This window comes from Rhodococcus sp. DMU2021, from assembly GCF_019641445.1.
Classification (GTDB): Bacteria; Actinomycetota; Actinomycetes; order Mycobacteriales; family Mycobacteriaceae; genus Rhodococcus; species Rhodococcus pyridinivorans.
The window spans coordinates 1-57,671 of sequence record NZ_JAIFKB010000014.1; the positions used below are offsets into that span (position 1 = coordinate 1).

Consider the following 57,671-nt stretch of genomic DNA (forward strand, 5'->3'; position numbering starts at 1 on the left):
GTCAGAAGAGCCGTGAGCCAGACCCGCCCACCAGACCCATCCTGCGCCCACCGAGCCGAGACCGTCACGCCCATCAAGGAGTCAGACCAACCGGTCCACGAGATCCATAGTGAAGAGCCGGTTACATGTGAGTGAGGCCCCAGCCCAGCCCCTCATATCGTCTAACGAAATGAGCCAACTCGGGTCGGACAGAGCAGACTGGGACAGGGCCATCGGTGGACCCCTTTCCTCGATGTGTGCTTGGCCGTACACACCGAAGATCCCGCCGATGGCCCTCTCTACGTCGGAGCCGCGCCGTTCGGTCCCAAATCCCACCACTTCACGGGACGCCTACGCTTCTGCCTGTCGTACCACCGACCTCTGTACGCCAGCAATAAGTACGAAAGCTGCCAGACTAATCCATGCATAAGGGGCCAATGTTGCTGGCTTCATAGTGAAGAGCGCGACTGAAATGGTCCCTATACAAAAGAAATATACCCAAGACGTACTGTGCAATCTCCGCAGCCCCACAATCCTTGGGCGCCACGCACTGATATAGAGACGTGTAAGACTCAACATTGCAAGTATTATAGATACGGCGACGGGGAACTCATAGTCTCCTCCTTTCCCGATAATTGGTAAGAAAAGGTAGACGATTGCTCCGCCACCTGCTGTTACCGCGAGAAGTACTGGAGTGGTGAATAACAATGCTCGAGCAGGGGTTATCTGGTTGGACATTAACCTGTTTGAGAAAAATCCGAGAGCCGCGCTGGCTACGAGAAATCCCATATCGGCTACGGTGGAAGCGACTGCAAACGCGGCAATTGCTGAGGTGTCGATATTTAATCCAATTATGTAACGAACCAAAAATAGAATCAGCCATGGTCCCACTTGGACCGGTAACGTGTATATTCCCTCTCGATATGAGAGATGCGGATCAAGATCATCTACCGGTATCATTTCTTTGGAGGGAAGAATGGCCCGCGATAGTACGCACGCGATTGCTGCGCCAGCTGCCCACCATGCGAGCACTGAAGTCACTGATGCCGTTTCAGAGATCCAGATCGGCACTAAAGGTACGGCTCCGCATGCGTTTACAAGAAATAGCATGCCTGATGCAGTAGTTCGGTAACCGAGACCGAGAGCGGTCTGAGAGTATAAAGTTGCGATGCTTGTTGCCGCTGAGATTACGACTGCCAGAATAGCGGGGAGAACATAACCTTCGGGACCGCTCAAGGGATGCGCTATTAGAAGTACGATTACGAATGTGGGAAGAGTCGTGAGCGCGTTCACTACGAGCGCTGTCCGTGTCAATGTGCGGAGCGACTTGGAGCCTGCTGCGCGTGCAACTCGTTGGTATTGAACTGACATGCCGAGGGACATTAGGAGGGGGACAACGCTTGTGAGCGTGGCAAAGATGTTTATACGCCCATAATCATCCGGGGTTAGGAATTGAACGAGAACAACAAATCGGAGGGCGGTTATGACTGCAAGGGCGGCCGACATTACCATCGACAGCACCATCGGTAGTCTACCGCGCTCAAGAGCACCCGGCAGTGTCGCCGTCACGAGGCGCTCCTAGCTATCTTTAACGCCAACGCGGGATCGGCTTCTATTTTCCTGATTCTGGAGGGAGATCGCTCATTTTCTGTGCCCAGTGAATTAATGCTAATTGGCTTAATCAATAATATGCGAGATAAATCCCCCGCACTGCTGTGTAGCTGAATCTTAAGATTTTCATTCAACATTATTAAATCTTCTTGTTAGCCGAAATTAGCGACGCCTCATAGCCCTTGCAGACGAGGTCCCACGTGTATTCTTCGGCTTGGCGGTCCAGTGCGTTTGTTCGTAGATTCTCCTGTAGGTTGCGGTCGTCAAGTACCCGTCGCAAAGAATAGATAATCTGCTCCGGCGAGGGGGCGACATACTCTCCTGCTATGCCCAGAACTTCCCGGTTGAACGGAGTGTCTCGAGCGACAATCGGTGCCCCACATGCCATGGCTTGTACAAGTGCGGGGTTTGTTCCGCCGACGCTGTGGCCATGAAAATAAACGCCGGCATGCTGCCACAGCGAGAACAATTTTGTATCGTCGCTCACGTGGCCTAACCAATGGATTCGCGATGATTCTTGAGCCAGTCGTTTGGCTTTCTCGTCCAGCGCGCCGCCATATCCGGATGAGCCAACAATTACAACGTCTCGGTCTTTCGCAAGGTGTTTGGCTGCGTCGAAGAATTCTTCGACCGAATTTTCAGGTACAAATCTTGCAACTATGAGTGCGTACGTACCAGGAATGAGTCCCTCTACCGGCTTAAGTGCGCCGGGGCGCGAGCCTCCATAGGGAATAAAGTCACCGTGACGGTTGAATTCGTCTTCCCAACGTTGTCCGATGGCTCGAGAATCTACTACGATCCTGTCTGCGAACTTTGCGGTTAGACGAGCGCCCACTTTGAACGCGGCCTTCGCTTTCTTTCCCCACTTCGCGCGCTCCCACTCAATCCCGTCGACGTTAACCACGGTAGGGATTCCGCGAGCCTTGAGTATAGGGAGCCAATAGCCGTTCGCCACGTTCATAATCAGCGCGACGTCCGGCTTCTTGGAGGACGCATGAAGGCTGGACGATAGGCCATAGGAGAGGGTGCTGAGCGACTTCGACTCGATACCTTTCGTGACGACAGTTCTTACGGTCGGATCAAGCTCTGGATCGTCGGTCTTGGTGGCTCCGTCCCGACCATAGACGGTAACGTCCCATCCTTGGCTCGACAAATAAGGAGCCAGATGCCTGATGAGGGTTTCAAAGCCGCCATAGTAGCTGGGATATCCTCGAGTTCCGATAATGGCTACCGACTTTTTCATTTTTTTCCTTAATATTCGCCCGACTAAATCTTGTTGGCTTGTCTGCGTAACTAGTGGACGGTCATTCGCATGTTGGCGTATCGTTGTTCACAGTGGGAGCATCAATGAGCGGCTGTATAGGTATGCGTGGTTCACCGACGATAGTGGGTTCGGTGAGCTCGTAGACAATTTCGACCGCTTCCCCTTGGGGGATTGCGGTTTGCACATTGAACATCGGGTGCCCGCGCTCGACGGAAGTGTACGCGAATGCTGAGGCTCCGTTAACCGTAGCTTTTTCCAGCTGTGCAGCCTGTGTTGCGAGCAAGCCCACGTCGGTAAGATTCGTGCCGGCAGGGGCGCCGACGGGATTGTCGAACATGCCGGCTACATAGTTGGTGTAATCGCCCTCTGGTAGTGAGTTTGTCAAACGCACAGTCACCTTTGCTGCGCGTGTGTCTCCGTCACATGGCCCCGCCATATACTCGATCTCGCGCTCCAAGTAGTAGTCGAGCTTGTTCCCGCCGAGGTTGTTGATCACCACGTGCGCATATGGAGCGGAGTCATCGGGAACCACGTGGCCGAGCGGTGTCGTGGCCAGAACGTCCTGCTCTTCAGGGACGGAGCTCCATACGGCAAGTCGGCCCTCACTCGCGGCGCGCCCCAGCGCCTCGAGCAATGCCTGAGGCTTGGAAATGCTGCCGGTCAGCTTCTTCACCACGGTTTGCGCAACTGTTTCCAGATATGCCTTACGTGCCCTCTGATCGTCTCCGAAGCGGGCGTACGCCGTGGATTCGGTCAGTTCCACCACGTTTTCCGCGGTGATCTTCTCTCCGCCAGGGAGCGTGACGTCACCGACCGCCTCGAGGACGTAGCTCAACGCCACCGGATCGGTCGCGATCGCACCGTCCACGCGCTGTCCTGTCTCCTGCTGCCACATCGACTGCCAAATCTGGCCCGCGTACGGGAAGTGCGGACTCACATTGCTGTTGCGGAAGTCCTGGGTGGGGCGGCTATGACCGTATGCGCGCTGAAAATCGGGGCCGAGGTCGATCGGGTCGTAGTCGAATCGGAATTCCCGATTGCTCGTGACGTCATCGACGGAGACTGCTCCGTCATTTGCTCGAATCACAGTGAAGCCGCCGAGCAGTCCACCCGTACCGCGTGCCTCTGCGTTCGTCTGGAAACCGACGAAATAGCTGCGCGGACCGTCTGCTCCGAGCATCGCCGGCGCGATCTGTGCCGCGAGCGAGGTGTTGTTCAGCAGGCCGGATAACTCGGCCACCTGCTCCTGCAGGTCGACTCGCGCGTCGTCGATCAGACCGAGCCACGTGCTGTCAACGTTCTGGGCCTGCTCGTCGAGGTCGCTGATCGCCGCGGAGGTCGTCTCGAGGACTGGCGCGGCATCGCGGAGAGCGGCGAGATTGATGCGTGCGCCGTCCAAAATCAACTGATCGGGAGACACGGCGCTACCTGCGTCGACCGCGGGGAGGAGAACCTGCTCTGTGAGACCACTCACAATGGTGGTCATCTGGCGGGTGGAATCGAACGGGCTTCCCAAGAATGGAACGGCACCGGCAACACGCCACGGCACCGAGTCGATCGAACCCTGGGCATCCTGCGCATAACGATCAGCGTCGCCCGCGACGATGCGTGCCCTGTCGGTATCGCCTGCGAGCAGTGCGTCTTTCGCCTGCATCGCGAAGTCCTGCGCCTTCTCGAGGTCCGATTTCGCCTGCAGGCCTTCGTAACCGAGCCAGCCGATGAATCCGACGACGACGAGTGCGGCTACGCCGCAGCCGATCTGCACGCGCCGGCGCTTGCTACGCTGAGCTGCGACCTCCTCGTCGGACAAGCGCCTGCGCACCCTGCGTCGACGCGGTTCGGGCGAGTCTGACTCACCGGTAACATCGTTCACGCCGCTTGTGCCCCCTTCGTGGTTTCCGTCGAGACGATAACCCGATTTCGATCTGGCCGACCGTTCAAGTGGTGGGTAACCGTGACTGTAAGTAAACTTCTGCACGGATCGTGACCGCGGAGTTGGGAGGCTCTGTCCACGATCGCATGACGGGGAGGATTCTGCACTCCTGCGTCCTGTATTTGTCGGGTGAGGCGAGGGGAGCGTGGTGCATCTATTTCCGCTGTCCCCGAGTCAGCGGGGCCTGTGGTTCGCGCAGCAACTGAATCCCGACATACCGTTCACCACGGCTCAGTACGTCGAGTTCCATGGCGATCTCGACGTGGACCTGGCCCGAAATGCCTGCGAGCAAGCTGCGCGCGACGTCGAATCGGGCACACTGGTGCTGGTCGAGCAGGACGGCGAGCCGTTCCAGCAGGTGGTCCTCGATATCGAGGACTCTCCCGGTTATCTCGATCTACGGTCCGAGAAGGATCCAGAAGCTGCAGCTCATCGCTGGATGGCGGAGCAGTACACGAAGCCTCTCGACCTGTTGAACGACCGGCTCATCGCCACCACCGTGCTGCGCATCGCGGACGACCGCTATTTCTTGTCGAGCTACGTCCACCACATCGCCCTCGACGGGCAGGGCGCGGTCAACATGCTCAACCGCGCCGCCGAGCTGTATTCGGCGTGGGTCTCCGGCTCCGAGGCGCCGCCGCTCGAGGCGATGCCGATTGCGGACATTCTCGATGTCGAGGCCGCCTATGTGGGTTCGAAGCGTCAGGACACCGACCGCCAGCACTGGCTCGAGCGCCTCGCCGACCTGCCCGAATCCGTGTCGTTCGCCGATCACGAAGCACCTCTCGGGGTGCCGGCACGTCGAGCGAACTCCGAACTCGACGCCGACACTGCGGCCGCGGTCTCGGCGCTCGCCCACGACGCGAACTCCACCGACGTGCCGATCGTCCTCGCAGCGTTCGGCGCGTTCCTCGCCCGGACGACGGGTGTGGTCGACCTCGTGCTCAGCCTGCCCGTCTCGGCGCGCACCACTGCCGCGCTTCGTCGGTCCGCAGGTGTTCTCGCCAACGTCGTGCCGTTGCGCCTGTGCGTGGATCCGGCAACCACACCCGTCGAGCTCATCCGCGACGTGCAGGTGGAACTGAGCAGCACCCTTCGCCACCAGCGGTATCGGTACGAAGACATGCTCGCGGATCTGCGCAGCCTCGGCCGCTCCCGCGACGAGGCGGCGAGCCCGTTCGGTCCCACCGTCAACTTGATGATGTTCCATCCCGAGATCGCGTTCGGCGACGTGACGGGGGAGTACCACCACCAGTCCAGCGGCCCGATCGACGATCTCGCCGTCAACGTCTACCCGGGCGTCGCCGGCCGCACGATGCGCGTCGATTTCGAGGCCAACCCCAATCTCTACAGCGACGAGCACCTCTCGTTGCTGCACAGCCGTTTCCGCGGATTCCTGAAGGAATTCGTGCAGAACGCGGGCGTCGCAGTGGGCGATCTCGCCCTCGCCGACCCGGCCGAACTCGACGGTCTGGCTCCCGCCCGCGGACGCACCGCGCCCGAGCCCGAACTGTTGCCCGACGTTCTTACCCGCCACGCCGCGAGCGACGCCGTCGCCGTGGTGGACGGAAACGGCAGCATCACCTACCGCGAGCTCGACGCTCGCTCCGATGCGCTCGCTCACGCGCTGGCTGTGGCCGGTGCCGGACCCGAAGAGCGCGTCGCGGTGCTGCTGCCTCGCTCGATCGATTCGGTGGTCGCATTGTGGGCCGTCGCCAAGACCGGTTCCGCCTACACCCCGCTCGACCCCGAACTTCCCGCCCGCCGCCTCGAGCAGGTGCTGCGCGACGTGCGGATCGCCGTCGCCCACGACCATCCGGCGCTGCCCGAGCACGTCACCCGCCTCGCGCCGCGAGCCGACGGATCCGGCGAGACCTTCGCTGCCGAGCATCGCCTGCGGCCGCTGCACGTCGACAACACGGCGTGGGTCATTCACACGTCCGGTTCCACCGGCACCCCGAAAGCCGTCGCGGTCGGTCACCGTGGTGTGTCGGCGCTCGTGTCGACGCTGCGCGAGCGCTACCGCGCCGACGAGACGTCGCGCGTGCTGCACCTCGCGTCGCCGTCCTTCGACGCGTCGCTGCAGGAACTGCTCCTGGCCTTCGACTCCGGCGCCACCCTTGTGATCTGTCCGCCCGACGCCGTCGGCGGACCGGCGCTGGCAACCCTGCTGCGCAGCGAAGCCGTCACCCATGCCATCACCGCACCGGCGATCCTCGCCGTCACCCCCGACGACGGCCTGCCCGACCTGCAGGTCCTCGACGCCGGTGGCGAAGCGCTTCCGCAGGCCGTGGCCGACCGCTGGTCCACCGGCCGCACGATGCTCAACGCCTACGGTCCCACCGAGACCACGATCCTCGCGACCCTCAGCGAGCCGCTGCAGCCCGGCGCGGGCGTGCCGATCGGCCGGCCGATCGACGGCATGACTGCCGTCGTCCTCGACGCCCGCCTGCATCCCGTGCCCGCGGGCGTGATCGGCGAGCTGTATCTCGGGGGACCGGGCGTCGCGCGCGGTTACCTCGGCGCACCGGCCCTCACCGCCGAACGCTTCGTCGCCTCACCGTTCGGTGGGCGCATGTATCGCACGGGCGACCGCGCCCGCTGGACCACCGACGGCCACCTCGAATTCCTCGGCCGCGCCGACCAGCAGGTGAAGATCCGCGGTTACCGCATCGAACTCGGCGAGATCGAAGCGGCGCTCGTCTCCTTCGACGAGGTGCAGGCCGCGACCGTCACCGTCCACGGCGAGCACATCGCCGCCTACGTCGTGGGCGACGTGGACCCCGCCGACCTCACCGTCCGTCTCGCCGACGAACTGCCCACCTATCTGCGTCCGTCGTCGATCACCGTGCTCGAGACGCTGCCCCTCACGCCCGGTGGCAAGGTCGATCGACGTGCGCTGCCCGCACCCGAGCGTGCCGTGGCCGTCGGATCGCGGCCGCCCAACGGCCCGACCGAGAAGATCGTCGCGGAGCTGTTCGCCGAACTCACCGGCATCGACGACATCGGTGCTGACGACGACTTCTTCGCGCTCGGCGGTCATTCGCTCGGCGCCGCGCAGCTCGCTGCCCGTCTCGGTGCCGCACTGGGCCGCGACGTGCAGTTGCGCGACGTGTTCGCCCACCCGACCGTCGCCCGACTGGCGGTCGCCGCGGCGAAGCGACCGGAATCGGAATCGCGCCCCGTCGCCACCCCCGACACCGGACCGTCGCCGCTCGCTCCCGCGCAGCGCCGACTGTTCCTGCTCGCCCGCGCGCACGGCGACCCGGCCGCCTACCACCTGCCGTTCGCGCTGCACCTCGACGGCGCCCTCGACCTGCCGGCGCTGCGGGCCGCGGTGATGGACGTCCTCGACCGGCACGAAACCCTCCGCACGCTGTTCCGCCTCGAGCTCGACGGCCCGGTGCAGGACGTGCTGCCGCTCGAGCGTGCCGTCGCCGGCCTCGCTCTCGAACCCGAAGCGGCCGACGGCGACGTCGAAGCGCTCATCACCGAGTGGGCGGCCGAACCGTTCGACCTCACCGCGCAGATCCCGTTCCGCATCCGCCTGCTGCGACTCGCCGACGACAAGCACGTGCTCGCCGTCGTCGCCCACCACATCGCGCTCGACGGTGCGTCGTTCGTGCCGCTCACCGCCGACGTCGCCACCGCCTACCTCGCCCGCACGACCGGGGAGGCGCCCGCGTGGACGCCGCTGCCGCTGCACTACCGGCACTACGCGCAGTGGCACCTCGACCGCCTCGGTGATCCGGCGGCACCCGACACCCGCGCCGGTCGCGAGATCGACTACTGGACACGCACACTCGACGGCCTCGCCGACGCGGCGCCGCTGTCCACCGACCGTCCCCGCAACGGCGGCTTCGGTCCCGCTGCGGCCGTGGACTTCGCGGTGCCGGCCGAGCAGGTCGCGGCCCTGCGGTCCGTTGCCGCCGCGCACGACGCCACCACCTTCATGGCCGTGCACGCCGCCGTCGCGGTGTGGCTGGCGGCCTGGACCTCCGGGCACGACATCGCCATCGGCACCGGAACGGCAGGTCGCGACCACCCCGACCTCGACGCGCTCGTCGGCATGTTCGTCGGCACCGTCACCCTGCGGACGAATGTCGACCCGGCCGAGCCGTTCACGGCGCTGCTCGCGCAGGCCCGCGACACCGACCTCGACGCCTTCGCGCACGCCACCGTGCCGTTCGACTACGTCGTCGACGCCCTCGGTTTCTCGCCCTTCCACGTGATGCTCGCCTACGACAACGTGGACGTGCCCGACCTCGAACTACCCGGCCTCACCGTGCGGCCTCAGGAGATCGCCTCGGCGCAGGCACGATTCGACGTCGAGATCTCGCTGCGCGAACTGCGCGACGGATCGCTCACCGGCCGCCTCGTCTACGACACGAAACTGTTCGACGACGACACCATTGCCCGCTGGGTGACCCGCCTGAGCGGAGTGCTCGAGCAGGTCGCGCAGCATCCGTCGCTGCCCGTCGGCGATCTCGACCTCGGCACCCTCTCCGTCGAACCGGCCGAACCCGGGCCGGAAGCGACCTTCGCCGAGATCATCGACCGGTCGCCGGCCTGCGTCGCCGAACCCGGGGGACAGGCCGTCGAGATCCGCACGGCGGCACGCCCGCTCGCGTGGACGCTGATCGAGCGGGGCATCGGGACGGAAGACCGGGTGGCCGTCGTGCTCTCGCGGTCGACGCGGTCGGTGCTCGCCGCCGCGGCCGTGGCGCTGAGCGGCGCGGCCTTCGTGCCCGTCGACCCCAACCAGCCCGCCGCACGCATCGCTCAGCTGCTCGGCGCATCCGGCGCGCGGTACGCGATTGTCGACGGCGACGTCGCGCTGCCAGACGGGGTCGAGCCGATCGCCTTCGCCGTCGAGGGCGACACCCGCCCGATCACCAACGCCGATCGCGTGCGGCCGCTGCACGTCGACAACACGGCCTACGTCGTCTACACCTCGGGATCCACCGGCCGGCCCAAGGGTGTGGTGGTCGCGCATCGCGGACTCGGCCCGCTCGCGCAGTCGTTCGTCGAGCGCTTCGACCTGCCCACCGCCGTTGCCACCACCACGGACACCGCAACCGACGCACGGGTGCTGCACTTCGCCACCCCTGCCTTCGACGGCGCGGTGCTCGAATACGTCCTGGCGCTCACCTCCGGCGGCACGCTGGTGGTCGCGCCCGCCGACGTGTTCGGTGGCGACGAACTGGTGGAACTGCTTCGCGCCGAAGGCATCACCCACTGGTTCTCGACGCCCTCGGTGCCCACCCAGCTCGACCCCACCGGACTCGACGCCCTGCGCACCATCGCGATCGGCGGCGAAGCGTGGCCGGTCGAGACCGCCGAACGCTGGGCACGCGGCCGCACCCTGCTCAACGTCTACGGCCCCACCGAGACGACGGTGCTAGCCACGTCGAGCGAACCCTTCGCACCCGGCGACCGGCTCACCATCGGCACCGGCCTCGTCGGCGTCACCGCGGTGGTGCTCAGCGAACGCCTGCGGCCCGTGCCCGAAGGTGTGACCGGCGAGCTGTATCTCGGGGGACAGGGCGTCGCCCGCGGCTATCTCGACGCTCCCGCGCTCACCGCCGACCGGTTCGTCGCGAACCCGTTCAGCACCGGGCGCCTCTACCGCACAGGCGATCTCGTGCGCTGGACGGGACACGACGACGACCGCGCGCTCGAATTCGTCGGCCGCAGCGACCATCAGGTCAAGATCCGCGGCTTCCGCATCGAACTCGGCGAGATCGACGCGACCCTGCAGACCCACCCGGGCATCGGCACCGCCGTGACCGTGGTGCGCGGCGACACCCTCGCCACCTACGTGCACAGCCGCAACGGCCGCCTCGACCCGCACGAGATCCGCGAGTGGGCCGCCCAGCGGCTGCCCCGGCACATGGTGCCCGCGATCGTCACCGTGCTCGACGCGTTCCCGCTCACCAGCACCGGCAAGATCGACCGCGCCGCGCTGCCCGAGCCTGAGGTCACCGCGACTCGCACCGACGGATACCGCAGCGCCACCGAAGAACTCGTCGCCGGTGTCGTCGCCGACCTGCTCGACCTGCCGAGCGTCGCCGGATCCGACGACTTCTTCGCCGTCGGCGGCAATTCACTGCTCGCAACCCAGCTCGCCGCGCGCCTGCGGGGAGTCGCCGGTCGCCGGGTGGGTGTGCGCGACATCTTCGAGCACCCCACCGTCGCCGAACTCGCGAACCTGCTCGCCGAGGAACCCATCGGCGAGCACCTGCCGCTCGTGCACATCGACGACGACAGCGACGCGCCGCTCGCCCCCGCGCAGCAACGCATGTGGCTGCTCAACCGGTTCGACGTGGCCGACGGCATCGACGGCGGCGACCACATCGCCTTCGCGCTCGATCTCGACGCCGACACCGACCTCGACGCCGTACGTGCGGCCGCCGCCACCGTGCTGTCTCGCCACGACTCGCTGCGCACGGTCTTTCCCGACAGCCCGTCCGGCCCACGCCAGCACGTGCTGTCGTCGGTGACGCTCGACCTCGAGCCCGTCGACGCCGGCACCGATCTCGATGCGGAGCTGACCGAATTCGCTCGCGCGCGTTTCGATCTCACCGTCGACCCGCCGATCCGCACCCGGCTGTATCGGACAAACTCCGGCTACGTGCTCGCCGTGGTGATCGACCACATCGCCGCCGACGGCTTGTCGCTGCTGCCGCTCGGCCGCGACGCCGTCGCCGCTTACCGTGCCCACCGCGACGGGGAGACTCCGGAGCTGCCGGCACCGTCGGTCACCTACCGCGACTACGCGCGCTGGCACCGGGCCGTGCTCGGCGACGAGAACGACCCCGACAGCCTCGCGGCACGGCAGCTCGCCTTCTGGAAGCAGACCCTCGACGACGCGTCGCCGCTGCTCGCGCTGCCCACCGACCGTCCCCGCAGCGCGGCGACCACCGGTACCGCGGGTCGCGCGAGTTTCACGATCCCCGCCGAACTGCACGCCGCGATCGACAAGCTCGCCCGCGCCCACGACGTCACGCCGTTCATGGTGATGCACGCGGCCTTCGCGACACTGCTGTCGGCGCTCGCCGCCACCGACGACGTCACCATCGGCACGCCCGTCTCCGGACGCAGCGACGCCGCGGTCGACGACGTGGTGGGCATGTTCGTCGGCACCGTGCCGCTGCGGTTGCGGGTGCATCCGCGCCGCACCTTCGCGGACCTGCTCGCCGACACCCGTCGCGCCGACCTCGACGCCTTCGCCCACGCCGACGTGCCGTTCGATCGCATCGTCGACGCGGTGGGGGCCGGCACCGACGCGCACCACCCGTTGTTCCAGGTCATCCTGGCGTACGAGTCGTTCTCGCTCGACGAGTTCACGCTGCCCGGCAGCTCCACGACGATCCGCGAGATCCCGGTGGGCACGGCCCGCGTCGACCTCGAACTGACCGTCCGCGAACGCCGTTCCGAGACCGGTGTACCCGCCGGTTTGGAAACGGTCCTCACGTACGCGGACGAACTTTTGGATTCGCACACGATTGTGCAGTGGCAGTCGTGGTTCGTGCGTATCCTCGATGCCGTTACCGCCGACCCGGCAGTGCCGGTCGGCGGTATCGAGTTGGGCGACGCCGACCTCACCCCCGTCGGCGTCGCGCAACAACTTTCGGCAGAGTCGCTGCCCGAGCTGGTCGCGCAGCGCGTGGCCGACGATCCGGCGGCCGTCGCCGTGGTGGGGGACGGGTACTCCCTCAGCTACGGCGCGCTGTGGTCGCGTTCGGGCGCGCTTGCCAAACTCCTCCGCGAACGCGGCGTCACCGCCGAGGACGTCGTCGCCGTCGCACTGCCGCGCACCCCCGACCTCGTCGTCGCGATCCTCGCCGTCTCCCGCGCCGGTGGCATCTACCTGCCCGTCGACGTCACGCATCCCGCGACGCGCCTGCAGGCCCTGTTCGACGACGCGCAGCCCTCGCTGGTCGTCACCGACAGCGACTTCACCGACGTCCGTGTGTCGACGCTGCGACTCGACGACCCGGAGGTCGCCGGCCGCCTCGACGACGGGGCCCTGTTCGACTTCCCGCTCGTCGCGGATCTCGGCGCCTACATCGTCTACACCTCCGGTTCCACCGGAACCCCCAAGGGCGTGCAGGTGACGCACCGCAACGTGCTGTCGCTGCTCGCCGCGACCGTCGACGAATTCGGGCTGCGCGCCGACGACGTGTGGACGATGTTCCACTCGCCGGCCTTCGACTTCTCCGTGTGGGAGATGTGGGCACCGCTCGCCACCGGCGCTTCCGTGGTGGTGATCGACCACCTCACCGTGCGCGACCCGGCCGCCTTCGTGGACGTGCTCACCAGCAACCGGGTGACGGTGCTCAACCAGACCCCCACGGCCTTCTACCAGCTCGCCGCCACCGATCACGCGCCGCTCGAAGACCTGCGGCTGGTGATCTTCGGCGGCGAAGCCCTCGACCCGGAGCGCGTGCGCCCGTGGGCTGCAAGCCATCCGCATGTGCGGACGACCAACATGTTCGGCATCACCGAGACCACCGTGCACGTGACCTTCGGAGACGCCACCGCGACCGGCATCGGAGCGCCGCTGCCCGGTCTCGCCGTGGATGTGCTCGACTCGTCGCTGCGACCCGCACTGCCCGGTGCGATCGGCGAACTGTACGTGCGCGGAGACCAACTCGCGCGCGGCTACCGCGGACGCCCCGGCCAGACCGCGACCCGCTTCGTCGCCGCTCCCGGTGGCACCCGCCGCTACCGCACCGGCGACCTCGGCCGCCGCGACACCAGCGGTGCCCTGCACTATCTCGGTCGCGCCGACCAGCAGATCGAACTGCGCGGCTACCGCATCGAACCCGGCGAGATCGAAGCCGCCCTGCTGCGCAGCAAGGGCGTGCGTCAGGCCGTCGTGCTGCTGCGCGACGACCGCCTCGTCGCCTATCTCGTCGGCGGCGACGCCACCGCGGCCCTGTGCGACCTGCGACGTAGCCTGCCCGACTACCTCGTCCCGTCGGCCGCCGTGGCTCTCGACGCGCTGCCGCTCACCGCCAACGGCAAGCTCGACCGCGCCGCGCTGCCCACCCCCGACGTCACGGCCGATGGGGGAGCGGCACCGCACGGACCGGTCGAGGAACTCGTCGCGGACGTGTGCGCCGAACTGCTCGGCATCACCTCCGGCACCCTCGGCGCCGACGACGACTTCTTCCACCTCGGCGGCAACTCACTGCTCGCCACGCGCCTCGCCGGTCGCCTGTCGGACGTGCTCGACGCCGACGTCACCGTGAGAGACATCTTCGAGAACCGGACCATTACAGCCCTAACTTCACACATAACCAGTGGAAGCGATAAGCCCTCTCGCCGTGCGCGTCTCGTCGCCGACCCCGACGCACCCGCCCCGTTGTCGGCGGCGCAGCAGCGCCTGTGGTTCATCAACCGCTTCGACCCGGCCTCCCCGAGCTACAACCTGCCCTTCGTGGTGCGGCTCGACGGGAACCTCGACGTCGATGCCCTCACCGCCGCCGTGGCCGACGTGCTCGAACGGCACCGCACGCTGCGCACCGTCTACCCGGCCGCCGGCGAGTACACCGTGCTGCCCCCGGCACGCCCCGATCTCGACCCGGTGGCCGTGCCGGAGGACGCCCTCGACGAATTCGTCCGCGACTACGCCACCACCGGATTCGACCTCACCGTCGAACCCCCGGCCCGCATGCGCCTGTACCGGACGGCACCGGATCGGCACGTGCTGCTCGTCGTCCTGCACCACATCGCAGCCGACGGCTGGTCGCTCACGCCGCTGCTGCGCGACATCGCCGTCGCCTACGACGCCCGCCTCACCGGCGCGACCCCCGAACTGCCGGAACTGCCCGTCCAGTACACCGACTACGCGCGGTGGCAGCGCAGCGTCGCCGACGAACAGATCCCGTACTGGCTGGGCGAACTCGCCGACCTGCCCGACGAGGTGACCCTGCCCGGCGACCGGCCACGCCCCGCACAGCCCACCGGACACGGTGCCGCCCAAACCATCTCGCTCGACGCCGACCTCGTCCGAGGTTTGCACACGCTGGCACGTGAGGGTCGCGCGACGGTGTTCATGGTGCTGCACGCCGCGCTCGCGGCGCTGCTCGCGCGGCACGGTGCCGGTCGCGACATCCCCATCGGCACCGCCGTCTCCGGTCGCGGCGACCCGCAGCTCGACGACGTCGTCGGCATGTTCGCCGGCACCCTCGTGCTGCGCACCGACGTCGACCCCGACGCCACCTTCACCGAGCTGCTCGCGCAGGTGCACCGCCGCGACCTCGCCGCCTACGGCAACCCGGACGCACCGTTCGAGACGCTCGTCGAGAAGCTGCAGCCCGCCCGCAGCGAAGCACGGCACCCGCTGTTCCAGGTGGCGCTGTCGCAGGCACGACCCGTCGCGTCGACCTTCGCGCTGCCCGGCCTGAACGTCACCGCCGCGCCTGTCGACACCGAAACGGTCAACGTCGACGTGCAGGTCACCGTCACCGAGCAGCAGGACGGCATCGACCTCGAATTCTTCTACAGCACAGACCTGTACGACGCCGACACCGTCGCCGGCTACGCCGACCGCCTGCGAACGATCCTGAGCGCGGCCGTCGCCGATCCGGACGTGCGGGTCGGGGAGATCGACCTGCACGGCGACGCCGGCCTGCCTATTGTCGGCGCTGTGCCGGGCGCACCCCGGTCGCTGCGCCAGTGGCTCGCGCAGGGCGCGGCTGCCGGCGGCGAGGAACTCGCGATCGTCGACGACGACCGCGAACTGTCGTATCCCGAACTGCTCTACTATTCCGACGCTCTCGCCGCGCGTCTCCAGCTCGCCGGGGTGCGCCCGGGCGACCCGGTCGCATGCGCCTACCCGCGCTCGCTCGAATCGGTGCTCGCCGTGTGGGGCATCATCGGCGCCGGCGCCGCACCGATGCTCGTCGACCCCACCGCCCCCACCACGCGTCTGGGCGAGATGCTCGCCGACGTGCACGTGGGAGTCGGTGAAGCGCCGACACTTCCGGCGACCGTGCGGTGGCTCGAGGTGACCTCCGACGACGAGGAGCCGCTCGCCGACGTCGTCGATCCCGCACCCGACGCCCCCGCCTACTTCGTCTTCACCTCCGGCACCACCGGACACCCCAAGGCCGTCACCGTCACCCAGCGCGCCGCGAGCGCGTTCGCCGAGGACATCGGCGAATACCTCGCAGCCTTCCCGGGCGATCGCGTCCTGCACGTCGCGGCACCGTCGTTCGATGCCGCGATGCTCGAGATGCTCACCGCCGGCATCTCCGGCGCGACGCTCGTGGTGGCCGACGCCGACAGCTACGGTGGCGCTGCCCTCGGCGACCTGCTCGACAGTGCCGCGATCACCCACGCGGTGATGACGCCGTCGACGCTCGCGACCGTGCCGGTGCGCGACCTGCCGGCCCTGCGCACCCTCGTGCTCGGCGGCGACCGGCTCACCCGCGAGATCGTCGACCGCTGGGGAGACGGGCGCACCCTCGTCAACAGCTACGGCCCGGCCGAGGCCACGATGTTCGTCACCAACTCGCAGCCGCTGCGACCCGGCGACGACATCGTCATCGGCACCCCGGTCCGCGGCGTCACCGTCGAGGTCCTCGACGAGCGACTGCGTCCCGTGCCCGCCGGCGTGGTCGGCGAACTGTACGTCTCGGGACCGCGACTCGCGTCGGGCTACCGGGATGCCGCCGCGCGCACCGCGGCGCGGTTCGTCGCCGGACCCGACGGCCGCCGCTACCGCACCGGCGACCTCGTGCGCTGGACCCGCACCGGCGCCCTCGAATTCGTCGGCCGCAGTGACAACCAGATCAAGCTGCGCGGCGTGCGCATCGAACCCGGCGAGATCGACACCGCTCTCACCGCTCTCGACGGCGTGGACCGGGCCGTGACCCTCGTGCGCAGCGGCCGCCTCATCTCCTACGTCACCGGTGAGAACCTCGACGACTCCGACCTGCGAGCCCAGCTGCGCACCGTCCTGCCCGCGCACCTCGTGCCCACCGCGATCGTGCCGCTCGCCGCGATCCCGCTCACCTCCCACGGCAAGGTCGACGCCGCCGCCCTGCCCGAACCCGCAGCCGGGGAAGGCAGCGAACCGCGCACCGAGACCGAAGCACTCGTCGCCCGCATCATCGGCGACGTCCTCGGCGACGGCACCGCGGTGGGACGCACCGACGACTTCTTCGCCGTCGGCGGCAACTCGCTGCTCGCCACCGTCCTCGTCGGACGCCTGCGCGACGAGACCGGCACCGACGTGCCGCTGCGCACGGTATTCGCGAACCCCACCGTCGACGCGCTCGCCACCGCCCTCGACGCCGGTGGTTTCGACACCGATGCCGGACCCGTCGCCGTGTCGCCGCGCCCGGAGCGAATTCCGCTCAGCCGCGCCCAGCGTCGCCTGTGGGGGCTGAGTTCGCTTGCCCCCGATGCCTACCGGCTGCGCAGCGAGGTCAACCTGAGCGGACCGCTCGACCTCGGTGCCCTGCAGGCCGCGCTCGGCGACGTCGCGCTGCGCCACGAGATCCTGCGCACCGACTACATCGTCGACGGCGACGGCGTGTACCAGCAGGTCCACGAAGCGCCGCGCAGCGACCGGTGGCGTGTGCGACTCGAACGCACCGGCCCCGACCAGCACGTGCTGCACCTCGACGTCGACCATTCGATCGCCGACGGCACGTCGCTGCGGCCGCTGCTGCGCGACCTCACCATCGCCTACCTCGCCCGCGTGAACGGTGCGGCCCCGCAGTGGGAACCGCTGCCGCTGCAGTACGCCGACTACGCCCTGTGGGAAGCCGAACGCGGGATCCCCGAACGCGACCTCGAGCACTGGCGACGCGCCCTCGACGGACTCACCGTCACCGAACTGCCCGCCGACGCCACCGGAACCGACACCGGTGCGCGCAGCGTCGACTTCACCGTGCCCGCCGATGTACGCGACGCGCTCGCCGACCTCGCCCGCGCACACGGCGCCACCGAGTTCATGGTGCTGCACGCCGCGCTGTCGGTGCTGCTCGCGCGACTCGGCGGCAGCGACGACATCGCCGTCGCCGCCGTGGTGGGCGGACGCCGCTGGGCGCAGCTCGAAGACCTCGTCGGCCCGTTCCTCGACACCCTCGTGCTGCGCGCCCGCGTGGCCCCCGACATGTCGTTCGCCGGACTGCTCGGCCAGGTCCGCGACTTCGACGTCGCCGCCTTCGACCACGTCGCCGTGCCCTACGAGCAACTGCTGTCGGAGCGGCAGAGCGGCGCACCGCAGGTCGCGTTGGCGTTGCAGGACTTCGGCTTCGACCCGATCACCCTCGGGGAGCTCACCGTCGAGGCCCGCGAAGTCCTCGACGACACAACGAAGTTCGATCTGCAGTTCACGCTGGCCCCACGTCCCGACGGTTACACCGGCACGCTCGTGTTCGACGCCTCCCGCTTCGCCGGCCGCACCGCCGAACTGCTCGTCAGCCGTTTCGTCGCGCTGCTCGGCAGCCTGGCGAGCGCGCCCGACAGTGTTGTCGGCGAACTGGCGGTCGACACCCCGGCTCCCGCCCTCGACGGTGGCGAACCGGCCCCGGCACACACACTCGCCGAGATGTTGCGCGCCACCGCCGCCGCGCATCCCGACCGGGAAGCCCTGCGCGGCGACGGCGAATCGCTCACCTACCGCGAACTCGACGCACAGTCCGACGCCCTCGCCGAGGAGTTGCGGGCCGACGGCGCGCGGGACGGGAAGATCGTGCGCATCGACGCACCGCGCAGCGTCGACTACATCCGCACCCTGTGGGCCATCACCAAGACCGGTGCGGCCTTCACACATTCGCGACAGGCAGGGGAGACGTGCCTGCCCGGCACCGCCTACGTCGTGTCCACCTCCGGCTCCACCGGCACCCCGAAGCGGGTCGCGGTGACGCACCGCGGACTCGCCCCGCTCGCCGCCGAAGCGGCCGAGCGTTACCGGGTCGAGCCCGGAGACCGCGTGCTGCACGGCTATTCACCCGAGTTCGACGCGGCACTGCTCGAACTGCTGCTCGCCCACACCACCGGTGCGACGCTCGTCGTCGCACCCCCGGACGTCTACGCCGGTCAGGACCTGCACCGCTACCTCGCCGAACAGCGCATCACCCATTACCTGTCGACCCCCACGGTGCTCGGCACCCTCGATCCCGAGGGACTGCCCGACCTGAAGGTCGTCGCCTCCGGAGGAGAATCCCTGTCGTCGTCGCTCGCCGCGCGCTGGGCCGACGGCCGCGTGATGCTCGACGCGTACGGACCGACCGAGGCCACGATCGTCGCGACCCTCGTCGACATCGAACCCGGCACCCGCCCGAGCATCGGCAAGCCCGTGCCCGGCACCGTCGCCCACGTGCTCGACGCGCGCTTGCGTCCCGTGCCCGCCGGAGGCGTCGGCGAGTTGTATCTCGCGGGTGAAGGCCTCGCCGCCGGATATCTCGACGACCCCGCGCGCACCGCCGAACGCTTCGTCGCCGCTCCCGGCGGTGCCCGCAGGTACCGCACGGGCGACCGCGTCCACCGCCGCGTCGACGACTCCCTCGGCTATCTCGGCCGCACCGATCGCCAGCTCAAGGTGCGCGGCGTGCGCATCGAACCCGGCGAACTCGAAGCCACGCTGCTCGCCCAGCCCGGTATCCGGCAGGCAGCGGTGGTCGCGGTGAGTGGCACGCTCGTCGCGTTCGCGGCCGGACCGGATCTGTCGGCCGACGACATCACCGCGCGACTCGCGCTCGTCGTGCCGCCGCACCGCATGCCGACCCGCGTGCACGCGCTCGACCAGCTGCCCCTCACGTCCAACGGCAAGCTCGACGTCGCAGCGCTCGAACTGCACGACGCCGCCGCACTCGACGACGACGCGGCCCTCGACCGGCCGCTCACCGATGCCGAGGATCTCGTCGTCACCGTCGCCGAGGACGTGCTCGGTGCCCGCCCGGCCGCGCACCGCGGGTTCTTCACCGCCGGCGGCGATTCGCTGTCGGCCGTCGTCTTCGCCGCGCGGCTGAGCGAGGCGTTCGGCACCGACGTGCCGGTGCGCGAGGTGCTCGCCGCCCCCACCCTGGCCGCGCTTGCCGCCCGCATCGAATCCGGCGACGACCAGCGCGTCGCGCTGCGGCACTACGACGACGACACCCCGGCACCGATCGCCCCCGCGCAACGTCGCCTCGGCATCGTCGCGCGGGCCGAGACCGGCACCGCCGGCTATCTCGTGCCGGTCGTGCTGACGCTGAGCGGCGACCTCGACGTCGACGCCCTCACCGCCGCGGTGAGCGATGTCGTCGACCGCCATCGCGTGCTGCGCACCGCCTTCACCGACGACGTGCAGGTACCCGTCGACCCGCCGGTGCTCGAACACTCCGCGCCGGAGGACGTCGCCGCGGCCGTGACCGCCACGATCACCACGCCCTTCGACATCACGATGCAGGCCCCGATGCGGATCCGGTTGTTCGACGTCGAACCCGGCCGCTGGGTGCTCGCCGCCGCCGTGCACCACATCGCGTTCGACGGCGCGTCCGTCGGACCGCTGCTCACCGATCTCGCCGTCGCCTACGCCGCGCGTCGCGGGGCAGAAGCGCCGGTCTTCGAGTCGCTGCCCGTCACCTACGGCGACTACGCGCGCTGGCAGCACGAACTGCTCGGCGACCCCACCGATCCGGGCTCGCTCGCCGCCCGCCAACTCGACTACTGGACAACCACACTCGCCGGCCTGCCCGACAGCCCGCTGCCGCTGCCCGCCGACCGGCCGCGCCCCGCGCAGCCGACCCACCGTGGCGCGCAGATCGTCTCGACCCTCGACACCGAGACCCACCGACGCCTCCGGGACGTCGCGCGCAGCCACGACGTCACCGTGTTCATGCTCGTCCACGCGGTGCTCGCCGCGATGCTCGCGCGTCGCAGCGGACGCACCGACATCGCCGTGGGCGCGGCGATGGCGGGTCGCACGGATGCCCGCCTCGACCGGCTCGTGGGCATGTTCGTCGGCACCGTCGTGCTGCGCACCGCCGTCGACCCGTCGCGTCCGTTCACCGACCTGCTGCGCGACGTGCGGGCCACCGATCTCGGTGCGCTCGCGCACGCCGACGTGCCGTTCGACGAGGTCGTCGCCCGCCTCGCGCCGCGGCGCGACCCGTCGTACAGCCCGCTCTTCCAGGTGTTGCTCACGCACCGCGTCGAGGCCGGCGAGGTGCTGCCGCAACTGCCGGACGTGCAGATCGCCGAGACCGACGCCGGGGAACCCGCCGCGCAGTTCGACGTGGTCGTCGAACTCGTCGAGCGCGAGGCCGGACTCGACCTGCGCCTGGTCTATGCGACGGATCTGTTCGACGACACTACCGGCGACGCGATGCTCACCGACCTCGTGGCGATGCTCGCCGCCGCCCTCGCCGAACCCGACCGCGCCGTCGGCGATCTCGCCGTGCCGGTGCCCGCACCGCTGTCGGCTCCCGCCGTCGCACCGCGCACCCTGCCCGAGATCTTCGCGACCGCCGTCGAGCAGCATCGCGGACGCATCGCGGTGCGCTCCGGCACCGTCGCCTGGACGTACGGCGGACTCGACGCCCGCGCCGACGAGATCGCCTCCGTGCTCGCCTCCCACGGCGTGCGACGCGGAGACCTCGTCGCGATCGCCGTGCCGCGCAGCGAGTACTGGCCGCTCGCCGTCTGGGCGATCACGAAACTCGGTGCGGCATGGGTGTCCGTCGACCTCACCCAGCCCGACGCGCGCAGTGTCGCGATCCTCGCCGACTCCGGTGCTCGCATCGGCCTGACCGTCGGCTACCGCGAACTCGGCCACGTGACGTGGCTCGACCTCACCGCCGATCGCAGCATCGACTTCGACGCCGTCGAACCCCCGCGTCCCGCAGTGACATCCGGCGACCTCGCCTACACGATCTACACGTCCGGCACCACAGGCACACCGAAGGGCGTCGACGTTACCCACCGTGGGCTCGCGGCGCTGCTCGACGTGCAGACCGCCCTGCTCGACCTCGGGCCGGAATCGCGCGTGCTGCAGGTCGCCTCGCACACCTTCGACGCCGCGGTCTTCGAACTGCTCTCCGCCCACGCGCACGGCGGTGCCCTTGTGATCGCCCCCGACCACACCTTCGCCGGGGAACCCCTGCAGGAGCTGATCGTCGACGAGCGCGTCACGCACCTCAACCTCACGCCCACCGTGCTCGGCACCCTCGACCCCGAGGCATTCGAGCCGACGACGATCGTCGCCGCGGGTGAGACCCTGCCCGGTGCACTGGTGGGCCGCTGGTCGCGGCACCGGATCGTCAACGGCTACGGACCCACCGAATTCACCGTCGCCGTCTCGTATTCCGCGCCGCTCACCGATGACGAGAAGCCGAGCATCGGCACGCCTGTCGCGGGAGCCACCGCCTACGTGCTCGACTCGCGTCTGCACCCCGTGCCGCGCGGCACCGTCGGCGAGCTCTACGTGACCGGTGACAGCACCGCCCGCGGCTACCGCTACGAATCCGGCCTCACCGCAACGCGATTCGTCGCGAACCCGTTCGGCGACGACGGGTCGCGGCTGTACCGCACGGGCGACCTGGTTCGGATCCTGCCGAACGGGGTACTGGATCACGTGGCCCGCATCGACGACCAGGTGAAGATCCACGGCATCCGCGTCGAACCCGCCGAGGTCGACGCCGCGCTGCTGAACCGTCCGGGAGTCGCGGCGGCCGTGACCGTTCCGCATCCCGGACGTGACGGCGACACCGTGCTCGTCTCCTATATCCAGCCCGAGACCGGCACCGCACCCGACACGGCAGCATTGCGTCGCGCGCTCGTCGCCGACCTGCCGCGTCACCTGCGGCCGGTGAGCATCACCGTCGTCGACGCACTGCCGCTGATGGCATCCGGCAAGGTCGACCGTGCGGCGCTGCCCGCCCCCGACACCGCCGTCGACGAACCATATGTGGCGCCGCAGGGACGCATCGCGCAGACCGTCGCCGCGGTGTTCGCCCGCCACCTCGACCGGCCGATCGACGAGATCTCTGCTGACCGAAGCTTCTTCGACCTCGGTGGTAGTTCCATCGCGGCCGTCACCGTCGCCGGTGAACTGCGCGACGAGCTCGGCGCCGACGTTCCCGTCGAGTGGCTGTTCACCAGCCCGGATCTCGCGTCGCTCGCCGACCGCATCGACCACGGCCGCAGTAATGACGAACGCGACCCGCTCGGCAGCCTCGTCGAGATCGCCGGTCGCGGTGACGAGAAGCCGCCGTTGTTCTGCGTGCACCCCATCAGCGGACTCGCATGGATGTACGCCGGTTTCGCGCAGCATCTCGACGGCCGTACCCTCTACGGTCTCCAGGCAACGGGCTTCGACGACATTCCGGACAGCATCGGCGAACTCGCCGCGCGGTATGTGGCCGAAATCCGTAAGGTGAGGGCCGATGGTCCCTACCACCTGCTGGGCTGGTCGGTGGGCGGCACCATCGCACACGAGATGGCCGTGCAGCTCCGCGAGCACGGAGAGCAGGTCGGTGCGGTAGTGCTGCTCGACACGCTCACGCCCGAGACTGTGCCTGCCGAGCCCCACCCGACGGCAGAGAACGTACCCGACATCGCCGGGCTGCCCGAAGAACTCGTCGCCGAGGTCCGGCGCCGCACCGACGCCGCCGCGCAGGCCGTCGAAGACGCGGTGCGCCGACACACCCTCAGCGAATACGACGGCGACATCGACCTGGTGGTCGCCGAACCCGATCTCGACCGGCACCCAGATCTCGCCGCCACCTGGCAGCGATATGTGCGCGGTCTCGTCGTCGAACATCCGGTGCCGTTCACGCACTCGGAACTGGCCGATCCGGACGCGGTGCGTGCGATCGGCCCGGTGCTCGACAGCGTGCTCGAGCGCCACGACGACCCCCACACCGCGCCCGCCGGGTGCGCACGCAGTGTTACCGCAACGAGGGAGACGCCCTGATGGAAGTACATGATTACCTGCGAATTCTGCAGGCGAGGTGGAAGATCGTCGCCGTCACGACGGTGGTGGCGGTTCTTGCAGCCCTCGGCGCCTCCCTGCTGACCACGCCCCAGTACGAAGCCAAGACACGCCTGTTCGTGTCGACCTCGTCGGGCGCGTCGGTGCAGGAGATCTACCAGGGCAACCTGTTCTCGCAGCAGCGAGTCACCTCCTACACCGAACTGCTCGAGGGCACCACCCTCGCGCAGCGCACCCTCGACAAGCTCGGTCTCGGCGAGATGTCGGCCGTCGATCTCGCCGGCAAGGTGACCGCCTCGTCGACCCCCGACACGGTGCTCATCGACACCGCCGTCACCGACGAGTCGCCCGAGCGTGCCCGCGACCTCGCCAACGCACTGTCGGACGAGTTCGTCGTCATGGCACGCGAACTGGAGACCCCAGAGGACGGCGGCCCGCCGACCGCCCGCGTGGTGGTCGAGCAGTACGCGGCTACGCCGTCGGCGCCGGTGACGCCGAAGACCACACGGAACGTCGCGCTGGGTCTGGCCGTCGGTGTGCTGCTCGGCATCGCCCTCGCGGTGCTGCGCGATCGCCTCGACAACACCATCAAGGACCGCAACGCCGTCGAGGAGCTCGCCGGCACCGGTGTGGTGGGTGTGATCCCGCTCGAGAAGGCCCGGCAGGAGGAGCCGGCGATCGTGTTCGCGGACGCCAACAGCGGCGACGCCGAGGCCTACCGGGAGATGCGGACCAACCTGCAGTTCCTCGAGGTCGACAACCCGCCGCGCGCGATCGTTATCACCAGTTCCCTGCCCGGCGAGGGCAAGACCACCACGGCGGTCAACCTGGCCCTGGTGCTCGCCGAGGCCGGTCACTCCGTCGTGCTCGTCGAAGCCGACCTGCGCCGCCCGCGTGTGACCAAGTACCTCGGCACGCTCGGCGACGCCGGCCTGTCGAACGTGCTCGCACACACGGCTGCACTCGAGGACGTGCTCCAGCCGACGCGCTTCGACGGCATGTGGGTGCTCGCGGCCGGCGGTCTGCCGCCCAACCCGTCCGAGCTGCTCGGTTCCGCGCATGCGCGGGAGGTCATCGAGGACCTGCGGTCGCGCTTCGACTACGTCATCATCGACGCGCCGCCGCTGCTGCCCGTCACCGACGCGGCGATCCTCACGAACATCGCCGACGGTGCGCTGCTCATCGCGCGTTACGGCAAGACCACCCGCGAGCAGTTCGCGCGGGCCGTCGGCAACCTGCGGGCGGTCAACGCGCCCGTGCTGGGCACGATCCTGGCGCTGACCCCGACCAAGGGACGCGGCACGGCCTACGAATACCGCTACTACTACAGCTCCGACAAGGACGGTGCTGCTCCGGCAGCCGCCCAGACGAGCACGCCGGCGACGCAGCGTGTCGGAGCGCCGGCACCGACCGCACCGGCCGCCCAGCCGGCTGCGCAGGCTCAGACGACCGCGTCGGCACCCGTCGAGGGACCGGCCCGGCCGCAGAACGGTCAGCATCATGTCGAGCCGCCGGCCACGCAGGCCCACCCGGCGCCGAGCAACGACGCCTACCACTACCGCGCTGCGGAGCAGTTCCCGCCGGCGCCGCAGCCGGCATCGGAGCGATACGGCAGCGAGCCCTACCAGGCGCCGCAGGCGTACTCCGCCGCCGAGCTGCTGTCGCGACCCGTGGTGCACGCACCGCGACGCCCGGTGAACGACTCAGGCTCGGAGAGCGGCGAGGAGAGGTAGCAACAGATCGGCGATCTCGGATCCGACCGTGACGAACGTCTCCTCGTCTCGGCCGATCGGGTCGACGATGTCCTCCGGCCCGGGTGCAGACATCTGCGCCCGGGCCGTCGTCAGTTCTGCGATGGTCCGCGCACCGGTGGCGTTCTGCAGCCGGGCGGCCTCGCGCAGCGTGAACGTCACCCGCATCCTGCGCGGTGCGAGCTGGATGACCTTGGCGCGGTGCCGCTCGCTCATCGTGATGATCATGTCGGAGTCCTCCGCGATCGGCGGGGTGATCCGACGCGCAGCGAATCCGTCCGGATCGCCTCCGAGCTGCTGCAACACGAGTGCCGCGGTGGGTTCCATGCCGTAACCGACCATCGCCCGGGTGCCGGCGCTGTGCGCCGAAAGGTCCTCGCGACCGGCCTCGGCCGCGTATGCGGTGGTCAACCTCTCTGCGGTGGGTGATCGGCAGATGTTTCCGGTACACACATAGAGAATCCGCATTCGGCGATCCTATGGGAGACGCTATCCAGGCGCTCAGGAGCCATCTCCGGGGTGCTCGGTCCCGGCGTACGTCATACGAACGGCCCTCGTGACCCGCCGGTAACGTTCTGTACCATCGTCGGTGATTTCGGGCGCCGGGGGAAGCTGACGCGGCTGGCGCATCCAACGTCGAAGGCGGCTGATGAGTTCTATTCTCGGTGTGACCGTGGGGGAGAGCGCCGTTCGGGTGGTGCGGCCGGTGGATCGAACGACCCCGACGGCGGGGTTCCAGTTCCAGGTGGTCGAAACCGGTAAGGACGATCCGGCGCGGCTGGCGGCAGGCACCCTCGGGGTGCTCTTCCAGACCGGTGTGGCGGGCGATCCGATCGAGCGGGTGGGACTGGTCTATCGCGACCACGCCCAGGGCGAGCGCCTGCGCGCGGCAATGGCCGTCGAGCACATCGACCGTTACCTGCTCGTCTCCGAACCCGAAGCCGCCGTCACCTATCTGCAGGCCACCGGCGAGCTCGGCAGCAACACCGCCGTCTTCTACGACCTCGGCGACGCCGGGCTCACCGTCACCGTCGTCGACCTCGTCTCCCGCGAGGTGCTCGCCGAACGCACCGACAGCATCGGCGGCCGCGTCTTCGACAACGTGATCCGCGACCACCAGCTCGACACCAACGGTGTGTGGCGCCCCGACGACCCCGCCACCGACGACGAATTGTCGGCCCAGTGCCGCGAGGCCAAGGAGAAGCTCTCGCAGAGCGAGACCGTGGCCGTGCCGGGCGCGGCAGGGGTCGTGCTCATGTCGCGCGAGACCTTCGATCCGCTCATCGCGCAGTGCGTCGAGTCGTCGGCGCAATTCGTGCACCAGGTGATCTCCCGTGCCGGTCGCAACCCCGAGGCCGTGGTCCTGCTCGGCGGCGGCGCGCACATCCCGCTCGTGCAGGAGGTGCTGCGCTCCTGGCTCGGCCTGCCCCTGGTGGTGCCGCACGAGCCCGAACTCGTCCTCGCCAAGGGCGGGGCCCTGGCCGCCGCGCAACCGGCCACCTCGCAACCGGTGAGCACCCTCACGCGCATCGTGCCGGGTCAGCCCCCGTCGACGAGCGCCGACACCGAGCAGATCCCGGTCGTCGCCGCCGCGGCCGCTGCGCCCACGGCTGCCGCCACCGGTGCGGAGTCCGCCGACGCGAAGAAGCCGTGGTGGTCGTCGCTGGCCGGTCGCGGTCCGTCGGTCAGCGGCAGGCAGATCTCCGGCGCCGGGATCGCGGGCACGGCTCTCGCGGTCGTCGCGGTCATCGGCGTGGCGCTGAGCACCGGCTTCACGAGTTCGTCGACCGACGAGACGAGCCCCACCCAGTCGTACATCCCGACGACCACCAACGCGCCGCGGCAGAATCCCGCGCCGGCGGTAGCGCCCACGCAGGTCACCACGACCACCACGGTCGAGCAGGAGCCGGCTCCGACCACCCATTCACCGCGCCCGGTTCCGCCGGCCCCCGAACCTCCGCCCGCTCCGGCTCCGACCATCCCGGGGCTGGGAGTGCCGGTCCCGACGCTGCCGCCGCTGCCGACGATCGAGCTGCCGCCGCTGCCGCAGATCCGGCTTCCCTGAGTCACCCGCTCACGCGCGTCGCGCGTGCCGGCCACCCGTCTGCTGTCCGGGGGCGTCGGTACGCGCGAGCACGGCGGCGATCGCCGTGGTGAGCGGCACCGACAACGTGAGCGCGATGCCGCCGACGCATGCGCGGACCAGCTCGATCGCCACGGCGTCGCTCGTGATCACATCGGTGATCGACCGCCCGGCCACCGAGAACAGCAGCAGGAGAGGCAGCGCGCCGCCCGCGTAGGCGAGGACGAGCGTGTAGACGGTGCTGGCGATGTGGTCGCGGCCCACGCGCATCGCCGCCGAGAAGATCTCACGACGCGACGACTCGGGATCGAGCCCGGCGAGTTCGAAGGCCGACGACGCCTGCGTGATGGTGACGTCGTTGAGCACACCGAGCGAGCCGATGATGAATCCCGCCAGCAGTAGGCCCGAGATCGACACGTGCCCGATGTACAGCTGCACGTCGGTGTTCTGTTCCTCCGACAGACCGGTCAGATGTGTCATGCGGATCGCGACGTAGGACAGCAGGGCCGCGACGACCATCGAGGCGAGCGTGCCGAGCAGCGCCGAACTGGTCCTCAGATTCACACCGTGCGCCAGGTACAGCACCGCGTAGAGGATCAGTGCACCGCCGACCAGTGCGACCGGCACGGCGGGTTTGCCGTCCAGGAGCGCCGGGAGCATGAACACCACCAGCACACCGAAAGCGACCACCAGGCCGATCAGGGCCCGCAGACCGCGCCAGCGGGCGATGGCGACCACCACGACAGCGAACGCTGCGACCACCAGGGCGAGCGGGAAGCCGCGGGCGTAGTCGTAGAAGGAGTACTGGGTGGCGCCCGCCGGATCGGTCTGGCGGACGAGACGGATCTCGTCGCCGGCCTGTAGATCGGGCTGACCCGGGCCGGGGATCACCTCGAGGAGCGTCCGGGCACCGTCGTCGGGACCGGATTCGATGGCGACGATGCTGCGTTCGCAGTCGAAGGCGTTGCTCGAGGGAGGGGACGGCTCACCGGTGAAGACGCGCCCGAAGGACGCGCTGCCGCACGGGCCGGTGTTCTGCTCGACGACCGTTCCGGCCTCGGTGACGACCGCGCCGCCGCTACTCGTCTGAAAGGGAGCGGGGATGTCCACGGCACGGCTGCTCGGCCATAACAGGGCGGTGCCGAAGAGCACCAGGAGACCGATCGCAGCCAGCAGGCCGACCACGATCTTCGCGGCGATGGGTCCGAGTGGGATGGGACTTTCGTCCTGCCCGTGGCCGTGTCCGTGGCCGAAATGGCCGTGTCCGTGATTCACCCGGACAGGCTAGCCAAGAGGCGAGATGGTTGGGGCTGGTGGTGGCGGGGAGCAGGGGGGGTGTCCCCGCCACCGTCACCTGATCTCGCACAGGGGGGATGGCGATCGATCAGGGAGCCCGGCACAGTGCGTAGTGCTTAGTGCCATAAGACAAATTACTGGTTCCGACCCCGGATTGGGGAGGGGTTGGCATGTGTCGATGGTCACGAAGCCGACAAACTGTCCGTTCGGGTAGGTCGACCGTGCCTCTAAACAGGGACTTTGGTCCCGAAAGGGGCAATGTAACTGTTCGGCAACGATTGCCCGCCTGGGGTCGGAAGCCCTGTTCCTACTGTTTGTAGGAGGACAGGAAGTTACCGATCCGCTCGATCGCCACCGCCAGGTCGCGTGCCCACGGCAGCGTGACGATGCGCAGATGGTCGTGGTTCGGCCAGTTGAAGCCCGTGCCCTGCGTGACGAGGATGCGCTCCTGCAGCAGCAGATCCTGCACGAGCTTCTCGTCGTCGTGGATGTCGTAGACCTCCGGATCCAGACGCGGGAAGGCGTAGAGCGCACCGCGCGGCTTCACGCAGCTCACGCCCGGGATGGCGTTGAGGCGCTCCCACGCGACGTCGCGCTGCTCGAGCAGGCGCCCACCGGGCCGTACCAGGTCCTCGATGCTCTGATAGCCGCCGAGCGCCACCTGGATGGCGTGCTGGGCCGGCACATTGGGGCACAAGCGGGTCGAGGCGAGCAGGTCGACGCCCTCGAGGAAGCCCTCTGCGTGATCCTTCGGGCCGGTGATGACCATCCAGCCCGACCGGTAGCCGGCGACCCGGTACGCCTTCGACAGGCCGTTGTAGGTCAGGCAGAGCAGGTCGGGGGCCAGCGAGGCGAGGGAGATGTGCTTCGAATCGTCGTACAGGATCTTGTCGTAGATCTCGTCGGCGAGCAGCAGCAACTGGTGCTTGCGGGCGAGGCGCACGATCCCCTCGAGCACCTCGTGCGAGTACACGGCGCCCGTCGGGTTGTTCGGGTTGATCACCACGATCGCCTTGGTGCGGTCGGTGATCCGGGACTCGATGTCGTCGAGGTCCGGGTTCCAGTCGTTGGTCTCGTCGCACAGATAGTGCACGGGGGTGCCACCGGCGAGCGAGGTCATCGCCGTCCACAACGGGTAGTCGGGTGCCGGGATGAGCACCTCGTCGCCGTCGTCGAGCAGGGCCTGCATGGTGATGGTGATGAGCTCGGAGACTCCGTTGCCCAGGTAGACATCGTTGATGTCGAACTTCGGGAAGCGCGGCACGAGCTCGTAGCGCGTGACGATCGCGCGACGGGCGGAGGCGATGCCCTTGGACTCCGAGTAGCCCTGCGCGTGGGGCAGCGCCGCGATCATGTCCTGCACGATCGTGTCGGGCGCCTCGAACCCGAACGGTGCGGGGTTGCCGATGTTGAGCTTGAGGATGCGATGCCCCTCGGCCTCGAGCCGCGCGGCGTGGGCGTGCACCGGCCCGCGGATCTCGTAGAGCACGTTCTGGAGCTTCGACGACTGCTCGAGCCGACGGCTGATGTGATGGTGAAGTTGGCCTTGCTCCTCGATAGTCACGGCTTACATCGTGCCACCGTGCCGCAACAGGATTTCATCCGCGTTTTGCCGGTTGCGGTAACGAGTTGGGAAACAAGGCGCGACGAATGTCCGGATCAATGCGATGATCGAGGTCCATCTAGGCCTCACGTCGGGGTGACGTGGGGGAATGCAAGGAGCAAGTGGTATGGCGCAGGGCACTGTCAAGTGGTTCAACGCGGAAAAGGGCTTCGGCTTCATCGAGCAGGATGGTGGGGGAGCAGACGTTTTCGTCCATTACTCCGAGATCCAGGGTTCGGGCTTCAAGACCCTGGACGAGGGGGCACGAGTCGAGTTCGAGATCGGCCAGGGGCAGAAAGGCCCGCAGGCTCAGGGTGTGCGCGCCATCTAGGTCGCACTCTTTCGAGAATTCCGCGTTCGACGGCGTCGCACTTCCGGTGCGGCGCCGTCGTCGTGTGCTCTCTGTCACAGCCGGGAGGCGTAGGCCTACCCGTCGGTAAGTACTGCTTGTAAGGTATATCCGGTTCGTGGGGTAACAGTTTGTTTTCTCCGGTTCGTGGGGATTCGTACCGGACGGTTTTTCCTTCCTGGGGGATTGGTGTTTGTGGATTCGGCTACTCCTCGCAGTGCGACACACGATCGATGGACCGACCCCAAGAAACGCCTCTGGCTGTACGGACTCGTCGTCCCCCTGAGCCCCTTCATCGCCTACTTCCTCGTCGAATACCTCCACCTCGGCGTCTTCTGGGCCACCGGTGCACTGGTCATCGCCGTCGTCTGCCCGTTGGTCGACGCGTTCGCGAGGCTGGACACGAGCAATCCGCCCGAGAGCGTGATGCGGACGCTCGAGAACGACCGGTACTACCGCTACTGCACCTATCTCTATCTCCCACTGCAATACGCGGGCCTGACATTCGGGTGCTGGATGTGGGTGTCGCAGCCCATGGGCGGCGCCGAACGATTCGCGATGGCCGCCACACTCGGCATCGTCGGCGGTGTCGGCATCAACGCGGCGCACGAACTCGGACACAAGCGCACCACCATCGAGCGGCGCCTCGCGAAGATCGCGCTCGCCCAGTCGTTCTACGGCCACTTCTACGTCGAACACAATCGGGGGCACCACGCCCGTGTGGCGACCCCGGAGGACCCGGCCACCGCCCGCATGGGAGAGAGCTACTGGCGCTTCCTGCCCCGTTCGGTGTTCGGCAGCCTCCGTTCCGCGATCCGTTACGAGAAGGGCCGGCTCGAACGTCGCGGCACGTCGTTCTGGAATCTGCGGCACAACGACATCCTCAACGCATGGGCGCTGAGCGTCGTCCTCTACGCGGTGCTCATCGCCGTGTTCGGCTGGTCGATCGCCCCGTGGCTCGTCGTCCAGGCCGTCATGGCGATCATGTTCCTCGAAGGCGCCAACTATCTCGAGCACTACGGGCTGCTGCGCGAGAAGCGACCGGACGGCAGTTACGAACGCGTGCAGCCCCAGCACAGCTGGAACAGCAACCACGTGTGCTCCAACCTGTTCCTCTACAACCTGCAACGGCACAGCGACCATCACGCCAATCCGCTGCGCCGCTACCAGACCCTGCGGTCGATGCCGCAGGTGCCGCAGCTACCCGCCGGTTACGCGGTATTGATCATCCTGGCTCTGTTCCCGCCGCTGTGGCGGCGCATCATGGACCCGCGACTGCTCGAGCACTACAGTCACGATTTCTCGCGAATCAATATTGAGCCTGAGAAACGAAATGCGATTCAGGCACGATACGGTGGTCGCAGTTAGGCGCCATGTCGGGGAGACCGCGCCGTTTCTGTGATGCGCACACCCGTGCGGATCATGCGCGCCCGGGGAGATAAGTGGAACAGCAGTATGTGCCTGCATCGTCGCAGTTCGGGGAGGCCGGCGACGGTTTCCCGCTCTCGTCGGCCCAACGCGGGATCTGGTTCGCCCAGCATCTGCTCGGCGACATTCCACTGACCATCGCCCAGTACGTCGACGTCCGAGGCGAATTCGATCCCGAGATCTTCGCGGACGCCGGCGCCGCCACCGCCCGCGAACTGGGCACCGGCATGCTCCGCATCTTCGAGGTCGACGGCCACCCCCGTCAGGTCATCGACCACGACCTCGAGGACCGCGCCACGATTCTCGACCTGCGCGACGAGGACGATCCCGAAGCAGCGGCCATCGCCTGGATGCGCGCCGAGTACCGCACGCCCCTCGACATGCTCGAGGACCGGCTGATCGTCTGCGCGGTCCTGCGAATCGCCGACGACCGCCATTTCGTCTACACCCGGATCCACCACATCGCCCTCGACGGCTACGGGGCGACCACCTTCGACACCCGCACCGCCGAGCGTTACAGCGCCGCGGTACAGCAGCGCGAACCCGCCCGCTTCGACGTCAGTCCGCTGCCGGAGATCGTCGAGGACGAACAGAGCTACCGCGTCTCGGCCCGGTTCGAGAGCGACCGCGCCTACTGGGCCGACCGCATCCGCGACCTGCCGCACCCCATCAGCCTCGCCGGTCGCGCCGCGCCCGTCGGCCCGCACCCGGTCCGGTTCAGTGCGCCCCTGCCCGAACGTGTCGAGGCCGCGATCGACCGGATGATCGCCGAGCGCGAGAAGACCACGACCTTCGCGACCGTGGTCGCAGCGGCCTTCGCGGCCTTCCTCGCCCGCGTCACCGGTGAGACCGACGTGGTCCTCAGCCTCCCGGTCTCGGCGCGCACCACCGTCCGCCTGCGTCGCTCCGGCGGCATGGTCTCCAACGTCGTCCCGATCCGCGTCGGTATCGAACCGGACGGTAGCCGCGACGATCTGATCGACCGGATGCAGCTCGAATTCACCGGGGCACTGCGTCACCAGCGGTACCGGCACGAGGACATGCGCCGCGACACCGGCTACGGCAGCGCCGACCGCGGATTCTTCGGGCCCGCGGTCAACGTCATGATGTTCGACCACGAGATCCGCTACGGCGATTCGGTCGGCCGCCGGCACGTGCTGAGCACCGGCCCGGTCGACGACCTCTCGCTCAACATCTACCCGAGCGCGCCGGGGCAGCCCGCCCACATCGACCTCGAGGCCAACCCCCACCTGTACACGGTCGACGAACTGCGCTCGCACCACACACGATTTGTCGAGTATCTCGGCGAACTCGCCGACTCCGACCGCACCATCGGCACACTGACGGTCCTGCACGACGACGAATACGAGAGCCTCGTCCCGTATCGAGGACTGCCCGCCCAGCCCGTGCGGCTGTTCGCCGACTTCCTCGCCGACGGTGTGCGCCGCAATCCCGACGGCGTCGCGATCGTCGACGGCGACCGGCAGGTCACCTACCGCGAACTCGACGATCTTTCTACACGTCTCGCCGCACAGCTCGTCGACGCCGGGGCCGCCCCCGAGACCTTCGTGGCACTGAGCATGGACCGCGGCGCCGATGCGCTGATCGCGGTGTGGGCGGTGGCGAAGACCGGCGCGGCCTTCGTCCCGATCGATCCGGCGCTCCCGGCCGACCGGATCGCCTACATGGTCGATGATGCCGGTGCACAGCTCGGACTCACCGTGCAGAGCCGGATCACAGACCTGCCGTCCGGGCCCCGCTGGATCGCCGTGGACGACCCGCTCCCCTCGGATATCGACGTCGAGGTCGTGCGCTCGCCGGCCGTGCCGGAGAACCCGGCGTACATGATCTACACCTCGGGCTCCACCGGAACCCCGAAGGGCGTGGTCGTCACCCATCGCGGGCTCGCGACCTTCGCCGCCGACACCCGCCCCGAACTCGCCCTCGGCACCGACTCGCGGATGCTGCGGTTCTCCTCGGCGAGCTTCGACGCGTCGATCTTCGAGATGCTGCAGGCCTTCAGCGCCGGAGCGGCCATGGTCGTGGCGCCGCCGCACGTTCTCGGCGGCAACGAACTCGTCGACGTCCTGCGCGCCCACCGGGTCACGCACATCGTCTCGGCGCCCACCGTCCTCAACACCGTCGACCCCGCGGGCCTGCCCGATCTCGAGGCCGTCGTCGTCGGCGGCGACGTGTGCACCGCCGACCTCGTCGAACGCTTCGCTCCCACCTGCCGGTTCACCAACAGCTACGGCCCCACCGAGACCACCATCGTCGTCACCGCCGGAGACCCCCTGGCACCCGGCGACCCGATCACCATCGGCCGTCCCCTCGACGGTGTCGTCGCCGTGGTGCTCGACCGTCGCCTGCGACCGGTGCCCGTCGGATTCGTCGGCGAGTTGTATCTCGGCGGACCGGCTTTGGCGCGCGGCTACCACAGCCGTCCCGGGCAGACCGCGGATCGATTCGTGGCCAACCCCTTCGAACCCGGCACGCGCCTGTACCGCACCGGCGACGAGGTGCGGTGGACGCCCGATCACCAACTCGACTTCGTGGGCCGCTCCGACTTCCAGGTGAAGATCCGCGGATTCCGCATCGAACTGGGCGAGATCGACACCGCCCTGCTCGACCAGGACGGCGTCGACTTCGCGACGACCGTCGTGCACGACAGCGGCAGTTCCGTCGTCCCCGTGTCGTACGTACGTATGGAATCCGGCGCGACCTTCGACATGCAGGGACTGCTCGACGGTGTCGCCCGCGTTCTCCCGGCGCACATGGTGCCCGCGGCCGTCGTCGAACTCACCGAGATCCCGGTGACTCCCGCCGGCAAACTCGACCGCGCTGCGCTCCCCGCACCGCAGTTCGCCACCGCAGAATTCCGCGCCCCCGAAACCGACTCCGAACGCCTCCTCGTCGAGGTCGCCGCCGGACTGGTCGACGTCGAACGCATCGGTGTCGACGACTCGCTGTTCGCCCTCGGCGCCGACAGCATCGTCGCGATGCAGTTCGCCGCCCGCGCCAAGGCCGCCGGACTGCACATCACCGCCCGGCAGATCTTCGAACACAAGACGATCGCGGCGCTCGCGCGGGTCGCCACCGCCGTGCCCACCGCCCTCGTCCTCGACGAACTGCCCGGCGGGGGAGTGGGCGACATCCCGATCACGCCGATCGTGCACGAGATGCTCGGGCGTGGTGACTATTCCACCTTCGCGCAGGCCGTCCTCGTCTCCACCCCCGCGGATCTGACCTACGACGATCTGCGGGCCGCGCTCGCTGCCGTCGTCGCCCGGCACGACATCCTGCGGTCCACGCTGCGCGACGGGCAGTGGCGGACGCACGCCGAACTGCCGGACCTCGATGCGTGGATCACCCGCGTCCCGGTCGCCGACGCTACCGAATCCGATTCTCTCGTCGACCGTGAATGCGACGCTGCCGCACAGGATCTCGATCCGGAATCCGGTCTCGTGCTGCGTGCCGTGTGGTTCGACGTCGTCGAGCCGGTCGGGCAGGGTCGCCTGCTGCTCGTCGCACACCACCTGGTGGTCGACGGCGTGTCGTGGCGGGTACTGCTGCCCGACCTCGGCCAGGCCTGGATGCAGGTCGCGGCAGGACAGACACCGTCGCTGCCCGAGGTGGGTACCTCCTACCGCCGCTGGGCGCACGCCCTGCACGACACCGCCCGCGACCACGTCGGTGAACTCGACCACTGGACCGAAACCCTCGGTGGTGCAGCACCGCTCACCGCAGTCGCGTCGCTCGACCCGGAGATCGACATCCTGGCGACCACCGCGACCGTCCGGGTCGATCTCGACCCGATTGTGACCGACGCGGTGCTCACCCGACTGCCCGAGCTGTACGGCAGCGGCACCGCCGACGGTCTGCTCACCGCCCTCGCGCTCGCCGCCGCCCAGGACGGGCAGCGTTCGTTGCTGCTCACCCTCGAAGGGCACGGCCGCGACCTCGACGGCACCGGCACCGTCGACCTCGCCCGCACCGTCGGCTGGTTCACCAGCGCGTATCCCGTGCGCCTCGACCTCGCCGACGACCTCGACCCCGCCGACGCCGCCGCCGGAGGACGCGCGAGCGCCACCGCGATCAAGGCCGTCAAGGAACGTCTCGCCGCCGTCCCGAACAACGGCGTGGGATACGGCATCCTGCGCCACCTCGATCCGGAGGCATCGCCGGTCCTCGCCGCCCTGCCCACCGCGCAGGTGTCGTTCAACTATCTCGGCCGTCTCACCTCCGGTCACATCGCCGACGAGATCCGTGAGATCGGCTGGGTGCCGCTCGATCTCGCCCTCGACCCCAACCGCGCCTCACGGATGGCCGCATCGGTCGCCGTCGACATCAACGCGATGGTCGTCGACGGCCCCGACGGTGCGCACCTCACCGCGTCGTTCACCTATGTGCCGCGGGTGATCTCCGCCGAGACGGTCGGCGCGCTCGCCGAACGGTGGAAGGACGCACTCGTCGGCCTGGCCGCCCACACGCAGCGACCCGACGCCGGTGGTCTCACCCCGTCCGACGTGCCGCTCGTGCACACCCGCCAGCAGCAGATCGAGCAGTGGGAGAACCGCTTCGGTCGCCTCGTCGACATCTGGCCGCTCTCGCCGCTGCAGACCGGTCTGGCCTTCCACGCCGCGCTGTCCGTCGACGCGGTCGACGTCTACACGGCACAGCTGCGTCTCGACCTCGCAGGGGAAGTCGATGCCGGTCGCTGGCAGGCAGCGTTCGCATCGTTGCTCGCACGACACGCCGCCCTGCGCACGGCCTTCGTGCACGACGGTTCCGGCAGCCCGGTCCAGCTCGTCCTGGATCACGTCGAGATGCCGTGGCGCCACGCCGATCTCACCGGATCGTCCGACCCGCAGCACGACCTGCAGACGCTCCTCGACAGCGAACGCTTCGCCCGCTTCGACCTCGCGCACCCACCGCTGTTGCGCGCCGTACTCGTCCGGCTCCCCGAGCAGCGCGCCGTCCTCGCCCTCACCAACCACCACATCGTGCTCGACGGCTGGTCGATGCCGCTGCTCGTGCGCGAACTCCTCGTCGGCTACGCCGCCGGCGGTCAGGCGGCGCTGCCCACCCCCGCGTCCTACCGCGACTACCTGACCTGGCTCGACCGGCAGGACACCGACCGCGCACTCGACGCGTGGGCCGAGGCGTTCGCCGACCTCGACGAACCCACGCTGGTCGCACCCGGAGCCACCGACGCCGTCGACGACGCACCCGCCCAGATCGACATCGACCTCGACGCCGACGACATCGACGCCCTCGCACGGCTCTCGCGACGCACCGGCGCGACACTCAACACCATCGTCCGGACCGCCTGGGGCCTGCTGCTCGCCCGGCACTGGGGTACCCGCGACGCGGTGTTCGGCGCAACCGTCTCCGGGCGGCCCGCCGACCTGCCCGACGTCGAGAACATGCTCGGCCTGTTCATCAACACCCTGCCCGTGCGGGTGCGGATCGACGAGACCGAGTCGGTCGCCGACCTCGTGCTGCGCCTGCAGGGTGAACAGACCGCCCTGCTCGACCAGCAGTTCGTCGGCCTCGGCGCCATCCAGGACCGCATCGGCACCGGCACCCTCTTCGACACGCTCACCGTCTTCGAGTCGTATCCCGTCGACCGCGCCGGATTCGACGAGAACACCGACATCGCCGGCATGCGCGTCACCGACGTCGACGCCCGCGACGCCACGCATTACCCGCTCTCGCTCATGGCGTTGCTCGAACCCCACCTGCGGTTGAGCCTGCGCTACCGCACCGACGTCTTCGACGCCGCGACCGTCGACGACCTCGCCCGCCGCTTCACACAGATCCTGAAGTTCGTCGCCGAGCGCCCCGACGATGCCGTCGGCGCCGTCGACGTGTTCCTGCCCGGCGAACGCGAACGGGTCCTCGAGTCCTGGAACCACACCGCGCACCCCGTGCCCGCCGGAGATGTCGTCGCGTTGTTCGAGCAGCAGGTCGCGCGGACACCCGATGCGCCGGCCGTCGTCGTCGACGGATCGGCGTCGACCTACGCCGAGTTCGCGTCCGACGTGCGCCGTCTCGCCCGTCGGCTCCTGGCCGAGGGTGTCGCTGCGGAAACGCGCGTCGCCGTGGCGGTTCCGCGCTCCTACGACCAGCTGGTCGCGATCTACGCCGTGCTCGCCGCCGGTGGAGCGTACGTGCCGGTCGATCCCGACCAGCCGGCCCAGCGCACCGCCCACGTTCTCACCACCGCCTCGCCGCAGCTCGTGCTCGCGACCGACGAGACCCGCGACAGCCTGCCCGCCGGCCTGCGCGTGCTCGATGTGTCCGACGTCGACGGGTACGCCGGCGACCCGCTGACCGACGACGAACGACCCGCACTCCGCCCCGGCAACCTCGCCTACGTGCTGTTCACGTCCGGCTCGACGGGCCGGCCCAAGGGTGTCGCGGTGACGCACGGCGCCCTGCACAACCAGCTCGCGTGGATGCGCGCGGCCTTCGCGCCGGACGCCGCCGACACGGTGCTCTACAAGACACCCTTCACCTTCGACGCGTCGGTGTGGGAGTTGTTCCTTCCGCTGCAGAGCGGGGCGCGGCTGGTGGTCGCCGACCGCGACGGGCACGCCGACCCCGCCTACCTCGCGTCGGTCGTCCACCGCGAACGCGTCACCGTCGCGCAGTTCGTGCCGTCGGTGCTCGACCTGTTCGTCGCCGAGGTACAGCACGCGGGCATCGACGCCTCGTCGCTGCGCGCGGTGTTCTCCGGCGGTGAAGCACTCCGGGCGTCCACCGCCGCCCGCGTCCGCGAAGTCCTCGGCGCCGAGGTCCACAACCTCTACGGCCCGACGGAGACGACGGTGCAGGTCGCGCACCGCACCGCGATGGTGCAGGTCGCGCACCGCACCGCGCGCCGCGACGATGCCGAGCAGGTGCCGCTCGGCCGACCCGTGTGGAACACCCGTTTCCTCGTCCTCGACGCGGTGCTGCGTCCGGTGCCCGTCGGGGTGCCGGGTGAGCTGTACGTGGTGGGCTCGCAGGTCGCGCGGGGCTACCAGGCCGGTCCCGCCGTCACCGCCGACCGCTTCGTCGCGAACGCCTTCGGGAACTCGGGCGATCGGATGTACCGCACCGGCGACCGCGTCCGGTGGAACCGCGACGGCGAACTCGAATACCTCGGCCGTACCGACTTCCAGGTCAAGCTCAACGGTCAGCGCGTCGAACTCGGCGAGATCGAGAGCGCCCTGCTCACGCATCCCGGCATCACGCAGGCCGTCGTCACGCTGCGCACCGGCCGGCACGGCGACTATCTCGCCGCCTACGCCGTCGCCACCGGTGAGCGGCCGGACGAGAACGCGGTCCTCGCGTCCGTCGCCGACCGCGTGCCCCGGCACATGGTGCCGTCGGTGCTCGTGCTGCTCGACGACCTGCCCGTCACCGCGCACGGCAAGGTCGACCGGGCGGCCCTGCCGGAACCGGACTTCGACGCCTCCGCCGCCTACGTCGCGCCGCGCACCGATACCGAGGCCGCCGTCGCCCGCATCATGGGCGAGCTGCTCGAGGTCGAGCAGGTCGGTGCGTCGTCGAACTTCTTCCAGCTCGGCGGGAACTCGCTCGGCGCAACCCGATTGATCGCCCGCGTCAACGAGACGTTCGACGCCACCATCGGCATCCGCGCGCTGTTCGACGAGCCCACCGTCGAAGGCCTCGCCGCCGCCGTCGACCGTGCCCGCGGCACCGGTGCCGCGGCGACCGTTCCCACGGCCGGGCCGCGCCCCGACCGGATTCCGTTGTCGCCGGCGCAGACCCGCATGTGGTTCGTCAACCGGTTCGACCCCGGCTCCGGCGCCTACAACGTCGGCGCGGCTCTACGGCTGCGCGGCGACCTCGACCTCGACGCCCTGCGCGCGGCGGTCGTCGACATCCTCGAACGGCACGAAACACTTCGGACGACATACCCGGACTCCGATGCCGGTCCGTACCAGAACATCCTCTCCGTCGACGACGCGCTGCGGGATCGTCCCCTGCTCGTCGCCGGCACGGAGACGGTCGCGGAAGACGACCTTTCCGAACGTATCCGGACGCTGACCGCACGCGGATTCGATATCACCGTCGAACCGTCCCTCGAGCTGACATTGCTCGAGTGTGCCGACGGCAGCCACGTCGTCGTGATGGTCGTGCACCACATCGCCATCGACGGCTGGTCCACCCAGGTCCTCGCCACCGATCTCGTGCTCGCCTACTCTGCGCGCGCCACAGGTGGGGCACCGCTCTGGGAGCCGCTGCCGCTGCAGTACGCCGACTACGCACTGTGGATGCGCGAGCTGCTCGGCGCACCGGGCGAACCCACCGAGATCGCCGCGCGCGAACTCGACCACTGGACCGCGAAACTCGCCGGCGCACCGGCGCTGCTCGAACTGCCCACCGATCGGCCGCGACCCGCGAGCTCGTCGTTCCGGGGCGCCGCGGTGCCGTTCACCGTCGATCCCGAGACCGTCCGCCGCCTCGACGCCTACGCGCAGGCCCACGGCGTGAGCCGGTTCATGGTGCTGCACGCCGCGCTCGCCGTGTTGCTCGCCCGGCTCGGAGCGACCGACGACGTGTCCGTGGGCACGCCGGTCGCCGGTCGCGGCGACCGCCGCCTCGACAACCTCATCGGTATGTTCGTCAACACAGTGGTGTTGCGGACCCCTGTCGATCCGGCTGCGGGCTTCGACGACATCGTCGCCACCGTCCGCGACGTCGACCTCGACGCCTTCGCCCACATCCAGGTGCCGTTCGAGCAGGTCGTCGAGGCCGTCGACCCCGTGCGGTCGCAGAACAGCGCACCGCTGTTCCAGGTCGCGCTGTCGGTCGAGGAAGCGCACCCCAGCGACCCCCAACTGCCCGGGTTGCGGGTCGAACCGATCGTGCCCGACTTCGGCATCGCCAAGTTCGACCTGGAGTTCACGCTCCGCGACGACAACGGTGCCCTGGCCGGCACCCTCACCTACGCCACCGACCTGTTCGACGCGTCCACCGCCGCCCGCACCACCGAGCGCTGGAACCGCATATTGGCGCAGCTGCTCGACGACCCGCGCAGCCCCGTCGGCGACCTGCCGTATCTCGACGCCGACGAAACCGCCCGGGCACTCGACGCGGCCCGACCGGAACCGATCCGGATCCGGACGCTGCCGGAGATCCTCGCGGCCGGTGTCGCCGCGTCGCCGAACGGTGTTGCCGCCGTGGACAAGACACGACAGCTCACCTACCGCGACCTCGACGAGCGTTCCAACGCTCTGGCCCGTGTCCTCGTCACCGAGGGTGCCGGACCGGAAACCGTGGTGGCCCTGGCCTTCGAGCGGACCATCGAGTCGCTGGTCGCGGTGTGGGCGGTCGCGAAGACCGGCGCGGCGTTCGTGCCGATCGACGTGAAGCTGCCCGTCGACCGCATCGCGTTCATGCTCTCGGACTCGGGTGCCGCCTTCGGCCTGACCATGAGCGGGATCGCTCCGGCCGTCGACTTCCGTTGGCTCGCGCTGGATTCCGACGGCATCGTCGACCGGTGCGCCGAGGTGTCGACCGCCGCGCTCGACGTCGGCGTCGCACCCGACGCCGCGGCGTACATGATCTACACGTCCGGCTCGACCGGCACCCCGAAGGGCGTCGTCGTCACGCACCGGGGCCTCAACGCCTTCACCGCCGAATGCCGCACCGAACTCGGGCTCACCGCGCAGGCGCGGGTGCTGCGATTCTCCTCGGCGAGCTTCGACGCGTCGGTGTTCGAGATCCTCGCCGCCTTCGGTGCCGGAGCCACCATGGTGGTCGCGCCGCCCGAGATCGTCGCCGGTGCCGACCTCGAAACATTCCTGCTGCGCCACAGCGTCACCCACGTGCTCACCGCACCGGCCGCGCTCGGTGGCGTCGACCCGGCGAGGCTGCCGGATCTCGAGGCCGTCGTGGTCGGTGGCGACGTGTGCCCGCCCGAGCTGGTCGAGCGGTTCGCGCCGCGTTGCCGGTTCGTCAACAGTTACGGCCCCACCGAGACCACGATCGTCATCACGATGACCGACCCGCTGGTCGCGGGCGGAGCCATCACCATCGGCCGGCCCATCCGGAGCGCCGGTGCCGTCGTGCTCGACGCACGCCTGCAGCCGGTGCCCGACGGAGTGCTGGGCGAGCTGTATCTGGCGGGCCAGGCGCTCGCCCGCGGCTACCACGACCGACCTGGGATGACGGCCTCGCGGTTCGTCGCGAACCCGTTCACCGGTGGGCTCATGTACCGCACGGGCGACCTCGTGCGCCGACGCGCGTCGGGCGAGCTCGAGTTCGTCGGCCGCAGCGACGCACAGGTCAAGCTGCGTGGTCTGCGCATCGAACTCGGCGAGATCGAGGCGGTGCTGAGCCGTCAGGACAGCGTCGTGCACGCCGTCGTGGACGTCTACCGCGACGCCCACACCGGCGAACGGCTCGTCGGCTACGTCGTGCCCTGCAACGGCGCCGAGGTCGATGCCGATGCGCTGCGCAGCGCCGTCGCCGACGTCCTGCCGTCGTACATGGTGCCCTCGCAGATCGTGCCGATCGAGACGGTGCCCGTCACGGTCAACGGCAAGCTCGATCGTAAGGCGCTGCCCGCTCCCGATCCGGTGACCCGCGAGTTCCGTGCCCCCACCAACCCCGTCGAGGAGACGGTGGCCGAGATCGTCGCCGAACTGCTCGGCGTCGAACGCGTGGGCCTCGACGACGACTTCTTCGCGCTCGGCGGCAACTCGCTCATCGCAACGCGCCTGGTGGCCCGCATCGGGGAAGCGCTCGGCACCACGGTGCCGGTGCGCGTGGTGTTCGAGGGATCGACCGTGCAGGCGCTCGCCGAGACCGCCGGCTCGCACATCGGTACGGGGGAGCGGCTGCCGCTCGTGCCGCAGGAGCGTCCCGCGCGGGTGCCGCTGTCGTACGCGCAGCAACGCATGTGGTTCCTCAACTGCTTCGACCCGACGTCGCCGCTCTACAACATCCCGCTTGCAGTGCGCCTGCACGGCGACCTCGACGTCGACGCCCTCACCGCCGCCGTCCGCGACGTGCTCGACCGGCACGAAGCACTGCGCACGGTGTTCCCGGAACACGAAGACGGGCCGTCGCAGCACGTACTCGCCACCGGCGACGTGCCGCTCGACCTCACCCCGATCGACACCCCCGACACCGGCGCACTGCACACCGCGATCGCCCGAGTGGTGGGACGCGGCTTCGACGTCACGCGGGAGGTCCCCATCCGCGGCGCGCTGTTCCGCGAGAGCGACCGTACCCACGTGCTCGTGGTGGTCGTGCACCACATCAGCGCCGACGGCGCGTCGACCGTGCCCCTGGCCCGCGACGTCCTCGTCGCCTACTCCGCGCGCCTCGACGACGCACAGCCGTCTTGGGAGCCGTTGCCGGTGCAGTACGCCGACTTCGCGCTGTGGCAGCGCACAGTGCTCGGCGACCCGCAGGATCCGCGGGCCCCGATCGCGCAGCAACTCGACTACTGGACCTCGGTCCTCGCCGACACCCCGGCCGTGCTCGAACTGCCCGCCGACCGGCCGCGACCCGCGGCGGCGTCATACCGGGGTGCCAACACCGGTTTCCGGATCGCCCCCGAGGTCCTCGCCCGCGTCGACCGTCTCGCGCACGCCCACGGCGCGACCCGCTTCATGGTCCTGCACGCCGCGCTCGCCGTGCTGCTCGCGCGTCTCGGCAGCACCGAGGACGTGTCGGTGGGCACGCCGGTCGCCGGTCGCGGTGATCGTGCCCTCGACGACCTCGTCGGCATGTTCGTCAACACCCTCGTGCTGCGCACCCGTATCGATCCCGCGGCGTCGTTCGCGGAGTTCCTCGAGCAGGTCCGCACCACCGACCTCGCGGCGTTCTCGCATGCCGACGTGCCGTTCGACCAGGTGGTCGAGGCCGTCGATCCGGTGCGTTCGCAGAGTCACTCGCCGCTGTTCCAGGTCGTGTTGTCGCTGCAGAACCAGGGCATCGGCGAGCTCGAACTGCCCGGGCTGCGGGTCGAACCGCTCACAGCGGATCTCGCCATCGCCAAGTTCGACATCGACATCGCGCTGCGTGAGGACGAGAGTGGCGGACTGGCCGCCGAACTCACCTACGCGACCGACCTGTTCGACGAAGTGACCGCCGTCGATCTCGCCGCGCGGTGGGTGCAGCTGCTCGACGCGAGCACGGCCGACCCGACGGCTGCCGTGGGTGACATCGCCCTCCTGTCGGACGCCGAGACCGGTCGGGCACTGTCGTACTCGGTGCCGGCGCCGTTGCCGCAGAGGACGTTCCCGCAAATCCTCGCGGCCGGTGTCGCCGCGCACCCGGACGGTGTCGCGGTGGTGGACGGCGAACGGCAGCTCACCTACACCGGACTCGACCTCGCGTCCAACCGGCTCGCGCACAAGCTGATCGACCACGGTGCCGGACCGGAAACCGTGGTGGCGCTGTCGTTCCCGCGCAGTCTCGACGCCGTCGTCGCCCTATGGGCCGTGGTCAAGACCGGCGCGGCGTTCGTGCCCGTCGATCCGGCACTGCCTGCAGCGCGTATCGCGTACCTGCTCACCGACTCCCGGGCCATCCTCGGGCTCGGCGACGGACCGTCGCACGTTCCGTGGCTGAGCGTCGACGCCGACGACTACTCTTCTGCACCGGTGACGTCCGCGGTGAATGCGGAGTCGGCGGCGTACATGATCTACACGTCCGGTTCCACCGGCACGCCGAAGGGCGTCGTCGTCACCCACCGCGGCCTCAACGCCTTCACTGCCGACCACCGCCCCGAACTCGGATTGAGCACCGGCTCGCGGATGCTGCGGTTCTCGTCGTCGAGCTTCGACGCGTCGGTCTTCGAGCAGATCTCGGCGTTCTCCGCCGGTGCCACCGTGGTGGTCGTGCCGCCGCACATCGTCGCCGGTGCCGAACTGGCCGACCTGCTGCGCCGCGAACGCATCACGCACATCATCACCGCGCCCGCCGCGCTCGGCACCGTCACCCCCGACGACCTGCCCGACCTCGAATCCGTGGTGATCGGCGGCGACGTGTGCCCGCCGGAACTCGTCGAGAAGTTCGGGCCGGTCTGCAGTTTCGTCAACAGCTACGGTCCCACCGAGACCACCATCATCATCACCGAGACCGCGCCGCTCACTCCGGGCGATCGCATCACCATCGGCGCGCCCATCGAAGGTGCCGGTGCCGTCGTCCTCGACACGCGTCTGCATCCCGTACCCGACGGCGTCATCGGAGAGCTGTACCTGGCGGGTGCCGGTCTCGCGCGCGGCTACAACGCGCAGCCGGGACTCACGGCAGCGCGGTTCGTCGCGAACCCGTTCACCGGTGGGCTCATGTACCGCACGGGTGATCTCGTGCGCCGCACCGCGACCGGCGAACTCGACTTCGTCGGCCGCAGCGACGCGCAGGTGCAGGTCCGCGGCCTGCGCATCGAACTCGGCGAGATCGAAGCGGCGCTGAGCCGCGCCGACGAGGTGGCCCAGGCCGTCGTCGTCCTGCACACCGACGCGCGCACCGGCGAACGCCTCATCGGCTACGTCGTCCCGGCGACCGGCACCGCAGCCGACCCGCAGGTGCTGCGCGACCGCCTCGCCGACGAACTGCCGTCGTACATGGTGCCCGCGCAGATCCTCGTCCTCGACGCGCTGCCCATCACCGCCAACGGCAAGCTCGACCGGAAGGCACTGCCCGTCCCTGGTTTCGAGGCACGCGCCTTCCGCGCACCCGAGACACCCGTGGAACAGACGGTCGCGTCCGTCTACGCCGACCTGCTCGGTGTCGACCGTGTGGGCCTCGACGACGACTTCTTCGCGCTCGGCGGCAACTCGCTCAACGCGACCCAACTCGTCGCGCGGCTCGGTGCCGCCCTGCACACCACCGTGCCCGTGCGCACGGTGTTCGACGCTCCGACGGTTGCCGCGCTGACCGCCGCCGTGGCGCGCACCGCCGGTTCCGGCGGTCGTCCCGAGCTCGTGGCCGTCGAACGCCCCGACCGCATCCCGCTGTCGCTCCAGCAGCAGCGCATGTGGTTCTTCAACCGCTTCGATCCCGGCTCGGCCGCCTTCAACATCCCGATGGTGCTGCGCCTGAGCGGCGAGCTCGACGTGCCTGCGTTGCAGGCCGCGCTGCTCGACGTCCTCGACCGGCACGAAGCGCTGCGCACCGTCTTCCCCGACAGCGACGCCGGGCCCGCCCAGGTGATCGTGCCCGTCGGCGAGGCCGCGTCCGATCTCGGACCGCAGGACGTCGCGGCCGACGACATCACCGGCGTCCTCACCGACTTCGTCACGCGCGGTTTCGATCTCACCGTCGACATGCCGGTGCGCGCCCGGCTGTTCCGCATCGCCGACGACGAGCACGTCCTCGCCGTCGTCGCCCACCACATCGCGAGCGACGGCGGGTCGCAGGCACCGCTGTCGCGCGACGTCGTCACCGCCTACCTCGCGCGTCGCGAAGGTGCCGAGCCCGGCTGGTCGCCGCTGAGCGTCCAGTATGCCGACTACGCGCTCTGGCAGCAGAAGCTCCTCGGCAGCGAGTACGACCCGCAGTCGCTGCTCGCCCGTCAGCTCGCGTACTGGACCGACACCCTCGCCGACCTGCCCGACCTGGTGGAACTGCCCACCGACCGGCCGCGTCCGCCCGTGCAGTCGTCGCGGGGCGCGACCGTCCCGATCGCCCTCGACGCCGAGCTCGCCGACCGCGTCGCACAGTTCACCCGCGAACGCGGCATCACGCTGTTCATGCTCGCCCACGCGGCCGTCGCGGTGCTGCTGGCACGCTGGTCGGGGAGCAGCGACATCCCGATCGGCACCCAGATCGCCGGTCGCGGCGAGGAAGCCCTCGACGACCTCGTCGGCATGTTCGGCAACACCCTCGTCCTGCGCACCCGCATCGACGCCGGCGCCACCTTCGACGAGATCCTCGACCAGGTGCGCGACGTCGACCTCGCGGCCTTCTCGCATCCGGACGTGCCGGTCGAGCGACTCGTCGAACTGCTCGATCCCGTCCGCTCCACGGCCTATTCGGCGCTGTTCCAGACCCTGCTCGTGGTGCACAACTTCACGCGCTCGGAGATCGACCTGCCCGGGCTGCGGCTGAGCACCGTCGAACCCGGCGCGACCGGCGCCAAGCTCGACCTCGAAATCCACCTCGGGGAGACCTTCGACGCCGACGGCCGACGCCTCGGCATCGACTGCTCGATCACCTACGCCACCGACCTGTTCACCGAAGACACCATCACGCAGGCCGCGCAGCGCCTCATGGCACTCGTCGATGCCGCGGTGAGTGCGCCGGAGATCGCGGTCGGCGACATCGACCTGCGCGACGATGACGAGATCCGCCTGCTGGACGAAATCAATGCGGCCGACGCGGGGTCCGTCGACGAGACCCTGCTCGCCCGCTTCGACCAGCAGGCCGCCCGCACCCCGGACGCGCCGGCGCTGATCTTCGAGGACATGACCCTGACGTACGCGCAGTTCGCGTCGCGGGTCGACCGTCTCGCGCGGCACCTCGTCGGACTCGGTGTGGGTCCGGAGAGCCTCGTCGGCGTGTACACCGGCCGGTCCATCGAGATGATGGTCGCGATCTACGCGATCCTGCAGGCCGGGGGAGCGTACGTTCCGCTCGACCCCGAACATCCCGCCGACCGCACCGAGTACGTGCTCGACCTCGCTCGGCCCGTCGTCGTGCTCACCACCGCAGCCGATCGGGGTTCGTTGCCCGCCGCGGCACCGGTGCTCGAGATCGATGCGCCGTCGACGGTCTCCGACGCGCCGCTCACCGACGCCGACCGCGTCGCGCCGCTGCGACCGGACAACACCGCCTACGTCATCTTCACCTCTGGCTCCACCGGTCGCCCGAAGGGTGTTGCGGTGAGCCATCGTTCGGCCGCGAACCAGATCGCGTGGATGCGCGAACGGTACGACCTCGGCGCCGCCGACGCTGCGCTCCACAAGACACCGATCACGTTCGACGCGTCGGTGTGGGAGCTGTTCTACCCCTTGCAGGTCGGGGCACGCCTCGTCGTCGCCGTTCCGGGTGGGCACCGCGACCCCGCCTATCTGGCACGAGTGTCGCGTGAGGAGCGCGTGAGCATCCTCGAATTCGTCCCGTCGATGCTCGCGGTGTTCCTCGCCGACCCGGCGCTGCAGCTTCCCGAGTCGCTGCGCTACCTGTCCGTCGGCGGCGAAGCCCTGCCGGCCGATCTCGCCGCCGACTTCGCCGCACGATCGACGGCGGCGCTCGACAACACCTACGGACCCACCGAAACCACCGTGACCGCAACGGTCCTGCGCGTCGAAGGCGAGCACGCGGGCAGCGTCCCGATCGGCCGTCCGATCCGCAACACCACCGTGCAGGTGCTCGACGCGCGACTCCGCCCGGTGCCGATCGGGGTGCCCGGTGAGCTCTACCTCGGGGGAGTGCAGGTCGCACGCGGCTACCACGCCCGTCCCGACCTCACCGCCGAACGGTTCGTCGCCGCACCTGACGGCGAACGCATCTACCGCACCGGCGATCTCGTCCGTATCCTGCCCAGTGGTGAGGTGGACTTCCTGGGCCGCACCGACTTCCAGGTCAAGGTGCGCGGTCTGCGCATCGAACTCGGCGAGATCGAGAGCGCCCTGACTGCGCTGCCGGAGATCGCGCAAGCCGTGATGGTCGTGCACGACGGCGACCACGGCCAGCAACTCGTCGGCTACGTCGTCCCGTCCTCAGGCGCGAGTGTCGACATCGAGGCGGCGCGTGCCGCGGTCGGCAGGTCGCTGCCGCGCTACATGGTGCCCGACGTGCTCATGGTGCTCGACGCGTTTCCGCTCAACGCATCCGGCAAGCTCGACCGTCGCGCTCTGCCCGCGCCCCTCGCCGCGATCCGGGAGTTCCGCCCTCCCGTCACCCCTACGGAACAGGCGGTCGCGGCCGCGATCGCCGAGGTGCTCGAGGTGGAGCGGGTCGGTCTCGACGACGACTTCTTCGCGCTCGGCGGCAACTCACTCATCGCGACCCGCGTGATCGCCCGCATCGGTGCCGCGCTCGGCGCGGACATCCCGCTGCGCACGCTCTTCGAACATCCCACCGTCGAAGCGCTCGCCGCCGCGGTGGCCGAGCACGGTGAGCAGGCCGCGCGACCCGCGCTCGCCGCGGGGGAGCGGCCCGAACAGGTGCCGCTGTCGCTCGCCCAGCAGCGGATGTGGTTCCTCAACCGCTTCGATCCGGACTCGGCGGCCTACAACCTGCCGATGGCGATCCGCCTGTCGGGCTCGGTCGACGGCGACCTGCTGCGCATCGCGGTCGCCCACGTCGTCGAGCGACACGAGTCGCTGCGCACCGTCTACCCCGACACCCCGGACGGGCCGGTGCAGGTCGTGCTGCCGGCCGCCGACACCGCTCCGGACATCGAGGTCCACACCGTCGCCGGTGGGGACGACGCCCTGCTCGCGGCGGTCGCGCCGTTCGCGACCGGCCGTTTCGACGTCACCACCGAGGTGCCGCTGCGGATCGGGCTCTTCGAACTCGGCGCCGACGACTACGTCCTCGCGATGGTCGTCCACCACATCTCCGGCGACGGCTTCTCGATCGCCCCGATGGTGCGCGACCTGCTCGTCGCCTACACCTCGGCCCTCACCGGCTCCGAGCCCGAGTGGGCGCCCCTGCCGGTGCAGTACGCCGACTACGCGCTGTGGCAGCGTCGTGTGCTCGGGTCCGAGGACGATCCCGACTCGCTGGTGTCGCAGCAACTCCACTACTGGCGCGGTGCCCTCGCCGGACTGCCCGACCAACTGTCGCTGCCGACCGACCGCCGGCGGCCCGCCGTGCAGTCCTACGAGGGCGGACGCGTCGAGATCCGCATCGACGCCGACCTCCACGCCCGGCTCGTCGACCTCGCCCAGAGCCGTCACGCCACGCTGTTCATGGCCGTGCACGCCGCCCTGTCGGTGCTGCTCGCGCGACTGTCCGACAGCGACGACATCGCCGTCGGCACACCCATCGCGGGTCGCGGCGAACGTGAACTCGACGACCTGATCGGCATGTTCGTCAACACCCTCGTGCTGCGCACCCGGGTATCCGGCGCCGTCACCTTCGACGACCTGCTCGCCGCCGTCCGCGAATCCGACCTGCGGGCCTTCGCGCACGCCGATGTGCCGTTCGAGCGGCTCGTCGAGGTGCTCAACCCGCAGCGCTCCACCGCGCGGCACCCGCTGTTCCAGGTCGGCTTCTCGTTCCAGAACTTCGAACAGGGCACCCTCGCGCTGCCCGGACTCGACGTCGCCCTCGTCGACCTCGAACACGACACCTCGCAGTTCGACCTGCACTGGATCGTCCAGGACCGCTACGACGAGTCGGGTACACCCACCGGCATCGTCGGCTACCTGACCTATGCGTCGGCCCTGTTCGACGAGTCGACGGCCCGCAGGTTCGTCGATCGGTTCGTCCGGTTGCTGGACAGCATCGTCGCCGAACCCGACCGTCCCGTCGGTGATCTCGACATCCTCGACACCGTCGAGCGAACGCGAATCCTGCACGAGTGGAACAACACTCGGCACGACGTTCCCGTCCGAACGCTGGTGTCGCTGTTCGACGCGCAGGTCGCGGCCCGGCCGGACGCCGTCGCGCTCGACCACGAGGGCGGCTCCCTCACTTACCACGAGTTCGACGGACGGGTCAACCGTCTCGCCCGTCACCTGATCGACCTCGGCGTGGGGCCCGAGACGGCGGTTGCGCTGGGGATGCGTCGCTCCGTCGAGTTGCTCGTGGGCATGTACGCCGTCGCGAAGGCCGGCGGCGCGTACGTCCCCCTCGACCCCGATCACCCCCGCGAGCGAATCGACTACATCCTGTCGGTCGCCGACCCCGTCTGCGTGCTGACCGGTCGCGACGACGACTTCGATGCCGGCGGTCGCGCCGTGGTGCACGTCGACGCACCCGAACTCGACGCGCTCGACGACAGCCCGGTGCGTGACACCGAACGTCGTGTTCCGCTCGACCCGCAGCACCTCGCCTACGTCATCTTCACGTCGGGTTCCACTGGACGACCCAAGGGTGTCGCAGTTCCGCATGCGGCGATCGCCAACCAGTTGCTCTGGAAGACAGGGCATTTCGGCCTGTTCCCCGACGACGCCGCGCTGCTGAAGACGGCCGCGACGTTCGACCTGTCGGTGTGGGAGTTCTGGTCGGCACTCGTCTCCGGCGGTCGACTCGTCGTCGCCGCACCCGACGGTCATCGCGACCCGGCCTACCTCGACGCGGTCATACGGCAGAAGTCCGTGACCACTCTGCACGTCGTGCCGTCGATGCTCGAGGCGCTGCTCGACACGGCCGGCGATGCGCTGAGCCCGTCGCTGCGGCGCATCCTCGCGATCGGTGAGGCGCTGCCCTCCGCGCTAGCCCAGCGGTTCCGCTCGGTCCACCCCGACGTCGACCTGGTCAACCTGTACGGGCCGACAGAGGCCGCCGTCTCCGTGACCGCGCACGCGGTGACCGGCGACGACACCGACTCGGTGCCGATCGGCCGCCCGGAGTGGAACACGCGCGTCCACGTCCTCGACGGTCGCCTCCGCCCCGTGCCGGTGGGTGTGACGGGCGAGCTGTATCTCGCGGGCGCCCAGCTCGCACGTGGCTACACCGGACGCCCCGACCTCACCGCCGACCGGTTCGTCGCCGACCCGCTCGGATCCGGCGCGCGCCTCTACCGCACCGGTGACATCGTCGCCTGGAACGAGGACGGCACCCTCGACTACCGCGGCCGCGCCGACTTCCAGGTCAAACTCCGCGGCTTCCGCATCGAACTCGGCGAGATCGACACCGCACTGCGGGCACAGCCGGGTGTGGCGCAGGCCGTGACGGTCGTGCACAGCGACCCGCACACCGGCGACCGGATCGTCGCCTACCTCACCGGCGACGAGACCCTGCACGCGAACACCGTGAAGGACGCACTCGCACAGAGTCTTCCGAGCTACATGGTGCCGTCGGTCGTCATGATCCTCGACGCGCTGCCGCTCAACGCGAACGGCAAGATCAACCGCAAGGCGCTGCCCGCACCGGAGGTCGCGACCCGCGCGTACCGTGCGCCGTCCACCCCGATCGAAGAGATTGTCGCCGGCATCTACCGCGACCTGCTCGGCGTCGACCGCGTCGGCGCGGACGACGACTTCTTCGAACTCGGCGGCAACTCACTGATCGCCACCCAGGTCATCGCGCGACTCGCCACCGCACTCGACGCGCGCGTCCCGCTGCGCGTGCTGTTCGAGGCACCCACCGTGGCAGCACTGGCCGTGCGGGCCGAGGAACACGCCGGATCCGGTGGCCGCCCGGCACTGCAGACGCAACCGCGACCCGACTCGGTGCCGCTCTCGCTCGCGCAGCAGCGGATGTGGTTCCTCAACCGCCTCGACCCCGACTCCGCCGCGTACAACATCCCGGTCGCCATCCGCCTCACCGGTTCTCTGCACCTCACGGCCCTGGAAGACGCCGTCGCGGATCTGTTCGCGCGCCACGAGATCCTGCGCACCGTCTACCCGGAAGCCGATGGTGTCGGCCATCAGGTCGTGCTGCCCGTCTCCCAAGTGCGCCCGGATGTCACGCCCGTGCCGATCGACGAGGCCGACATCCTGCCCACCGTCGTCGAATTCGTGAACGCCGGATTCGACGTCACGTCCGAGGTACCGGTCCGCACCCGCCTCTATCAGGTCGGCGACGACGAGTACGTGCTCGTCTTCGTCGTGCACCACGTAGCCGCGGACGGCTTCTCGATGGGACCGCTGACCCGCGACGTCATGGTCGCCTACGACGCGCGTCGCCGCGGGGAGGCACCGTCGTGGTCGCCGCTCGCCGTCCAGTACGCGGATTACGCTCTGTGGCAACGCGAACTGCTCGGATCCGAGGACGATCCGGACAGTCTCGTCGCACGTGAACTGGCCTACTGGACCGAACGACTCGGTGACCTGCCCGAGCCGCTCGAACTGCCGCTCGACCACCCGCGTCCGCCGGTCGCCACCAACCGCGGTGCACGGCACACCTTCCAGATCGACGCCACCACCGTCGGTGCGCTGCAACGCCTCGCACGCGAACACAACGCGACCACCTTCATGGTCGTGCACGCCGCACTCGCCGTCCTGCTCGCGAAACTCGCCGGCACCCGCGACGTCACCATCGGCACGCCCGTCGCGGGTCGCGGGGAGGCCGAACTCGACGACCTGATCGGCATGTTCGTCAACACCCTCGTGCTGCGCAACGACATCGACCCGGCCCTGCCGTTCACCGAGCTGCTCGCGCAGGTGCGCGACACCGACCTGGGTGCCTTCGGCAACGCGGACGTGCCGTTCGAGCGGCTCGTCGAGGTGCTCGATCCGCCCCGCTCGCAGTCGCGAACACCGTTGTTCCAGGTCATGCTCGTCTTCCAGAACATGCAGCAGTCGGTGTTCGAACTCGACGAGCTGACCATCTCCGCGCTCGACACGGACTTCGCCGAAGCTCGGTTCGACCTGCAGTTGACGCTGACCGATTCGCACAACGCAGCAGGAGATCCTTCGGGGTGGACAGCTGAATTCATCTACGCTACCGACCTGTTCGACGGTTCCACGATCGATGCATTCGGAGATCGGTTCCGTCGGATACTCGGTGCCGTCACTGCCGAGCCCGAGGTAGCGGTCGGTGACATCGACATCTTGGAACCCGCCGAACGGGCACTCGTCCAGTGGGACCGTGGCGTCATACCCCTGCACAGCGAGACTCTCGTCGATCTGTTCGACCGTCAGGTGACGCGGACCCCCGATGCGCCGGCACTGTCGGCCGACGGCGTGACCCTGTCGTACGCGCAGTTCGATGCGCAGGTCAATGCGATGGCCCGGTACCTCGTGTCCCGCGGGGTCGGTCCCGACACCTTGGTCGCCCTGGCGCTGCGTCGATCGGCGAACCTGTTGATCGGTATGTACGCAGTGGCCAAGGCGGGCGGCGCATACGTTCCTGTTGATCCCGATTTGCCGCAGGACCGCAACGACTACGTCCTCGGGACCGCCGACCCACTCCTGGTCCTCTCGACGTCCGGCGACGATTTCGCCACGGACCATGATCTCGAGATCGTTCAGATCGACACCCTCGAGCTCGGAAACTACTCCGAACGGACCGTTTCGGACGCCGACAGGAACGCGCCTCTGCATGTCGAGAACATCGCCTACGTGATTTTCACGTCCGGTTCGACCGGGCGGCCGAAGGGTGTTGCAGTTCCCCACAGTGCGGTCGTTGCTTCATTGTCGTGGCGACAGAATGCCTACGGCCTGGGCACCGATGACACAGTCCTGCAGAAAACACCGTTCACTTTCGATGCGTCGGTTCGCGAGTTCTGGTGGCCCCTCACATCGGGCGCCCGACTGGTCGTCGCCGCACCTGACGCGCACCGCGATCCTCGACGTCTCATCGAGGCAATTGTCGAGAACCAGGTGACATCTGCACACTTCGTCCCGTCGATGCTCACCGAGCTGGTTGCGTCCGCCGAACCGGGCGAACTCGCCTCCCTCCGCCAGGTGTTCTGCGGTGGAGAAGTCTTCACCCCCAAGCTCGCCGGGGCCTTCCGCACTGTCAACGCCGCGACGGCGCTGTCGAACGAGTACGGTCCGACCGAAGCGGCAGTATCCGTCAGCCGCCACGCAGTCTCTGCCACCGACCTGAATGTAATTCCGATCGGGGCGGCGCAGGGTCCCGTCGGGATGTACGTATTGGACGCGCATCTCCGTCCGGTGCCCGTCGGCGTGACAGGGGAGCTGTACCTCGCCGGAGTTCAGCTTGCCCGCGGCTATGTGGAACGCCCCGATCTGACAGTCGAGCGGTTCGTCGCCGATCCGTTCGGTGGCGACGGCGGTCGGATGTACCGTACCGGTGACCTCGTTCGATGGAATCGGGCATCGGAACTCGAGTACGTCGGACGCTCGGACTTCCAGGTGAAGTTGCGGGGCCTTCGCATCGAACTGGGCGAGATCGAGTCGGCGCTTCTCGGTGATGCGACGGTCCGTCAATGCGTGGTCATCGTGCACTCCCACCAAACACTCGGAGACCATCTCGTTGCCTATGTCGTGCCGGAAGACGGCGCGGATATCGATACGGACTCCCTCGCCGTGGCAGTTGCATCGAAGGTTCCCCGCTACATGGTGCCCTCGAGCATCATCGCGCTGCCGAGGATGCCGCTGAACACATCCGGAAAGATCGACCGCCGCGCGCTCCCCGATCCCGTATTCGGTAGCGGCGACTTCCGCGCTCCGACTACGGTTGCAGAAGAGATTGTTGCCGGCGTATTTGCGGAGGTCCTCGGCCTGGAACGAGTCGGTGCCGACGACGACTTCTTCGATCTCGGTGGCAACTCGCTCATCGCCACACGTGTCGCTGCCCGTCTCGGCAACGCATTCGAAGCGCAGATTCCAGTGCGCCTGTTGTTCGAATCCTCGAAGGTCTCCGACCTCGCAGCTGCTGCGGAAAGGCGAAGTGGTTCCGGCAACCGGCCTGCACTCACAGCGAGGACCAGACCCGAACATGTGCCGCTGTCCCTCGCTCAGCGGCGGATGTGGTTCCTCAACCGCTTCGATCCGGCGTCCGCGACCTACAACATTCCGCTGGCGATCCGGTTGTCCGGTGACCTGAACGTGCCGGCACTCCAGCACGCCGTCGAGGACCTTCTCGACCGTCACGAGATCCTGCGCACCGTGTATCCGGAGATCAACGGAATCGGCGTGCAGAGAATCCTGCCGGCATCGGACGTCGACGTGGACCTCTCTCCCATACCGGTGAGTGAGAGCGAGATCCTCGGTCGCCTCGCCGAATTCGTATCCACCGGTTTCGATGTGACGACCGAAGTGCCGCTGGCCGCGCGACTGTACAAACCTGCAGAGAACGAGTTCGTTCTCGTATTCGTCGTGCATCACATCGCAGGTGACGGCTTCTCTGCCGGGCCGCTGACGCGGGATATCATGCTGGCGTACGCATCTCGGGATCAAGGGACCGTACCCACGTGGTCGCCCCTGGCCGTGCAGTACGCAGATTACGCATTGTGGCAACGTGAGATGTTGGGTTCGGCCGATGACGCGAGCAGTGTCATGGCCGGTCAGATTCGCTTCTGGATCGAGACGCTCACGGGTGCCCCCGAGCAGTTGGAGTTGCCGTGGGACCGGCCTCGGCCGGCGATCGCAACCCACCGCGGCGCGACACACACCATCACGGTCGACCGAACGGTCCACGCCGGGCTGACACGCTTGGCGCGAGAACGCAATGCAACTCTCTTCATGGTGCTTCACTCCGTGTTGGCAGTCGAGCTTGCAGCACTGAGTGGCAGCACCGACATCGTCATCGGCACACCTGTCGCCGGACGTGGCCACGCCGAGCTCGACGATCTCGTCGGCATGTTCGTGAACACTCTCGTACTGCGAACCGAAATCGAACCGAGTGTGCCGTTCCTCGAGTTGCTCGACTCGGTCAAGAGTATCGACCTGAAGGCGTTCTCCCACGCGGACATCCCGTTCGAGTCGCTGGTCGACGTGCTCGCGCCCACTCGATCGCAGTCTCGGAACCCGCTGTTCCAGGTCATGCTGACCCTGCAGAATGCACAGACCACCGACTTCCGTCTCGGTGGAGTCCGCATGTCGCCGGTCGAAGTGCCGCTCGGTCATGCGATGACCGACCTTCAGGTCACAGTGCACGAAACGATATCGGATGCCAACGAGCCCGCAGGTATCGCGATGGCGTGGACGTATGCCACCGACCTGTTCGACGATGCGACGGTCGGCGCGATCGCGCAGCGTTTCCTGCGAATACTCGACGCCGTCGTCACCGACGCAGCAGCGGCGGTCGGTGACTTGCCGTGGATGCTACCTGCGGAGACGGAGAAAGTACGCGCACTCGGTGAGTCTGCGACACGTGAACTCGTGGGGCCGATGACTGTCCCCGAATGGTTCAGCGAAAGCGTAGCGGCAACCCCCGACGCTGCCGCGGTCTCCGCTCAGGACACGACTCTCACCTATCGCGAGTTCTCAAGACGAGTCAATTCTCTTGCTCGGTATCTGATTTCGGTCGGAGTTTCTCCGGACTCCACCGTCGCGGTCGCAATCGGGCGGTCTGTCGATCTCGTGGTGAGCATCTACGCGGTCCTCGCGGCCGGCGGCGCCTACGTGCCCGTGGATCCCGAACAGCCGTCGGAGCGTGTCGGCTACGTTCTCGACATCACCGATCCGGCGGTCGTTCTGACGACTTCTGGAACAGACTTCCGTACCGATCGTGAAGTGGTTGTGGTCGACACCGTCGATCTTTCCGGCTTCGATTCCGAGCCGTTGGCGGCCGATGAACGTCGCGGAGAGTTGCGGCCGGAGAACGTCGCCTACGTACTGTTCACGTCGGGCTCGACAGGGCGGCCGAAGGGCGTCGCGGTTACGCACGCCGCTGTGGTCAACCAACTTGCCTGGATGCAAG

At 68.7% G+C, this 57,671-nt stretch carries 12 protein-coding genes (1 of these 12 running past the window's edge); 6 read left to right on the plus strand and 6 right to left on the minus strand.

Annotation, left to right across the window (positions count from 1 at the left end; genetic code table 11):
• Positions 1-330: 330 nt before the first annotated feature.
• The 3 genes from K3M35_RS18200 to K3M35_RS18210 form a co-directional block, all read right to left on the minus strand.
• On the minus strand, positions 331-1,548 hold the full coding sequence (locus K3M35_RS18200; RefSeq protein WP_220666840.1) for an oligosaccharide flippase family protein: 1,218 nt from the start codon (positions 1,546-1,548) through the stop codon (positions 331-333).
• Between the two features lie 181 nt (positions 1,549-1,729).
• Entirely contained in the window at positions 1,730-2,833 is a 1,104-nt protein-coding gene (locus K3M35_RS18205) for a glycosyltransferase (RefSeq protein WP_220666841.1), read from the minus strand.
• Positions 2,834-2,894: 61 nt separating this feature from the next.
• Positions 2,895-4,676 (minus strand): DUF4012 domain-containing protein, encoded by a 1,782-nt coding sequence (locus K3M35_RS18210; RefSeq protein ID WP_220666859.1) that lies wholly within the window; start codon positions 4,674-4,676, stop codon positions 2,895-2,897.
• A gap of 256 nt (positions 4,677-4,932) precedes the next feature.
• Here K3M35_RS18210 and K3M35_RS18215 point away from each other — a divergent pair, with 256 nt between their 5' ends.
• Both K3M35_RS18215 and K3M35_RS18220 read left to right on the plus strand, forming a co-directional pair.
• Positions 4,933-23,712 carry a non-ribosomal peptide synthetase gene (locus K3M35_RS18215; RefSeq protein ID WP_308257086.1) on the plus strand — a complete coding sequence of 6,260 codons (18,780 nt, stop codon included), beginning with the start codon at positions 4,933-4,935 and terminating at the stop codon, positions 23,710-23,712.
• Entirely contained in the window at positions 23,712-25,463 is a 1,752-nt protein-coding gene (locus tag K3M35_RS18220) for a polysaccharide biosynthesis tyrosine autokinase (RefSeq protein WP_220666842.1), read from the plus strand. The genes K3M35_RS18215 and K3M35_RS18220 overlap by 1 nt, the downstream gene beginning before the upstream one ends.
• On the opposite strand, the gene K3M35_RS18225 is transcribed toward K3M35_RS18220, so the two are convergent.
• On the minus strand, positions 25,434-25,949 hold the full coding sequence (locus K3M35_RS18225) for a low molecular weight phosphatase family protein (protein WP_024101937.1): 516 nt from the start codon (positions 25,947-25,949) through the stop codon (positions 25,434-25,436). The genes K3M35_RS18220 and K3M35_RS18225 overlap by 30 nt on opposite strands.
• A gap of 181 nt (positions 25,950-26,130) precedes the next feature.
• Between K3M35_RS18225 and K3M35_RS18230 the strand changes: the two genes are divergently transcribed.
• Complete coding sequence (locus tag K3M35_RS18230) at positions 26,131-27,546, plus strand: Hsp70 family protein (RefSeq protein WP_259444210.1); 1,416 nt, start codon at positions 26,131-26,133, stop codon at positions 27,544-27,546.
• 9 nt (positions 27,547-27,555) lie between these two features.
• Here the strand turns inward: K3M35_RS18230 and K3M35_RS18235 are convergent, their stop codons facing one another.
• On the minus strand, positions 27,556-28,839 hold the full coding sequence (locus K3M35_RS18235; RefSeq protein ID WP_064060361.1) for a YibE/F family protein: 1,284 nt from the start codon (positions 28,837-28,839) through the stop codon (positions 27,556-27,558).
• A 328-nt stretch (positions 28,840-29,167) separates the two neighbouring features.
• A complete protein-coding gene (locus tag K3M35_RS18240) occupies positions 29,168-30,424 on the minus strand; it encodes a pyridoxal phosphate-dependent aminotransferase (RefSeq protein WP_019291004.1) in 1,257 nt (418 codons plus the stop codon).
• Positions 30,425-30,590: 166 nt separating this feature from the next.
• Here K3M35_RS18240 and K3M35_RS18245 point away from each other — a divergent pair, with 166 nt between their 5' ends.
• The 3 genes from K3M35_RS18245 to K3M35_RS18255 all read left to right on the plus strand — a co-directional run.
• The gene (locus tag K3M35_RS18245) at positions 30,591-30,794 is read left to right on the plus strand and encodes a cold-shock protein (protein ID WP_006553044.1); all 204 of its coding nucleotides are present in this window, start codon (positions 30,591-30,593) and stop codon (positions 30,792-30,794) included.
• Positions 30,795-31,007: 213 nt separating this feature from the next.
• Positions 31,008-32,180, plus strand: coding sequence for an alkane 1-monooxygenase (locus K3M35_RS18250; protein WP_220666843.1), 1,173 nt, complete (start codon positions 31,008-31,010; stop codon positions 32,178-32,180).
• Positions 32,181-32,254: 74 nt separating this feature from the next.
• Positions 32,255-57,671: the 5' portion of a non-ribosomal peptide synthase/polyketide synthase gene (locus K3M35_RS18255; protein ID WP_220666844.1), read on the plus strand. The gene runs 5,144 nt beyond the window's last position; only the first 25,417 of its 30,561 coding nucleotides appear in the window; the start codon lies at positions 32,255-32,257; the stop codon falls past the right edge of the window.

What these genes read in the sequence shown, in the direction of transcription:
- K3M35_RS18205 (WP_220666841.1), bottom strand. Translation starts at nt 2,833, where the DNA reads ATGAAAAAGTCGGTAGCCATTATCGGAACTCGAGGATATCCCAGCTAC.
- K3M35_RS18220 (WP_220666842.1), top strand. Translation starts at nt 23,712, where the DNA reads ATGGAAGTACATGATTACCTGCGAATTCTGCAGGCGAGGTGGAAGATC.
- K3M35_RS18225 (WP_024101937.1), bottom strand. Translation starts at nt 25,949, where the DNA reads ATGCGGATTCTCTATGTGTGTACCGGAAACATCTGCCGATCACCCACC.
- K3M35_RS18230 (WP_259444210.1), top strand. Translation starts at nt 26,131, where the DNA reads ATGAGTTCTATTCTCGGTGTGACCGTGGGGGAGAGCGCCGTTCGGGTG.
- K3M35_RS18245 (WP_006553044.1), top strand. Translation starts at nt 30,591, where the DNA reads ATGGCGCAGGGCACTGTCAAGTGGTTCAACGCGGAAAAGGGCTTCGGC.